This window comes from Niallia sp. M35, from assembly GCF_050971705.1.
Lineage (GTDB): Bacteria > Bacillota > Bacilli > Bacillales > Cytobacillaceae > Niallia > Niallia circulans_A.
The window spans coordinates 288358-345256 of the sequence record NZ_JBPCEP010000004.1; the positions used below are offsets into that span (position 1 = coordinate 288358).

Genomic DNA, 56899 nt, shown 5'->3' on the forward strand with positions numbered 1-56899 from the left:
GAATAGGAGAGTTGGAGGAAAGCGAATGATTAAATTAGTGCTGACAGACATGGATGGAACATTTTTAAATAATAATGGGGATTTTGACCGAGAATTGTTCAAAGAAGTAAAGAATCTAATGAAAGAAAAGGGTGTAGCTTTTGCACCTGTTACTGGTAAGCAATGTGAACGGGTTGAAGAATTATTTGGTGAAGATGCGAAAGATATGTGGATTCTAGGGGATAGCGCCACCCGCATCAAGCATAATGGTAAATTTGTTTATGAATCGCTGATAAGCAATGAATTGGGTCAAGCGATTATTCAGTTGCTAGAGGAAATCAGTCTAAATCATACTATTATTGCTTGTACGAGAAGTGGTGCAGTTATAAAGGATAGCGTTATCCCAGAAGAAGTTGCTATTGTAAGAAAATCTTATACACAAGTGAGAAAAGTATCAGACTTTAAAGAAATAACAGAAGATTTCGTGAAGATAACAATTCATGATTCAGAGCTTAAATGTTTTGAAACAAGAGAAAAATTATCATCCTTTTTCGAATCTGCTTATATTGTAGCATCTGAGGCAGCTTGGATTGATATAGCCAATGTAAATGTTCATAAAGGGACAACAGTCGAGCATTTGCAACAATTATTAAATGTTACCCCTGAAGAAACAATGGCATTTGGCGATAGCTATAATGACATAGAACTTATGAGTCGCAGTATATATAGTTTTGCTGTTCGGAATGCCGTAAAGGAATTAAAAGAGACAGCTAATTTCATCACTCGCTCAAATGAAGAAGATGGTGTAATGAGAACAATCATTCAACTGTTATCTCTTTTATAGATGGGAGATAGAACCAATCTGTTTTGATAAAAAATGACAAGAAGTGAATTCTAAATATGATTTTAGGAAGAGAAGACTTTTCATTTCTCCTCTTTTCGTATATAATTTCTTTATTGGAAAAGAGGGTGTATAATGGAGAAAACAAAACCTTATGGGACTGTTCTATTAAGAGCTGCAAAAATTATGGATTATCTCTCAGAAAATCCTAATCAAACATTGCAGAACATTGCTCAAAACACAGAGATGACAACTTCAACTACTTTGAAAATATTGGACACTTTATTGTTAATTGGCTTTGTTAGTAGAGATAAAAATAAAAATTATCGATTAGGATCTAAACTTATTCGATATGCCAATCAAGGTGTGGATCAGCTGGACTTAGTAGAGCTGACATTGCCTTATTTAGAAAAACTGCAAAAGTTAATTGATGAAACCATTCATTTAGGTGTACTTGTTGATAATGAAATTTTATATGTAAACAAGCTAGAGGCTAAACATCAGACAATAAGAATGTCTTCAAGGGTTGGGATAACAAGGCCCTTGTACAGTTCAGCAATGGGGAAGGCGGTTCTTGCAGAGCTGGAAGAAGAAGAATATTTAAATTACCTTAAAACAACTCCTTTAGTTCCATTTACAGAGCATACAATAACCAACTCTTTAAAGCTTGCATCAGAATTACAGAAAGTGGGAGAGACTGGTATTGCTTTTGATGACGAAGAAATGGAGAAGGATATCTTCTGTATTGGAGCATCTTTAAAAAAAGATGGAAAAATCATTGGAGCATTTAGTGTAAGCATGCCGAAATATCGGCTTACAGAAGAATTTAAAAAACAAATAATAAAGGCTATCGTCGAAACGAAAAATGAGATAATGCAAGTTGTGACTCATTAAATCGTTTCGGCGATTTTTTTTATTTAATGATTAGCGTTTACATTTTTCGAAAAAGTATGTATAATCAAGATAAGTTTCTTAATAATAAAATTGTATTTCTAAATAAGAAAAGAGTGGTAGAAATGAAACGAGTTGAAACGTTACGGCGCTTAAAGAGTGCTGGGGTGATTGCAGTAGTCCGCGGGAACAGCAAGGAAGAGGCAGTAAAGGCTAGTAATGCAGTGGTTCAAGGTGGCATGAAGGGAATCGAATTAACTTTTACGGTTCCTAATGCTGATAAAGCCATTAGTGAATTAGTTGAGTTGTATCAGAATGATTCTAATATTGTAATAGGTGCAGGTACGGTGTTAGATGTAGTAACTGCTCGTTTAGCTATCATGGCTGGGGCAGAGTATATTGTCAGCCCAAACTTTGATAGAGAGACAGCCGAACTATGTAATCTTTATCAAACTCCCTATCTTCCAGGATGCTTAACGATAACAGAAATGAAAGAGGCATTAAAGGCAGGAGTAGATATTATCAAACTGTTCCCAGGCAGCGCCTATGGGCCAAGTATTGTATCCGCTTTTAAAGCGCCAATGCCTCAAGTTAATATTATGCCGACAGGTGGAGTAAGCTTAGAAAATATGGAAGACTGGTTTAAAGCAGGAGTAGTAGCAGTTGGCGTAGGAGGAAATCTATTAGCGCCTGTAGCAAAGGGAGATTTTACGAAAGTTACAGAGATTGCTAGTCAATATATGGAGAAATTTCATCAAATAAAAGGAGCATAAATATGGGAAGGGTAGTTACTTTAGGTGAAATCATGCTTCGTCTATCCACTGATTCTGGTGTACGAATTGCCCAGGCTGATAATTTTTGTGCACATTATGGCGGGGGTGAAGCCAATGTCGCTATTTCACTTGCCAATTTTGGTCACGATGTCTACTTTGCTAGTAAAATTCCAGACAATGGCTTAGGAGAAGGTGTAGTAAAGCATTTAAATCGTTATGGTGTTCATACTAACTTTCTCTTAAAGGGAGGATCTAGGTTAGGCACTTATTATGTGGAGGCTGGAATTGGTGAACGAGCAGCCAATGTCATTTATGATCGTGCAGGTTCAAGCTTTGCCGAAATGACAGAAAGTGAATGGCAAAAAGAAGAACTGTTTAATAACGTAGATATCTTTCATATTTCAGGAATTACACCTGCGTTATCCTCAAGTTGGAAAAAAACAACCATTTCACTCATAGAAGCCGCAAAAGAGGCTGGCTGTAAAATCAGTTTTGATATTAATTATCGAGGAAAATTATGGTCTCAGAAAGAAGCAGGTGAGACAATTTCTGAAATATTGCCACTGGTAGATTACTGTTCAGCTGGCAAGCTTGATGCTCTCTATTTGTTAGGAATTCCGGAGGCAACTGAACAGGAGAATGAATTAGTTTACTACTATCAAGAAATACGGAAGAAATTTCCTGCTATCTCTGTTTTATATTCCACAAAAAGAACGGTGGTATCTGCTAGTTGCAATGAATTAATAGGAACATTATGGATGGATGATCACTACTATGAATCTCAAAATCATGTGATTAATCCAATCGTTGATAGGGTAGGAGCAGGTGATGCTTTTTCCGGTGGAGTTCTGCATGGAATACTAGCCCAAAAAAGTCCACAGGAAATGATTGACTTTGCGACAGCTGCATCCGCTTTGAAACATACAATTCATGGTGATTGTAATCAATTTAGCGAACCAGAAGTCAACAGCTTTTTACTAGCTGGCTCTGGAAAAATAAATCGATAGGAGTGTAGAAAAATGCAAAACATGGAAACTCGTTATACACATAGCCCAGAGGATATTCGTCATTACTCTACAGAACAATTGAGAAAAGAATTTTTAGTAGAAAAGGTGTTTGTGCCAGGGGAAATTAGTTTAACGTATACACATAACGACCGTATGATTTTTGGCGGAGTTACGCCGACCGATAAATCCTTAGAAATCATTTTGGATAAGCAATTGGGTGTGGAATATTTCTTGGAACGCCGTGAGCTGGGAGTTATTAATATCGGTGGTCCGGGTTATATCGAAATCGACGGAGAAAAAGAAGAAATGAAAAAACAAGATGGATACTATATTGGCAAAGAAACACGTCATGTTGTTTTTTCTTCCGAGGATCCAAACAATCCGGCTAAATTTTATATTAGCTCCGTACCAGCACATCATAAATATCCAAATGTAAAAATTAGTATTGATCACATTAAACCAATGGAAACTGGAGAAGCCTTAACATTAAATCAGCGTAAAATTTATCAATACATACATCCAAATGTATGTGAAAGCTGCCAATTGCAAATGGGCTATACTATCTTAGAGCCTGGAAGTGCATGGAATACAATGCCTTCTCATACACATGAAAGACGCATGGAAGCATATGTTTACTTTGATATGGAAGAAGATACACGTATTTTCCATATGATGGGGAAACCTGATGAAACAAAGCATTTAGTTATGAGCAGCGAACAAGCTGCTATTTCACCGAGCTGGTCTATTCATTCTGGGGTTGGTACCAGCAATTATTCTTTTATCTGGGCAATGTGTGGCGAAAATATCACTTATACCGATATGGATATGATACCAATGGATAAATTGAAATAAGAGGAGAGAAAGCAATGGCATTCACGATGGATAAATTCCGCATTGATGGAAAAGTAGCCTTAGTTACAGGTGCAATATATGGAATTGGTTTTGAAATCGCAAGCGCTTTATCAAAAGCAGGTGCGAAAATCGTGTTTAATTCCTTAAACCAAGAATCTGTCGACCAAGCACTTCAAAGTTATCAAGAAGCAGGAATCGAAGCAAAAGGCTATGTATTTGATGTTACAGACGAACAGGCCGTGCAAGCTGCGGTTGTACAAATTAAAGAAGAGGTTGGTCCCATTGATATTTTAGTTAACAATGCTGGGATTATCAAGCGTGTACCAATGGTAGAAATGTCTGTAGAAGATTTCCGTCAGGTAGTAGATGTAGATTTGAATGGACCATTTATTGTTTCCAAAGCAGTTATACCTGGTATGATTCAGAATGGCGGCGGTAAGATCATCAATATCTGCTCCATGATGAGTGAATTAGGCAGGGAAACAGTCAGTGCATATGCTGCTGCTAAAGGTGGGCTAAAGATGCTGACAAAAAATATCGCTTCTGAATATGGAGAGTACAATATTCAATGTAATGGAATCGGGCCAGGTTATATCGCTACACCACAAACTGCCCCATTACGCGAAAAGCAAGCAGACGGATCCCGTCATCCATTTGATCAGTTTATTATAGGGAAAACGCCTGCAGCCCGTTGGGGAAATCCTGAAGACCTAGCTGGTTCAGCTGTATTTTTAGCATCTGAAGCATCGAACTTCGTGAATGGTCATATTCTCTATGTAGATGGTGGTATACTGGCATATATTGGTAAACAGCCTTAAGAAGGATAAGCAATCGTGCTATTTCAATCAATAAAGAAATGATATTTTTACTAGTTCAATAGCTGAAAGTATCTGTACATGTTTTAAATTTATCTTAGAGGTTCCACTAAATCGGGTGACTGATTTAGTGGAACCTCTTTTTCTTTTAACTTAGTTATTTATGGTGATTATGATATGATAATTAATATAAGAAATAAAAAAACAGTTATATTCTTGGAAATGAAGTTAGTGTTTTTCTCTATGTAAGTATTGCTTTGAGAAAAACAATGTAATAGAGGTGATTTTATTGATTCATATTGGATTAACAGGCTGGGGAGACCATCCGAGTCTTTATGGAAAAAATACTTCATCACAAAATAAGTTAATGGAATATGCCGGTTATTTTCCTACTGTGGAAGTGGATGCTTCTTTTTATGCTGTGCAGCCAGTCCGGAACGCGGAGTCTTGGGTAAAGAAAACACCTGACTCTTTTCAATTTATCGTAAAGACATTTCAAGGAATGACAGGACATAACCGTGGAGATATTCCTTTTTCCTCGAATGGTGAAATGTTTGCTGCATTTATCGATTCCTTAGTTCCGTATAGAAAAAGTGGCAAATTAGCGATGGTTTTATTCCAATTTCCTCCTTGGTTTGATTGTACAAAGGATAATGTCCAATACTTAAGAGCATGTAGAAAAAGGATGGAAGATATTCCTTGTGCACTTGAATTTAGACATCAATCATGGTTTGATTCCAAATATCGAGCAAGTACCCTTCAGTTTATGAAGGAAGAGAATTGGATACATAGTATTTGTGATGAGCCTCAAGTAATGCCGGTTTCAATTCCTACAGTTCTAGAAGCGGTTGGCGAAGATAAAGTGCTCATTCGGCTTCATGGAAGAAATTATTACGGGTGGCAGCAAAATAATAATCCAAATTGGCGAGAAGTTCGCTATTTATATCGGTATAATACAGCAGAATTAAGTGAGTGGGCTGAAAATATTCGCCTGCTTGAAAAGCAATGTAAAAATATTTATGTGCTCTTTAATAATAATTCTGGTGGAGATGCGGCTGACAACGCAAGAGAAATGATTGATTTATTAAAAATAGAATATACGGATTTAGCTCCAAGACAATTGGATTTATTTTAACTGGCAGAAGAGTGAAGAAGAATATTTCTGCTATAGAATAGATAATTGTCTAAAAAAGAGAAAATACAAATAAGGAAGGCGAGAAGATGGAAGTCATCCATATATATCATACTAATGATTTACATAGCCATTTTGAAAATTGGCCAAGAATTTATGAATTGCTGCGTGAAAGAAAAAAATGGCATAAAGAGGCTGGCGAAGCTGTTTATTTATTTGATATAGGTGACCATTTAGATTTGTCTCATCCTTATACGGAAGCAACTAAAGGTAGAATTAACACACAGCTGTTAAATGAAGAACACTATGATGCAGTGACAATTGGGAATAATGAAGGAATTACATTGTCTTATGAAGGATTAGATCATTTATATGATGAAGCAAAATTCGATGTAATTGTTGCTAATCTCTACAAACATAATGGGGAACGTCCTGATTGGGCAATTCCTCTTCAAATATTTAAGACAGCTAAAGGAACAAAAATTGGTGTTATCGGTATTACGGCCTATTTTGAAAAGTTATATGAGCTTTTAGGATGGAAATTGACAGATCCAATAGAAGAATTATCTAAGCAATTAGAAAAAGTCAGAGGAAAAGTTGATATTATTGTATTGCTTTCCCATTTAGGGATAAATGACGATGAGATGATTGCAGCTAATTATCCAGAAATAGATGTGATTCTTGGTGCACATACCCATCATATTTTCCATCAAGGAAAAATAATTAATAATAATCTTCAAGGTGCTGCTGGTAAGTATGGTTATTATCTAGGTCATATTGAATTAAAGGTCAATGCTTCCAAAAAAATAATTGATAAAAAAGCCATATTATATGAAACAAGTAAGTTGCCGATTGCAAATAAAGAAGAAGCCATTGTGGAAAATTATTACCAGCAAGGGAAATTAGCTTTATCAGAAAAGGCAGCGACGATTGATGAGTATTTATCTAGAGAAGCGCTAGCAGAAATGCTCTGCGAAAAATTAATTTCGTGGTGTCAATCGGATTGCGCAATAGTAAATGAGGGCTTAATTTTAGATGGATTGCAAGCAGGGGATATCACTTTCTTTGATTTATTATCGATTTGTCCACATCCGATTAATCCATGTAATGTGACATTAACTGGAGCGGAATTGAAAGAAATAATACTTGAAATGAGATCCGACAAGTGGGAGACAATGCCTGTCAAGGGCCTTGGATTCCGGGGAACTTTAATGGGGAAAATGATTGCAGCAGGAATTACGCATGAGATAATCGGAGAAAGAGAGCAGTACTATATAAATGCAAAGGAAATACAGGCAGATCAGAATTATGTTGTCACAGTACCTGATATGTTTACATTCGGTAATTTTTTTCCAGCTATTTATCGTGCAACAAAGAAAGACTATTTTCTTCCTGAATTTATGCGTAATATTCTTGCTGACACTTTACAAAATAGGATAAAAGCGTAAGAGGCAATTTTTTCATTTCTTAAATAAAGAAGAAAACACCGATTTCTCCTCTCTTGAATATACTTATTAGGAAGGGACAGAGAGGAGTGAGCACAGAGTATTATGATTGATGTGTATCCTGTTGATATCAATGGACATACTTTTATTGCGGTCTCGGTATTATTGCCTAAAACTACTTTGCTTGCTGTGAAAAATGATAAAGGCTATATCATGTGCGGTGCCTTAGATGTGGCATTGTTAAATGATAAGCTGAAAGACCGGAAAATCATCGCAGGCAGAGCTGTTGGTGTGAAAACGATTGAACAACTGCTAAATGCACCATTAGAGTCTGTGACAATGGAAGCAGAAGCATATGGAATTCATAAAGGGATGATTGGAAGAGAAGCATTATTGAAAATGGTATAAAGGATAAAGAGATAAAGAAGGTTTAACGAATTAGAGGGGTATTGCCCCTTTTCGTTAAACCTTCTTTTTTGGAAGTGAAGGAAATAAATATCCCTGCATTTGGACTATTTTTTAAAATTTAACTTTTCTTTTATAGGTATAAAGAAACAAAAGCAAAAGTACGATATAATAGATACTATATAAATTATTAGGAGCTATTAAAGCATGAGACTAGTTGGGACAAAGAATATAAAAGAAGGTGCAATCTTAGCTAAGCCTATATTAAATGATCGCGGAAGAGTGTTAATAAATAGTGGGATAAGATTAGAGAAAAAGATGATTAAAAGGCTGCTTGACTTTGGTATTAGCTATGTTTATTTAGAAGATAAACATACAAAGGATATTAAAGTGAATGATGCCATATCTGAGCAAGTTAAGATGGAAGCGATGCAAACTATTGAGAAAAGTTTTGATATGATAAAAAGTGCAGATGCTGATGATATTTCGATGGTGATGGAGAAGAATACACCTATTTTTAAGAAATTGGTTGAAAAAGTACTATTGGAATTAAAAAATCATGAACATCTTTCTTCCGTTATGTCGGATGTTTATCTATATGATAATTATATTTTTTCGCATAGCTTAAATGTGACTATTTATACGTTAGCATTAGGTTTAGAGTTAAAACTTCCGCCGAAGCAGATGGAAATCCTAGGGCTTGGGGCTATTTTACATGATATTGGTAAAATGAAGGTTCCGTTAGAAATTCTCCTCAAACCAGGATCGTTAACGGCAGAAGAATTTGAAATTATAAAAAGTCATGCAGAAGCAGGCTTTGAGATGCTAAGAAAAGTGGAGACACTGCCTTTACTTGTTAGTCATTGTGCCTACCAGCATCATGAGCGCTTAAATGGGTCTGGTTATCCGAGAGGCATAGAAGCAAAAGATATTCATTTGTTTGGAAAAATTATTGCTGTAGCAGATGTTTTTGATGCCATTACATCCAATCGCGTCTACCATGATGCATTATTACCACATGAAGCATTAGAGATTTTATATACGGGTTCAGGCTATCTATATGATGCGAAAATTGTCGAAGCATTTAGAAGAGCGATAGTCCTTTATCCTAATGGATTAAGTGTTATGCTAAGCAATGGAGAAAAAGGGATTGTATGTAAACAAAATAAGGGAATGAATGAAAGACCAATTGTACGTATTGTGGAAAGAGAGGGGAAAGAAATTCCTCCATATGACTTGAATTTAAAGGAAGATCTCTCAATTGTCATAACGCAATGTGATTCCCTCCAAAATCCTTTGTGAACATATAGGCGATAAGAATGGAGCTATATATCCTTATCGCCAAGTAAGTAATTTATTTTTTCTTTCTTGATTTTATCTTTTCTTGTCTTTCCCATAATCGTAAGTGTGCGTACGGATCATAGGACCATTCTGTATAGCCGTTATCTTTATAGATACCATAATGTAGATGAGGAGGGAATTTTCCAGAAGTTCCTGGTGGTCCATACCCTGAACTTCCAACTCCACCAATAATCATCCCTGGCTCTACGACCATTCCAGCCTGAATCTCTTTTGAGAATCCATTTAAATGAGCAAAATAATGATAATTATTATTAATATCTCTTATTCCGATTCGCCATCCGCCGTAATTATTCCAGCCTTTCATTTCTACAATCCCATAGGAAGTCGCTTTTACAGGGACTCCATAGTCCGCAAAAATATCTGTGCCTTCATGAATTCTTTTTCCTCCCCAGCCACGGGCGTCCCCCCAAGTACTGCGATAGCTATGATCACTTCTTAAGGGCAGAGGAAAGGCATGATCATCTAAATTTAATCTACCAAAGTGGTTGTAAATGGCTGCTTTTCCCATTATGATACTAACAGTTTTATCCCTTTTATAGTAGTTCCATAATCCGATTTTAAAGTTATCCTCATCAATGCCATATTGACTTATATAATTGGAGAATGCGGAAAGGATATCTTCATCATTAAATCTATCTGCTTTTCCATCTCCATCACCGTCAGCACCAAGGCCTCCAAATAAAGGAATGGTTAAAGGGTTATTATCCTCTGGATTGGGATTAATAATACCAGCCCATTCTTCCTTCGTAAAATAAATCCCAGTGTATCCCTTTGCCTTAGGGATATCTTTTCTTGAGGAGCGAATGTTACGCTCATATTGATCGACAGCAGCTATATAATACCAAGGAATTTGATATAATGCTTCTATTTTTTTATAAAGTTCCATCCTTTTTGTGTATGGGTCAGTCATTTTTTCATTAGCAAATGTGACAGTGTTAGGTAGTAAAAACATAAGAATAATGATTATAAATATTAACCTGTGCAAAAGATTAGTCCCTCCCTTCTTATTCTGTCGTTATATTTTGTGACTTATATCAAAAAAAATAATTATCAATTAATGGTAATCATTTTAAATGAATAACTTGTAGAGGCATTTCCATTATGTTAAAGTGACAAATGAAGAAGAGACAATCCTTTTACTGTGTATAACATACAAAAAAATTTGAGGAATAGCTGTTATACAATACTGTTTTTTAAGTAAAAATGATGAAAATTATTTTACTAGGAGATGAATGTGGTGTCAGAAAAAAAACAAGAATATTTGCGCAAACCTGAATGGTTAAAAATTAAATTGAATACGAATGAAAATTATACAGGTTTGAAAAAAATGATGAAGGAAAAGCAGCTCCATACAGTCTGTGAGGAAGCAAAATGTCCAAATATTCATGAATGTTGGGCAGTTAGAAGAACAGCTACATTTATGATTTTAGGAGCTATTTGTACAAGAGCCTGTCGTTTTTGTGCAGTTAAAACAGGATTACCGACTGAATTAGATTGGCAAGAGCCAGAAAGAGTTGCTGATTCTGTGTTTGCAATGAACTTAAAGCATGTGGTTATTACTGCTGTTGCAAGAGATGACTTAAAAGACGGCGGAGCAGCTGTATTTGCAGAAACTGTTCGTGCTATTCGCAGAAAAAATCCATTTACCAGCATTGAAGTATTACCATCCGATATGGGAGGAGTAGAAGAAAACCTACGATTATTAATGGATGCTAAACCAGATATCTTGAACCATAATATTGAAACTGTAGAAAGATTGACCCCTAGAGTCCGTGCAAGAGCAAAATATCATCGTTCTCTTGAGTTTTTACGAAGAGCAAAAGAGATGCAGCCTAATATTCCTACTAAGTCTAGTATTATGGTTGGCTTAGGCGAAACGAAAGAAGAAATTATCGCCACAATGGATGATCTTAGAGCAAATAATGTGGATATTATGACTATTGGCCAATATTTACAACCAACTGTCAAACATTTAAAAGTACAAAAATATTATCATCCAGATGAATTTAAAGAGCTAAAGGAGATCGCTTTAAGTAAAGGATTTAGCCATTGTGAAGCAGGTCCATTAGTTCGTTCTTCATATCACGCAGATGAGCAAGTAAACGAAGCGAAAAAAAATCAGCAAATGGCTGAACATGCAAAAGAAGCATAAATAAGAATAAGGCTAAAGGGATAAGTTTTCCACTGAAGGTAAGCTCAGACTATTATACGGAAATACTAAAAATATTTCGTATAATGGTTTGAGTTTTTTTATTCATGCAGAATTAATTAAGAATATTAGCCCGTATTCAAAAGGGATTTAACAGTATAAAATAAAAATTCTGTATTTTATAGGAAGATTTTATTGTTAGTGCTATGTAAATATCTTTGCTAAGGTTATAATGATAGTGAGTAATGTTATAATTGGACTATTTATCTAAGATCCAAATAATTCAACTAATCATCAGTGAAGTTAAAATGCAAGCTGCACGGATGGAAGTTTTACATTAAGGAAATATATACAGGTTTTGAGGTGATACGATTGGTTTGTATTAATAACCATTGTTATGAACTGATTGAAGAAAGAAAATCAGGTTTTAATGAAGAAGCATTTAAAAATAGATATAGTGACATATTAACGAAATACGATTATATTGTCGGAGATTGGGGTTATGGACAATTAAGATTACGTGGCTTTTTTGATGATCATAATCAAAAATCAAGTTTTGATACGAAAATAAGCACATTAACGGAATATTTATATGAATATTGTAATTTTGGCTGTGCCTATTTTGTCGTAAAAAAAACAAAATAATAAGGTTATCCTTTAGTTTGATCTTGAAGAAGGAGCTTCCATTCAGAAAGAAAACAAGAAATGGACTGGCTTGGCGAATGGAGAAACTGTTTTGTTAATTTACTTGTCTTTAATATGTATAAGTAAGCCATCTAACTCAGTTTCTTAAGCAAAGCCATGAATGTTTTTCTTTACCATTTGAATTCCCAATGCGCTTTTTGCATCTAATTGTAAGTCTTGTAGCAATAGAAGTAAGGAAAAGGCCATCTATAGAGAATTAATTTGCTTTAATGACAGAAAAAGTTGGCATTTTGAGAGGAATGGGGCTATGAAATATCAAGAGAATATCTGTTCAAGGTTATTTAATTGGGGAAAGTTACTTCTTCCGACAGAACTTATTAAGTATTTTCCTCCATCATTTGTAATACGAGACCCTATTATTCATCAAGTCCAAAAAGCGATGATAAGAGGATATGAGGTAGCTGTTATTGTATTGGATATATCGAATTTACATAGAATAAAGCAGCAATTAGAAGCAAATGATTTTTTGCAATATATTCGATTGCTAAAAAAATCATTTGGCAAAACGATACAATTAAAAGCTTCTAATGAAATCATTGCGATTCATGATTATAATCCGAACGGTTTAACTATGTTTATGAAATGGGAACAAGGATCCGAATGTTTACCAGTGCTAGATGGATTAATTAAAGATATTATACATAATGTAGAAAATGACTTTCGTAAAATTGGGAGCATTCCGCCTGTATTCAGCACAGGATACATGTTTATTGAGAATAAATATACCTATCTTTCTGATGCTATTCAAACTGCATATGAATTAGCCCTTGCAATGGCACATAAAAGATCTGATCCGGAATTCAATAAATTAGTCTATACTTTGGGGAATATAGTGGCAAACAAAAGCATCCGATTACTGGCACAACCAATTATGGATGTAGAGACAAATAAAATTCACGCTTGTGAAATGCTGACAAGAGGACCTGAAGGAACACCGTTAGAAAACCCGCTTCAACTTTTCTCTTTAGCAAGGCAAACGAAGTTTTTGTATGATCTTGAAATGATTGTTCTTGAAAAGGCCTTTGAACAAATTCAGCAAACAAAATGGAGGCATAATATCTTTATTAACTTTACACCTGTCACAATCGGCAACCAAAGATTTATTAAAGATATAAAGAGCGTAATTCGTAGGTATAAAGAAATTTCCCCGAAAAAAATAACAATTGAAATTACCGAAAGAGATTCATTTGAAGGGTTAGAGCATTTTGCTAATAATCTAAAAGTATTAAGAATGCTTGGTTTTTTAATTGCAGTTGATGATACTGGCGCGGGTTATGCTAGTCTGAATTCCATCAGTGAAATCATGCCAGATATTATTAAGATTGACCGTTCTGTAATCCAGAATATTGATAAAAATTCCGTAAAGGAATCGATGCTACAAGGACTTCTTCTTATTGCAAAAGAAGTGGGATCCGTTGTGGTGGCAGAAGGGATTGAAAATGCAGAGGAAGCCTCTATTTTATCAAAAAATAAAGTGGATTTAGCTCAAGGATATTTTTACGCCAAGCCTACTAGTCTTAGTAATCATTTACAAATCTCATAGTATGCGGAAGGAGTTAGGGAATATGTATTTTGTGGACCGAGAAAAAATAGAAGAACAGTTAAACTATTACCACGAGCTCATTAATCAGTTTGAAACGCAAGAAACGTGGAATACATTTCTTGAGAAAGTGGCACTTGAAAGATTGACACATATGATGATTGAAGTCATCTTGGATGTTGGAAATAGTATGATTGATGGTTTTATTATGAGAGATCCGGGCAGTTATGACGATATTGTTGATATACTTATTGATGAAAAAGTGATTACTATGGAAATAGGAAATGACATAAAGGAACTCATTCTTTGGCGCAAACAGCTTGTACATCAGTATACCAATATTGATCATAAGGGATTGATTGCAGTATTTGAAGCGAAGCTGCTCTCTATAAAAGCCTTTGCCCCATCTGTAAAAGAATATTTAATTCATGAGTTAGGACCTGTTTCTGCATTTAGAAATTAGATGATTTTTAAAGGAATTGTTTTTGATCAAATAATGAATAAGTTTCATACTTAGAAAAAACAACGTGCTTTTTAAAATAGTTCCTGAATTAATACATAGCATGGAAAGGATTTTTCTAAATGAAAGCGTATAAAGGATATTTAATAGATTTAGATGGAACCATGTATCGGGGAACAGAGGTAATTGAAGAGGCAGCTGAATTTGTTAAGCGATTGATTGCTGCACAAATTCCCTATTTATATGTGACCAATAATTCAACAAAAACACCAGAACAAGTGGCACAAAAGCTACGGGAGTTTCAAATACCGGCAAAAGCGAGTGAAGTATTTACTTCCGCTATGGCTTCTGCCAATTATATTGCTGAAAAATCCCCTGGAGCAAATGTGTTTATGATTGGGGAAAAAGGACTTCAGCAAGCACTAGAAGAAAAAGACTTGAAGTTAGCTGAGGATTCAGAAAATGTTGATTATGTAGTCGCTGGACTTGATCAACAGATTACCTATGAAAAACTTACAGTAGCATGCTTAGCAGTCCGAAATGGCTCACAATTTGTCATTACAAATGGAGATACGGCTTTGCCAAGTGAGCGAGGATTATTACCTGGAAATGGTGCCTTAACTTCTGTTATTTCGGTAAGTACTCAGCGGCAGCCTGTTGTTGTTGGTAAACCAGAATCAATTATTGTGAATCAAGCAATCAAATTATTGGACTTGCCGAAGAAGGATGTCTTGATGGTTGGCGATAATTATCAAACGGATATTATGGCAGGCATTAATGCAAAGATGGATACGCTTCTCGTGCATACAGGAGTTACAACGAAAGAGCAACTAAGCGGCTATTCTGTTAAGCCAACCTACACGGTCGACAGCTTAAGTGACTGGGATATAAAAAAATAAAAAATAAGGACATAAAAAGAGGACGATTCACCACTGTTTAAAGCGTGGGAAAGGTCCTTTTTTACATGGTGACTTATTCTTCCCCTTTAGCACGGTGAGCTAGTCTACTTGAAGCTGCTGCTGCAATAGCACCGACAATATCGTCTAAAAAGGTATGACATTCACCAGTACTCTTATCATTTAACCTTTGTAAAATGCCTGGTTTCAATTTATCTACATAGCCATAATTAGTAAATCCGATGGAACCATACACGTTTACAATCGAAAAAGCAAGCACTTCATCTACTCCATAAAGCCCTTCATCTGTTTCGACAATTTCTTGAAGGGGAGATTCCAGTAGTTTTTTTTCGGCGAGTACATCTAATTGTATCCCTGTGATAACGGCATTTTGAACCTCTCTTTTCGAAAGAACACGTTCAACATTATGAATACAGTCCTCCATTTGTAAATCTTTATGATATTTCTCTTGTAAGAGATAAACAAGCTTCGCTATGTCTTCAATATCGACTCCACGTTCATGTAGCCACTTTCTGGCTGTTTTTTCTGTTAGGTCCTTTAATGACATGAACTTCACCTTTTCTTTAATTATTCACTATGTATTCACAGTGTTTATTATTATATGCATGATGGCTGCTAAATGTTCCTAACAGCTATTGTTTCCATAATTGGGGCAATTCATTAATTGAATCCTCTTAACAAGTTTTAACATTCCTTCTCATATACTTCTAACAGAGAGAAAAACGAGGAGGAAAAGACATTGATCAAGAAAATCTTATCTACAAAGTATGGAATTGATGTAGAAGAAGAAACAAGAGTCGGTCATTATGAAGCTTGTATAAGCAAAGGAAAACTCTATACCATTGTTCCAGTTGGAAATATAGAGGAAGAAGAACTAACAGAAAGAGATCAAATTGCTGCACATATCTATCAGATTGGAGATAAACATGTCAGCATGTTATTAGAGTCAAAAGAAGGAAACAAACATACTGAAATGAATGAGCAACTTTATTGTGTGCTTTTGAATGATCGACTACGTCCCTTTCAGTCTCGGAAATTAGGGAGGAAACTGGGGAAGTTTCATTTTAGAGGCAGAACTGTACCATTTGGTGTCCAAAAAATAAGTAGAATGGGGCAGTGGAAGAGCATGTGGGAACAAAGGTTGGGACAATTGGAGGGTTTTTGGAACAGTATGTTATATAAACAGCCAGAAAGTGAATTCGATCAATTATTTTTAGAATCTTTTCCATATTATATGGGAATTGCTGAAAATGCCATTCAGTATCTTGTCGATACAGAGCTAGATGATGATCCAACTGCTGTAGATAGCGGAACGATTTGTTATAACCGTTTTACAAAAGACACATGGGCAGGGGAATATTATATTAAAAATCCATTTGATTGGGTATTTGATCATTGTGGAAGAGATCTTGCTGAATGGACAAGAGATCGATATTTTCGAAATATCAAAACATATCATCGAGAAGTGAAGACGTTTTATGAGGAGTATCAAAGCGTTATGCCTCTAAGTTCTTTTGCATGGAGATTAATATATGCAAGGCTTTTATTTCCCATTCATTATGTGGAATGTATCGAAAATTATTATTCTGCTATACAGGAGGCAGACCGTCTATTTCTAGAAGAACGGTTAAAGAAAATGCTTAGTCAGTCGAGAGATTTAGAATTATTTTTGAAAGAATTTTTTGACAACACAGAAGTGGCAGTTAAAACATTGAAAATCCCAATTGTTTCCTGGTTGTAAATAATTGGTTTAAAGCGGAAAGCATAAATAGTCAGGATATAAGTATTCAAAACAAAGAAAAATCCTAACAATTATATGGAGATATTCATGAGAATTTCGTATATTGTTAGGTTTTTTTTTTGAATACAGTATGTTTTCCATGGAGTGAGCGCCGAGCGCTTTGTTGATTCACTTCTTGAAAAATCTAAATATACATAAAATTTATAATTTTCCTTTTGGAATTATAGCTTCTTCCTATATAATGGATTCATTAAGTAAACGAGCACAGTTATTCTTTTTAAAAGGGAGAAGTATTCTTATTCATAAAAATTTTAAAAGAATGTTTAAACACCCCTTGTAAAAAAAGGAATCAAACACTATAATGTCTACTATATAAAGACAGTTGTTCTCGTAAAAAGAACATCAACGGGAGGTAAACAGATGGAGGCAATCTCAATTGGACTACTCGGATTAGGAACTGTTGGATCGGGCGTTGTAAAAATTATTGAGAATCATCAAGATAAAATTATGCATCAAGTCGGCTGTCCAGTGAAGGTAAAAAAAATTCTCGTCAAGAATGTAAAGAAAGAACGAGAAGTAGAGATTACAGATGATATTCATTTAACAGTTGAGGCTAATGATATATTAGATGATCCTGAAATAGATGTGGTAATAGAAGTAATGGGTGGGATTGAAGAGACAAGGAACATCCTGTTAAAAGCCTTAAAAAATAAAAAACAAGTAGTAACGGCAAACAAGGATTTAATGGCAGTACATGGAGCAGAGCTATTGCAAGCTGCTTCCCAAAATAATTGTGATTTATTTTATGAGGCAAGTGTTGCTGGAGGAATTCCTATTCTAAGAGGTTTAGTAGACGGGTTAGCTTCTGACCGTATCATTAAATTAATGGGAATTGTGAACGGGACAACTAATTTTATTTTAACAAAGATGAGTCAACAGCAAAGACCGTATGAGGATGTTCTATTAGAAGCGCAAGCATTAGGTTTTGCGGAAAGTGATCCCACTTCTGATGTCGAAGGGCTGGATGCAGCAAGAAAAATGACTATTTTGGCAACATTAGGCTTTTCAATGAATATTGGCTTGGAAGATGTAAAGGTACAAGGCATAACGAATGTAACAGATGACGATATACAGTATGGAAAGCAGTTAGGATATACAATGAAACTCATTGGCATTGCTCAAAGGCAGGAAGAAAAAGTAGAAGTTAGTGTCCAGCCTACTTTTATTGTCGACAGCCATCCATTGGCAGCTGTTAATAATGAGTATAATGCTGTGTATGTATATGGAGAAGCGGTAGGAGAAACGATGTTTTATGGTCCTGGTGCCGGAAGCTTACCAACTGCAACAGCCGTTGTATCGGATCTAGTTAATGTTTTGAAAAATATGCGCTTGGGCGTTAATGGAAAAGGTGCAATTGCTCCACAATTTAAAAAGAAGCTAAAAGAGCCAGACGAAATGTTTTCTAAATATTTCTTACGTCTGCAAGTAGTGGATGAGGTTGGAGTATTTGCAGAAATTACATCCATCTTCTCCCAGCATGGAGTCAGCTTTGAGAAAATCCTCCAGTTACCAGTAAAGGAAAAAGGATTGGCAGAAATAGTCTTAGTAACACACCATGCGTCTTTATTAAACTATGAGAATATTTTATTAGAATTAAGGGACTTATCATCTGTTCGAACAGTTAAAAGTTCTTATCGAGTTGAAGGAGGAACAAAGTAATGAGATGGAAGGGTCTTTTAGAAGAATATAAAGAATATTTACCAATAAATGAATCGACACCAATGTTAACACTAAATGAAGGAAACACTCCTTTAATTAAGCTGGAAAAGTTGTCTGAGGAATGGGGCGTCGAGCTATTTGTCAAAACGGAAGGAACTAATCCAACTGGCTCCTTTAAAGATAGAGGAATGGTCATGGCTGTAGCTAAAGCAAAGGAAGAGGGAAACTCTACCGTTATTTGTGCCTCTACAGGAAATACGTCAGCTGCAGCTGCTGCCTATGCTACACGTGCAGGGATGCGCTGTATTGTCGTTATACCAGAAGGAAAAATTGCGATGGGAAAATTGGCACAAGCCGTTATGTATGGTGCTGAGATTATTGCGATTGAAGGGAATTTCGATCAAGCATTACAAATGGTACGAAAAATTAGTGAAACAGAACCCGTTGCACTTGTTAATTCAGTGAATCCGTATCGTTTAGAAGGACAAAAAACAGCTGCTTTTGAAGTCTGTGACCAATTAGGAGAAGCGCCAGATATATTGGCAATTCCTGTTGGTAATGCCGGAAATATTAGTGCATATTGGAAAGGCTTTAAAGAATATCACGAAAAAAAGCAGACTGGACTACCGAAAATCCATGGCTTTGAGGCGGCTGGAGCAGCAGCGATTGTTCATAATCGCGTATTTGAGAATCCAGAAACAATTGCTACTGCCATTCGAATTGGTAACCCTGCTAGCTGGCAGCTGGCTGTTCAAGCACAAGAAGAGTCCAAGGGAATTATTGATGAAGTAACAGATGAAGAGATTATTGCTGCATATCGTACAATTGCTGCAAAAGAAGGGGTATTTGCTGAGCCAGGTTCTTGTGCATCGATTGCCGGTGTTTATAAGCATATTCAAAATGGAAAAATTCCTAAAGGAAGTAGAATAGTAGCGATTCTTACAGGAAATGGCTTGAAAGATCCGAATACAGCGATCGATGTAAGTCCAATTAAGCCAGTAGTACTGCCTAATGATGAAAAAGCAGTAGCTAATCACATTAAGGGAGTCGTTCATATATGAACGAAGGAGAGATGCTGCTAATTAAAGTCCCAGCGAGTACTGCTAATCTCGGGCCAGGCTTTGATAGTATTGGACTAGCATTAAATTTATATTTATCATTGGAAGTTGTTCAAAGTGACTGTTGGGAGGTTATTCCGTTAACAGAGGAATTGAAGGAATTTCCTAGTGATGAAAGTAATTTCATTATTAAAACAGCGATCGAGGTGGCGGAATCATTTCATACTATTCTTCCTCCATGTCAAATAAAAGTGGATAGTAATATTCCTTTAGCAAGAGGACTAGGATCTAGTGCCTCCGCTATTGTCGCAGGAATTGAACTAGCAGATCAAGTCGGTAATTTACAACTGACTAAACAACAGAAATTTGCAATTGCCTCCAAAATGGAGGGGCATCCAGATAATGTTGGGGCAAGTATTTTCGGAGGATTAGTTGTTGGTTGTCAATTAGGAGAAGAAGTAGATGCAGAAATTATTCATTCGATAGACTTGGAAGTACTAGCAGTGATTCCAGAAGAAGAGCTATTAACAAAGTCTTCTCGAGGAGTTTTACCGAACTCTCTTTCTTTTGCTGAAGCTGTTTCAGCAGGTGCAATATCTAATCTATTAGTTGCAGCACTGCTTACAGGCAATAGCAAACTTGCAGGAAAAATGATGAAAAAAGACAAGTATCATCAGCCATATCGGAAAGAGTTAGTACCGCACTTAGAGATCATGGAAGAGCATGCTTGCGATCTAGGTGCTTATGGAGTGGCTTTAAGTGGAGCGGGACCGACAGTGTTATGTTTTGTAGAACCTGGAAAAATGAATACGTTAATAGATGGATTAGCAGTGAAATTACCTGATATGCGTTTCCTCCCCTTGGAAATAGACAAGAAAGGGAGTACTTGCTCCGGAGCACTTGCAACAGAAGTTAAATAAAAAAGAAAGAGGATGCGATTGCATCCTCTTTCTGTATTTTCTCATAAAAAATTAAAATACTTGTTCCACTTCATAAACGCCTGGTACTTCCTCTAATAACGCACGTTCAATACCAGCTTTTAAAGTAATAGTAGAACTTGGGCAGCTTCCGCAAGCACCTAACAAGCGTAGTTTTACAATGCCATCCTCTACATCCACTAATTCACAGTCTCCACCATCTCTTAAAAGGAATGGACGTAATTTATCTAGTACTTCTTGGACTTGTTCTTTCATTTCCACTTCTTGCATACATATCGACTCCTTTCCTATTATTTATTATAATCACATTAGGATGAAAAATCTATAATCAAGAAACACGAATTAAATAAACAAAAAATGGATATATAATAAAAACCCTATAATTATGGAAAAATAAAGGATAGGCAAGCTTGTCTATCCAATGGAGGAGAGTTTATTTGAAAAAGGAAATTGAAGTTAGTATTTATGGTGCAGAACAAATTTGTGCAAGCTGTGTTAACCTGCCATCTTCTAAGGACACATATGAATGGCTCCAAGCTGCATTAAGTAGAAAATTTCCAGAGCAGACTTTTCAGATTAAATATTATGATATTTTTCAAGCAAATTATACGGAAGATAAAAATAAATTCTGTCAGAAAATTATAGAGGAAGATTTATTCTATCCAGTAGTAGTAATTGAGGGAGAGATTGTAGGCGAAGGTAATCCGAAGTTGAAGAAAATTTATGCGGAATTTGAGAAATACGGCTATACTAGTGCTTAATGGTTAAAGTGTATTCATTCCTTAAGTAATAAGGGAGTAGACTGAATACACATCACTATCGATCGAATAGGAAGTATATTCAGTCTAGAAGGATAACTATAACTCTTGTTATCCATACAAAATCAATAGGAAATGTTATTGGTAGTTTTCTGTTGTCCGGCGTTATCTAAAGCTGGAATATTTATGACATGCTCATTTTCTTTTACTAGTGATTAATTTTATTTTTATTATTTTTATCTTTCCATAACACTCCATGTTTAATTAAGCGTGGAATTCTTCCTGTTAAAGCAGTCTTGGCAATAAGGCCGAAACCGGCTTTTTTCCCTAATGATCCTAAGACTCCTTTCAGCTTGATTGGCGGCATATAATTGGGTAGTACTTTTCCTTGCCATCGAGATATTAAAACAAAAGCAATTTGTTCTGCCTGTCCTTCTGCAAGCTGTGCACTGGGGGGATGAGAAAGGCTTGCGCAATCACCAACTACGAAAACATGCTCATTATCAGGAAGATGGTGATGCTTGGATAAGATAATGCGTCCTTTTTTATCTTTTTCCACGTCAAGTTCTCGCACAATTTTATTTGGTTGAATGCCAGCTGTCCAAATAATACAGTCATAATGGTGGGGGCTTCCATGATTATAAACTGTATTTTTTTTTATACAAGTAATGTTGCTATTTTTGATAAGATTAACCTTTTTATCTGTAAACCATCGTTCTACATAGTTTCTTACTTTTTTAGGATAAGAAGATAATATGGTATTTCCACGATCCAATAGTGTTATTTGCAGGCTGCTACTTTCAGCTAATTCTGCTGCTAATTCAACACCGCTTAAGCCGCCGCCAATAATCGCTACCTTTGCCCCTTGAGGCAAGCTATGGAGATGCTTATGTGTTCGTTTAGATTTATTGATGGTTTGAATACTATGAGTGTTTTCTTTAGCTCCCTCGACTAGGTGATAATTATCCTCACAGCCAAGTCCAATAATCAAATCATCATAATCGATCAGATTTCTTCCCGCTAACCAAACTTTATTGTTTTCCAAATCAATTTTTTCCACTTCTGCTTGTATCATGCTTACTTGAGGGTGTTTAGGAAAAGGGATTTGTAGGCTTTTATCCAGTACAGTGCCAGCTGCAAGAGCATAATATTCGGTTTTTAGAAAATGAAATGGGACTTTATCTATTAATATGACCATAAAATTATATGGTAAATGAGGTATGATAGAGGATAAAACACGCATACCACCATAACCGCCGCCTAATATTATTAATTTTTTCATTTTTTCCCCCTTATTGTGCTCATGAGAAAATCTATTCTTTAAAAATTAGTTCGTAATTTTAGATCTGCTCCTTTTAGAGTATATTAAAAGGTTAGGACTGTTTATTCTTCATTATAGAAGGAAAATGACTTTTCTCCTTACAGATAAGAAAGGAAGTATGAAATCAGACAATTTTTGCGTTCAACACTAAGAAAAACCTGTATAATTCAGAGGGAGGTGAGATGTTTGTTTAAACCGCTAATTGAATTTTGTGCGAGTAACCTAGCATCAGGCGCATATGAAGCGAAAGAATGTCTTGAACAGGATGATTCTTTAGATGTGATTGACTATGGGTGTTTAAGTTATTGTGGGCAATGTGGCGATTCGTTATTTGCGTTAGTAGATGGTGAAGTAGTCAAAGGGAAAGATGTAAACGAGCTTGTTGAGAATATCTATCAATATTTGAAGGCAAATCCAACATAAAACCGCTTATATCAGTGTGTTTAAAATTAATTCACTGATATAAGCGGTTTTTAGATGAAGGTTTTTTGCCTGTCTCTTATTTCCTGCCAGCTTTCTTTTGCCAGCTTGACAATTTGTGTTTCCACTGTCCTACTCTGCTGCTCGATTACTTTCGAATAATATTTTGTAGCTTTTTCTAGATTATCTGTCCGCTTGGAAAGGTCTGCTATTAAATAAATGGTTCTTAATTCTGAAACAGGAGTTCCCTGATAGTCACCAACAGAATAGGAAGTTTCATATTCTGATAATGCAAGGGATATAAAACGCCTCTCTTGTTTATGATTATTTAACATACGATAATGCCATGCAATCCGCAGGTGGAGTCCTGCAAGGGTAATATGCTTATCCTTCCGTAAAGAAGCACAATAAGCAGCTAATTTATATGTTTTAATACTATCCTCTATGTTACGTTCTTTTCCAAAGGAATGTGGAATCCATTGGGAACATACTTTTTCGATTAGTATCCTTTTACTTTCTGGAGAAAAATAAGAAACTGTATCATCACTAAAAGAAAACCCGCAAGCAGGACAGACATTTATGTAATAAAGGAGTGGATTATGCTCAGCATAGACAGGAAAGAAATCTGTATCTAAATTTTTCAATTTGACAAATCTTGAACGTAATTTTTTTGTTGTAAATTTAGTGTGACAAAGCAAACAGGTACATTGCTTATCAAATAACGGTTCGATTTTGTTCAAATTTCTCACTCCCTTTGTTGTTAGGTAAAAAGGCTAGATATTTATATATTTTATTATACCTTATCGTGAGTAATATTCCCTATAAAAATTTTACAGATAGGTGAAAAGTCTATATTATATTAAGGGATTTCTTCAAAGTGGGAACAGTAAACGATAATAATGTTTTAATCGAAAATACTTGAAAAATGTTCGTGTAGATTATCACATAGACCTGTTTTGTTACCATGTTTTACACAGGTCCCTTCAGTTGAGTAGTTTTGATTAGCGGTATATAATATAATAAGAAGTAATAACAGGACGAAAGGAGAATGAACAGTGACAGAAGAAATTGTACACATAACAGAAGCCGCTGCTCTTCAAATAAAAGAAATGATGAAGGCGAACGATGAAGAAGGTTCCTACTTAAGAGTAGCAGTAAAAGGTGGAGGCTGCAGTGGTTTATCTTATGGAATGGGTTTCTCACCGGATAAAGAAGAAAATGACCAACTTTTTGAGCAATATGGCATTCGTGTGTTAGTTGATCAAAACGATGGCCCTATTTTAAAAGGAACAAAAATTGATTACAAGCAATCCCTAATGGGCGGCGGATTCACCATCGACAATCCTAATGCGATTGCATCTTGTGGCTGCGGGTCTTCTTTCCGTACAGCGAAAGTGGCTGGAACACCAGAAGAGTGTTAAGAACAAAGCTTTAAAAGTTGAACACCGCTGTGTCATGAACACCTTTTGGTCTTCATGACACAGCGGTTTTTTTTATTTAATAAAAAAGACTGAATGTAATCAGTTGTTTTCCAAACCATTGAGAGAAAACAACTGATTATCATTAGTCTTTAGAAAAGGTTATTTAAACAAAGAAGTACTGTGAAGAGGCTGTACTCGAGCTTTTGGATCCATATATGTTTTAGCATTATTGACTGCTGTAGGCGCTTCGCCAAAACCTGTAGCTATTAATTTCACTTTTCCATCATATGTGCATATGTCTCCAGCGGCATAGATACCTGGAATATTTGTCTCCATTTTGCTGTTAACAACAATAGAGTTCTTTTGAATCTCAAAGCCCCATTCTTTAATTGGGCCTAAAGAAGAAACAAATCCATAGTTTACAATAACTGCATCTACATCAATAATTTCTTTTTCTTGTGTTGTTACATTTTCAAGAATCACTTGTTTGATTTCCTCATCTCCTACTAACTCTGAAGGAATATAAGGAGTTTTGATGTTTACTTTTGAATTTTTAAGGTTTTCTACACTATGCTCATGTGCACGGAATTTATCACGTCTATGTGCTAAATAAACAGTATCCGCAATAGGCTCTAGCATTAATGCCCAGTCAACAGCAGAATCTCCACCACCAAACACCATTACCTTTTTCCCTGCAAACTGATTTAAGTCATTGATAAAGTAATGAAGATTTTTTCCTTCATATTCTTTCGCTTGTTCCAACTCTAATTTACGAGGTTGGAAAGCTCCGTTTCCAGCTGTAATAATAATTGTTTTGGAGTAATGGACTTCTTTATCGGTAGTAATTTTAAATATACCGTCACCTTGTTTCTCCACTGTTTGAACAGCTTGTTCTAGTACGATAGACTGTTCAAATTTTTTCATTTGCTCTTCTAAATTATCGACTAACTCTTGAGCACGAATTTTTGGAAATCCAGCAATGTCATATATATATTTTTCGGGATAAAGTGCTGTAAGCTGACCGCCAAGGGTAGGGAGACTCTCGATGATTTTAACGGTTGCTTGTCTCATCCCTCCATAAAAAGCAGTGAACATGCCTACAGGTCCACCACCGATAACAGTAATATCATAAATGGTTTGATTTTCTTCCAATTTTCCTAAACCCTCCTAATAAAGATCAGTTCTACAAGCTATCATATCATAATGATTATGATTTCTCACTTTTTTAATCTTCCAATTTTGAAAGCTATCTAGGACCACCATCCTACTCATAAATTTTTATAAAATAAATAATTTCCAACTTTTAACTTTTATTGGTAATAGTATAATTCGGAAAATAATGTAGAAATTATCGATTAGAAGCTTCTAATCGATGTTTTTTTGTATTTTTTTGGTATTTTACTAGGGGGAAAGTTCTGGTTTTTACCTTTTTATGAATAAATTCTTTGAATATGGGAAATGAATAGTTTTGGGAGGAGTGAAAAATATGAATTTTTATAAAAAGTTTTTTAGAAGAGTAGGAATGGTTCTACTTTTTATGGCAGCACTACTAACCACGTTCCAATCGATTTCAGGTGTTAAGGCGAGTTCAATAAATATAGGTACTAACGAACATGCTCAGGTAAGTAAGAATCCAGATCATATTGATCATACAATAAAGCAAATGAGTGTAGCATTAAAAAGCTTTAAAAAGGCATTGGCGGAAAAAACACAAATTTCATCCAGTAAAGAGGTTGCAGGTAAACCACCTTCACTAGAAAATATGAAAGATTGGTCACAATATCCGACAAAACGAGTGATCGCAACAGGCTATACGGCTGGATATGAGTCAACTGGCAAGAACCCAGGCCATCCACAATTCGGTATTACCTATTCAGGCGTAAAAGTAAAAAGAGATTTATATAGTACCATTGCTGCTGATACTAGTGTATTTCCAATTGGAACTATTCTTTTTATCCCTGATTATGGATTTGGAGTTGTCGCCGATACTGGTTCAGCCATTAATGGCAATAGATTAGATTTATACTATGAAACCGTACAAGATGTATATAGTCAATGGGGCAAGAAAACAATAGATGTATACATAGTGGAAATGGGCAAAGGCAAACTAACCGAAGAAACGTTAAGTGCATTAAATGAAGAAGAATCTATGCAAGTATTCCGTCAACAGTATACAAAAGCAGAAAACAAATAATTACATACTTAATTAACAAGTAAAAAGGATATCCTAAAATCAAAGTCCTAACAAAAAATTGTTAGTTGATTTTTAGGATATCCTTCTTTTTTTAGAATAAATATAACTGCTTTTGAATAGCTTAAGCAGTTTTTATTTGGATTTATTCATAAAGAGAAGGTTAATAAATTAGCATATGTAAAACAAGCGTCAATACAATTCCGGTTAGTCCACCAAAAAATACTTCTATCGGTTTATGTCCTAACAATTCCTTTAATTCTTTTCTTTTTTCCTGTTCTGGTTTGTTTTGCCACCCTTTAGCTTCATTTAAAAACTTATTAAAATCATTCACTAAGCGATTTAAAACAATTGCTTGTTCTCCTGCCTGTCTTCTAACACCTGTAGCATCAAACATAGTGATTATCGCAAAAATAGCAGCAACCGCAAAGATCGGTGAATCAAAGCCTGTTTGCAGAGCCACACCAGTAGACAGAGCAGTTACAGCTGCTGAGTGAGAACTTGGCATTCCTCCTGTACTTGTTAACAAAGACCAGTCAATTTTTTTCGTAACAAAATAAGTGATTGGCACTTTGACAAATTGCGCAAAAAAGATTGCAGCCAAACTTGCAAGTAAAGGAAAGTTAGCTAGTAGTTCCATAAAAACACCTCATCATTCTGTGAAAAATATGTACTTTTAGTATGTATACCTTATTTAACGCATTATTAATCTTTCATATAAGGAGAATTAATGGAAATAAGGAGGTAGACAGTGGAGTTAGATATAGGGTAAAAATGAATTTTATTCTGTGTTATTTGCTTTCAAAGCCATGGAAAAACAAAATGCGATTCATTTTTAAATGGGCGAGAGCAATTTTCAATGCTCACTTTGCTTTTCCACTTATCTTATTATAACATAACCAAATATCGAGCTTTCTACTTAAATTCGAAAAAACTTTTTATATTTTGGTATCTATTATAAGAAAGTTGTTTTTCAAAATAAATTATAGCTCATCTTTAGGAATGCAGCTTTATCATTTAGAATTGAATGATGTAAATTTAATTAGATATACGAAATGATAAATAAATTCGTTATAATAGAAGAAGAAATAGAATGGAGGAATTGATTATGTTTTCATATCAGAAAGAATGGGATTTTCAAAATAATCATGAAAGTATTATTATTGGATTATTTGATAAGTCTATTAAATTAGAAGGTCAGCTGCAATTACTAGACGAACAGTTTGAAGGAGAATTAACCAGTTTAGTAAAAGATGGAGATATTTCAGCAAAGAAAAAGTCCGTTACGGTGATACATACTTTTGGAAAAATTGGAGCAAAAAGAATTATTTTTGTTGGATTAGGAAAAAAGAAAGAACTTTCCTTTGATGAGTTAAAAGCAATCTTTGGAGCAACTTTCAAACGTATTACTAGTGAAAAGTGGGTGGAAACAGCTGTATACTTAGATTCCTTTATATCAGAGGAAAATGATGCACAAGATGTTGCTCATGCATGCAGTGAAGCGTTTGGTCTTGCTACCTATGAGTTTTCAGGTTATAAACAAAAATCAAATGAACCAGAAAAAAAGATTACAGAAATTACGGTTTATAGCCATGCAGAGCAAGAGGAAGTTTTGTCATCGCTAACAGTAGGGTATGTATACGGTCAGGCGACAAATTCTGCACGTACGCTAGTTAACTTGCCAGGAAATATGTTAAAAGCAGCAGATCTAGCTAATTATGCACTAGAATTAGCAGAAAAATATGGCTTTGAGGCAGAAATATTAGAGAGAGAAGATATGTTAAAGCTTGGTATGGGGGCAATGCTTGCTGTGAACCAAGGTTCGACAGAGCCTCCTAAAATGATTGTGCTGAAATACCAGGGAAAAGATAACTGGGAAGATGTCATCGGCTTAGTCGGAAAAGGGATTACGTTTGATACAGGTGGCTATTCTATTAAGCCAAAAACAGGTATTGTCGGTATGAAAACGGATATGGGCGGTGCGGCAGCAGTTCTTGGAGCAATGGAGATTATTGGAGAATTGAGACCAGAACAAAATGTCGTTGCAGTTATTCCATCTACTGATAATATGATAAGTGGTAATGCGTTTAAACCAGATGATGTTATCACATCAATGAGTGGAAAAACAATTGAGGTATTAAATACAGATGCAGAAGGTCGCTTAGTTTTAGCAGATGCAGTAACTTACGCAAAACATCATGGCGCTGACTACCTTGTAGATGTTGCAACCCTTACAGGTGGAGTAATTACTGCTTTAGGAATGGAAACGACAGGTGCAATGACAAATAATGAATCTTTATTTGAACAAGTGTTAGAAGCTTCCTATGAAGCAGGGGAACAAATGTGGAGACTGCCTATTTTCGAGAGTCATAAGAAATTAGTGCGCAATAGTCCGATTGCAGATTTAAATAATTCACCAGGTGCCGCTGGTCATGCAATTATGGGTGGGGCCTTTATCGGCGAATTTGCAGAGGAAACACCATGGGTGCATTTGGATATTGCTGGAACGTCTACCCAAAGTAAAGCTACTGATTTAGGACATCCAGGCGGAACAGGCGCTATGACTAGAACATTAGCATTGTTTGTGGAAAGATTTGAAAGTACAAAGTAGAAAGTTTTATTAAAATATAATATAAAAAATTACAGACCCCATTTTATTAATTTGATGGGGTCTGTAATTTTTTATAAGGGGGTGCTGTGCGCTTGCAGCCACTTTTCCATTGGTTCTGGCATATGGGAACTCGCAACGAGACCAGCATGCCCGCCCTCAAATAAAACAAAGGATTTATCTTGACTTGAAACAAGATCCATAATTGGTTCGCAGAGAGAACTTGGAACAAGTGGATCATTCTTGGTGGAAAATACGAGTAAATTGGAGTGAATGTTCGCCAAATCAACCTCTTCCCCGTTGATTGTTAATCCACCCTCAATCATCTTATTGTCCCTGACATAGTCATTCATAAGTTGTTTAAATGTTGCACCAGCTACAGGGATATGATCAAGTGTCCATTTGTTCATTCTTGCCCATTTTTCCGAGTATTTATCTTCGCCAGAACGATTCAAAAGTGCTAAATAATGACTGAATGACAGGGGAGCAACAAGTAACCTAGTGCCATATTTAACCGATTCAGGAGGAACAATTCCCATTTTATCGATTAATTCCTCAAGGTGCAGTTCATTTTCGCGAAGGGCATTCAGCCACTTATCATAGTCCGGAAAATCGGAAAAATTAATTGGAGACACGGCAAGAATTAAGTTTTTAATATAACGATTATCTAATGCGGCAAATATGCTGGCAAGTGTTCCTCCTAAACAAAAACCAATGACAGTAAAGGAATCGGAATTAGCATGTCGCATCGCTCGTTTAAAACCTGGTTGAATATACTTTGTTATATAATCATCAATGGTTAAATGACGATCTTCATATGCAGGGATTCCAAAATCAATTAAATACGTATCATACCCTGCGTTATTAAATGCCTCAATTAAACTCATGGAGGGACCTAAATCAAGAATATATGGTTTATTTACGATCGAATAAATAAGGAAAATCGACTCTTTATATTTTCTTTCTTTAGAAGGGTAATACCATAAAGTTGCTTTGTTTTTTTTCCAGATGGCATATTTTTCTGACTGTCCAACGGCAGGATCGTACGATAAGGTATGAATAAATTTAGCTATACTTTTTTTTGCCATATTATATCGCCTGATTGGAAAAAGTAGAAAAGCTGAGTTCGTCTTTTTGTGAATCCAATTGTTGTTTTGCTTGTGTCAATTCATTTTGAAGTGTGGAAATACGTTGTTCTTGTTCAGTAATAATAGTTGTCAATTGATTAGAGTAATCATCAGAAGGATTCATGTTTAGTTGTTCTATTAATTGTTTGACTTCTTTCATCATTGTCGTTAATTCAAATAACTGATCATCAAGATTATCGATTTTTTCTTCTGATTGAAGAATTAATTGGGTTGCATTTGCAAGGTCTGTTTTAGTAGGTAGATTCATATAATTACTTAATTGCTCTGTATAGGTTTGAATTCGATCTATTTTGTTTGTTAATGGATTTGTTTTTGAAGTCGTGAAATCAATGATGGACATTTGATTTAAGCTTTTTTTAATACGGTTATTTAACTGATATTGTAATAATGTTCCACCTTTCTTTAATAACTCATAAAAATCGATTGTAACGTGTGCCATTTTCCTATCCCTCTTTCTTTTCTTTTTTAGTGAACATCCTAAAGTCTATTTAAAGACTCACTTTTTTATAAACTGGAGGAAAGTCCACCATCAATGGCAATTGTTTGTCCAGTGATATAATTGGAAGATTCTCCAGCCAAGAGCAGAATAATTCCATCTAAATCACTTAATTCCCCTAAGCGCCTTGCTGGAATTCCAGCAGTAATTTGTTTTTTATAATCTTCTAAGCTAGTCGTAATACTTGTAGGGAAAAATCCTGGCGCAATCGCATTTACTTGGATATTATATCGAGCTAACTTAATAGCTAATTCTTTGGTTAATGTAATGAGTGCCCCTTTACTAGTGTTATACGCGATTGCATCTAATAAGTGTGGCGGAGTTCCGTTAAATGCAGTAACAGAAGAAATATTAATTATTTTTCCCTTTTTTTGTTCTACCATTTTTTTTGCAGCTGCCTGTGAAAATAAAAAAGAGCCTTTGAGATTAACATCCAGTACTTTATCCCATTTCTCTTCGGGATAATCAAGAAAAGGTGCCATCCAGGAAGTTCCGCTGTTATTAATTAAGATATCTATTGTTTGGAATTTGGCGATTGTTTGACTAATAACATGGTCTATATCCTCTTTTTTGGATACATCGCATGGAAGGGCTAATACCTTTATCCCTTTATCTTGTAATTTAGCAGCAGTTTTTGTACACTGTTCTAAGTTTCTGGAACAAATGACAATATTAGCTCCAGCTTCACCTAGTGTTTTAGCCATTTGTTCTCCTAACCCTCGACTCCCCCCTGAGATAATTGCCGTCTTATTCGTGAAATCAAAAAGTGAATTCATTTTCTTTACCATTCCTCCTGCGACATCTATTCCATATAGTATAGACAAGCAATGACCTAAGCGTGAATAAATTAATGGAATTACCTATGCCTATCCTGCCTTTTTTTATCAACAAAAAAGCATTTATTCTATTATTTCTAGAAATTTAGCCATATAAGGCGATAGCCCAGTCCAAAAGAGGGACATTCGCATAGAAAATAGAGAAAAGAAATAAGTCTAAAATGAGAGTGGAGGTAATGTTGAAGAATGTATGGATACCCTTATCAGTATCAATATCCACAACAAGATTCAAGAGCCTGGTTTGCAGCACCCTTTGTGGGTGGTTTATTAGGAGGAGTAATAGGAGGAGCTTTAGTTAGACCAAGACCATTTTATGGTCCTGTCCCATACGGCCCTGTTCCGTTTGGTCCAGCTCCGTTTGCTCCGGGACCATATGGACCGTATCCTTATTACTAAAAAATTCATCAGCTGGATGGAAGAATAGCTGTTTTTGGTAAAAAGGTACAATTCATTATATAGCAATGCTTGCAAGGATTATAATCTTGACACAAAGCATTTAAGAAAAATAAAATTCACTTATTCTTTATCGGATTATTTCAGGCAGTATGATATACCGCCTGAAATAATCTTTTATGAACAATTTAAAAATGCTAACGCCATCTCAATTGAACAGATAAGAAGCAGCAATAGGGTGGTTTATTTTTATGGTCGAAATTTAATGTGATCCCATCAGGAGTATAGGCTACTGTAGGGGTTTCTTTTACACCAATTGACTTAATTAATTGCTCTACTGTTTCCGTTTTAGATAATTGAGCGGCATTCATGAGATTTTTGGAAAAGTCAGGAGAGTTAGCTAATTTTTTTAAACAGGTTTCTACATCAGGCAATAAAGATAGGGTATCCTTAGCAGAGTCGATGAGTTTAGAAGGATTCGCTTCTGGGAGTTCTCGAAAATAGAGAGGATAATGAAGATATGGGTGGAATGCTGCTAAAGTAGGGATTTTACGATGATAATATCGAGCGTGGTACATAGTAGCCATTCCTTTCATGCATAATCTTATTTCTTATATACTATTCCTTATCAAGGGAATTTATGAATAAGAAAAAGACTTGAAATCACAAAAGGAAAAAAGATCCTGTTTGGATATCAAGTCTTTAAAGTGTGCAGAACTTTAAGATGTTTTGTTTAATACTAAAACTTATTACGGTGTTCGATTAGATCAATTGTTCCTAAGACGACATGTGCTAGTCCAAATCCAAAGACTGTATTGGAAATCATGGAATCGACTTTACGATTTTTCTTCATGGCAATGCCGGCAGTTGTAACGGCTGTTCCAAGAACAGTAGGGATTAATCCTTCACGTATATTTTTCATTTTATTGTACTCCTGTTCTGTATTAGTCCAATGACAGGACAGGAATATTATTTGCTTTTGTTTGAAAGCTTATCCTGCATTACATTGGGTCTGCAGGGAAATGATGGTTTTATTTGCTTTTCGCAGCAGCGTCTCTCGCTTCTTTTAAATCATCTCTTATCGTTTCATCTGCCATTGGTATTTTTCTGTTATAAGCAGAGCGAATAATAAGTTGTCCCGCAACTGGAGATGTTAAGAAAATAAAGGCGATTGCAAGAATTAAACGAGAATTAAAAATTTGTTCCGACTGAAAAAAATAGAGACAAGCACCAAGAAGGATAAACATGACTCCTAGAGTTGCGGATTTAGACGCTGCGTGACTTCTTGTATACACATCTGGTAATCTTAATACGCCAATGCTTGCAACTAGACTTAATAAGGATCCTAAGAGAATAAGAATGGCTATAATAATGTTAATGATTGTCTCGGTCATTTTCGATTATTACTCCTTTCTCCAGATACTTAGAAAAAGCTACCGTACCAATAAAGGCTAAAATACCAATGAGAAGAATAACTTCCAAAAAGGCCGAAGTTTTTAACACTATTGATAAAATAGCAGTAATCGCAACAAGGTTGATTCCGATAGCATCTAGAGCGACTACTCTATCGGGAGTAGAAGGTCCCTTTACGACTCGATAAATAAATAAAATCGTCGAGATAGAAACAATAAATAAAGATATATGCATAATGGTCTGGAACATCAAATACTCACCTCTTGTATGGCTTTTTCAAAGCTATTTTTAATACTGCTGATAGCGGCCTCTTTATCGCTAATATCCATTGCATGAATATATAGGATTTTATTATCTTCTGAAATATCCACTACAAGCGTTCCAGGTGTGAGCGTGATAAGATTACAAAGTATCGTTATTTCCCAGTCTTTCCTTAAATCGGTTTCTAGGGCAAAAATACCCGGCGTTACTTTTAACCTTGGCCGAAGAATGATTTTTAACACAGCGATATTGGAAAGTACTAATTCTCTTAGAAAAATACCTAAAAGTTTTAATATAGAAACAACTCGATATAAATAAAACTTATCGGAGAAAAATCTTCTTGTAATAAATATAAGAATCAATCCGATAATAAACCCGATTAGAAACGTATCTGGAGCGAAGGAGCCTTTCAGAAACATCCAAATAAAACTGATTACAAAATTTAATAATAATTGAAATGCCATTGTCATCACTCCTTTAATACGGCATGGATATAGTTTTCCGGTTGCAATAAACTTTCAACAGCGAGTGAAATATATGGTGAGATCATCTCTGTGCCAATTCCGATTAGACAGGAAAGAAGGACTAGTATACACCCGGGTAGTAAAAGTGTTTTTATAGACTTTATAGTAATATTATCTGATTCCTCTCCCCAAAAACCTTTAACAAATATCTTGATAACAGATAGTAATACGAGGAGACTCGATAGCACAACAATAAAACTTCCCATATAATTCCTTTCTTCAAAGGCTCCTTGAATAATGAGTAATTTACCAATAAATCCACTTAATGGCGGAATACCTGCAAGGCTAAGTGCGGCAAGAAAGAAGGTCCAAGTCAGTAAAGGGTATTTCTTCATCAAGCCACTCATATATTTTAAATTGCTAGTTCCAGTAATATAAATCATGATTCCAATTAATAGAAACAGCGCTCCTTTAATAATCATGTCATGTAAAAGGTAGAAAATCGCTCCATTTAAGGAAGTGCTATTAAAAATAGAGAATCCATACAAGATAACACCAATTGCCGTAACGATATTATAAATAATAATTTTTTTGACATCATTATAGGCAATTGCTCCAATTGCTCCTAAAATAATGGTTAGAAGAGACAGGATGCCTAATAATGTAAAGACATAAGAATCCTCATAGAAGAAGAGGGAGTACGTCCGGGCAATCGAATAAACTCCAACTTTTGTTAATAACGCTCCAAATAATGCAAGTATCGGTATGGGAGCGGCATAATAAGATCCTGGAAGCCAGAAAAATAACGGGAAGAGAGCCCCTTTTAATCCAAAGACGATTAAGAACAGGACAGCTATGACCGTTAATATGCCTGATCCACCCACTTCACTGATTCGCTCTGAAATAGACGCCATGTTTAAAGTTCCAACAACAGAATAAAAATAGGCAACGGCAATAACGAAGAGTGCGGAAGCGACAACATTTACAATAATATATTTTACTGTTTCTCTTAATTGAATTTTTGTATTTCCAAGAACAAGTAGTACATAGGAAGCCATTAACATTACTTCAAAAAATACAAACAAGTTAAAGATATCGCCAGTTGAAAACGCACCAATAACACCAACTAAGAGAAATTGAATCATAGCGTAATAAAAGTAATTTTCTCTTTCTCTATCGATTCCCTTAAAGGAGTAGAGGATACAACAAAAGGCGATTATATTTGTTGTTAACACTAGAAGTGCTGATACCATATCTGCTACAATCGTTATCCCAAACGGAGCATCCCAATTACTTAAATTTACTGTTTGAATTCCCTCATTTTTGATTTTATCTATCATAAATAGCACAATTATAATCGAAACACTAGTGCTCAATAAGGAAATAATCCGTTGTAAGATGGTCTTCTTATAAAAGAAAATCAAAATGATTCCTGTGAGTAAAGGAATTAAAATTGGAAATAGAATTAAGTTACTCATGCTTTTTCCCTCTCAATTTCTCCAGATTATCAGTCCCTAATTCTTGATAAGTTCTGTAGGCAAGTACTAATAAGAAGGAAGTGACACCAAAGCTAATAACAATCGCAGTTAATATTAATGCTTGGGGTAACGGGTCAGAATAACTGTCAGCATGCTGCCCTAAGAGTGGCGCAGCACCTTTCTTTAAGCCACCCATCGTTAATATTAGTAAATGAACCCCATGGCTAAGAAGGCCAGTTCCGATAATAATGCGCAATAGACTCTTAGAAAGAATTAAATACGTCGCACACATAAATAAAATGCCGATAATGAATGCCATTAAGAATTCCATTAGTCATCCTCTCCAATCGTTTGAATAATGGTCATTGTAACTCCCACTACTACTAAGAAAACCCCAAGATCAAACAGTGCAGCAGTGTGAAGGGACGTTTCTCCTAATAAAGGCAAGTGAGCATGTTTATTAAAAAAGTGCGTTAAAAATGGTTTGTCATTTAATACGCCAATCATTCCTGTTAAAGTGCTTATCAGCAATCCTATTGCAGTAACATAGATAAAATTAACCGGAAAGATTTTCTTTACTAATTTTAAATCATAAGCTATCAGCAATAGAACTATTGCTCCACTTGCCATTAATCCACCGATAAAGCCTCCGCCTGGCGTATAGTGACCAGCAAAAAAGAGATCAACTGCATAGAGGAGTATTAAAAAAACAATGACTTTTGTAATGGTTTGTAAAACTAAATTATTTATTTTCATTTTTCTTTCCTCCCATTCTCAAAGTGATCATCGAATAAATACCAATAGCAGCAATAGCTAGTACTGTAATTTCAAAAAGTGTATCAAAACCCCTGAAATCCACTAAGATAACATTTACCATGTTTTCTCCTGCCGCTTTTGTATACGTATTCTCCACATAAAATTGAGAAATGGAATCGAATAGTTTCGTGCTATAGGAGGCAATCGCAATGATCATCACTACGAGTCCAACTAGTACAGAAATGATTGCATTGGATAATTTGAAAGGAATACTTTCCTTTTTTCTAGCATTTCTAGGTAAATGGTAAAAACACAATAAGAATAAAGCAACGGAAACTGTTTCAATAACTAATTGTGTTAAAGCAAGATCAGGTGCGCGAAATACTACGTAAAATAATGATACGGTATATCCGACTGCTCCTAAAAGAATAATAGAAGTCAAACGAGATTTAGCGAATAATATAGCGATGGTGGAAATCACCAGAACAAGCGACAGCACGACTTCATATCCACCAATTGGTGCTAGTCGGGAAGTGTTTATTGTAAAGCCATCCTTTATAAATAGAGTGTAAGAAAGGATTAGAATAAAGAAAGAAAAGATATAAATGAGATAGGTACGCAAGGAACCTGTCATATATCTGTTTGTCAGCTTGTTAAATCCATTTTCTGTTTCGCCAAATAACCAATCATATATTCGATTCCAAATAATAGGAATGGCTTGATAGATAACAGACCATTTTCCTACAGTTAAATAGAGAATTATTCCAAACACAATGACCCCAATCGTCATAAATAACTCAGGTTCAAATCCATGCCAGTGATAGATATGCAGATCATAAACGCCTCCGCCATAAATAGATGTAATAGCAGGAGAAAGAATGGTATTGGTTAGAAGCCCAGGAAATAATCCAAATATGACAACAAGGGATACTAAGATAATGGGTGAAATAAGCATACCCATTGGTGCTTCATGTGGTTTAGCCGATAATTTTTCTGGTTGGTATTTTCCAGTGAAAGTCTTAAATACAAGAATCATGCAATAAACAAATGTAAAGATACTGCCGATCCATGCAATGACAGGTAATAGAACTCCCCACGTATTTAGGTTAAACATTTGGAAGTCAAGAATATTTAACATACTTGCAAAGAACATCTCTTTGCTCAGAAATCCATTAAATGGCGGGATACCAGCCATAGACAGCGAGCCAATTAATGCGATAGCAAATGTGATTGGCATAATCTTCATCAGGCCGCCTAAACGACGAATATCTCTTGTCCCAGTTTCATGATCAACAATTCCAACCATCATAAACAAACTTCCTTTAAAGGTTGCATGGTTGACAAGATGGAAGATTGCAGCAGCTGTGGCAATGTAATAAACACTTTCATTGTCATAGTGGACACCAGCAGCTCCAATCCCTAGTAAAGACATAATCATTCCGAGCTGACTGATTGTTGAGTATGCTAGAAGACCTTTTAAGTCTACTTGTTTTATTGCCATAAAAGATCCATATATTAGAGTAACAATCCCGACAAGTGATACAATCCACAGCCAATAACCAGACACTGCAAAGACAGGACTTAAACGGGCCACAAGATATATACCAGCTTTAACCATTGTAGCGGAATGCAAATAACTGCTGACAGGTGTTGGAGCTTCCATTGCATCAGGCAGCCAAATATGGAATGGAAATTGGGCAGATTTTGTAAATGCACCAAGTAAGATACAAATCATCCCTAAAATAAATAATGGATGAGACATAATAGAATCTTGTTGAACAGAAGTAATTATTTCTGAAATAGTAAAGGATCCGGTCATTAGGTAAAGTAGAACAATTCCTGCTAATAAGGAAAGACCACCAAATACGGTAACAACCATTGATTTGATTGCGCCATATCGCGAGTTACTTCGATTATTCCAAAAACCTATTAAAAGAAACGAAGAAATACTGGTAATTTCCCAGAACATATAAAGCACAATGAGATTATCAGATAAGACAACACCGAGCATTGCTCCCATGAATAATAGAAGATATACATAGAAATGATTGACCTTCTCTTTGTTTTTATCCAAATAATAAATGGAATAGAGAATAACAAGAGAACCGATTCCAGTTATTAATAATGCAAATAGCATGCCGAGACCGTCTAATTTTACGGCAAAATCAATTCCTAGTGATGGAATCCATGGGATTGATTCTACTTTTGTATGTAAATTTGAGGTTGTCCCAATGTTTCGGCAAAAATAAATAAACAATAGCAAAGGAAGTGGAAGAACAAACCATCCAGTATGTATTTTTTTCATAAATTTAAATGTGATAGGTATTAATAGGGTGTATAAAAATGGTGCAAGTACAACCCAGTGAAGTATAGACAATTTAACCCCTCCTTAATCTTTTCTAAATAAACGCTTGAAAATGACTGAACATGTTAAAGTATAACGCAAAAAAAAACGCTCTGCATACAGGAAACAAGAAATTAAGTTAAGGATCAACCTTTCTATTAAATAGGTAGAAACATGGTCTAAAATAGGAAAAATTTTTTTATTTTTTTGTGTAAAACACCCACCTTTTTGCTCAAACTAATGGTGAGGTGGTATATACATGCATTTAAAAACAAAGGTCTATATTTCCATATGTCTATTTTCTCTAGGTCTTTTTGTTGGAATTTTATTGGACAACTTCCAAAAAAGAGAGTTTTATTCACTGGAGGAACTTCTTTTCATAGAAGAGGCAAACTCTCCTTTTTTTGATGAAACGATGATTCCTTTTCAACCAAGAGAATATATCAGGATAATCGCAGAAGAATAATGCAGCGAAAAGGGACAGCCGTTTATTAATGGTTGTTCTTTTTTTATGTTCTGCAGTAGAAGGAAAAATATGTGTAAGGGGAAAACTTGTTTATTTCGTAAATATCCAAATGGAAGCAGTCTTTCGTATTCCCAAACTATATTTAAAAAGGAGAGCCATCCTGTAGCTTTTTACGTTGCATTTCTGCATAGAATCAATAAATGGATCTGATAAATTAATGAAAAAAAATAAAGATAAAATACAGAAAATTAAAAAGGTTAAGTGATATTCTGTTATAATATAGATATATATATAACAGCTAGCTTATCGAGATGAATAGAAGGAAGAACGGTTTAGACAGGATGATTCATGTGAAATATCGATAAAAAAGAAGGTGAAAGAATGGAAAAGCAACAGTATTTATTTATTGACTTTGAATTCACCATGCCAGAGAAAAGTAGTAAGTTTAAGGGGTTTTATCCAGAAATTATTGAGGTTGGTATAGTAGCCGTTGTTGGTGATACCATAAGGGAACAGTTTTCTTCATATGTAGTACCCCGTAAGTTTTCAACCCTTTCAAGGAGATGCAAATCTTTTCTACATATTTCACAAGAACAAGTAAATAACGGGATATCTTTATACGATCTAATGAAAAAGCTTGAGGCAATTTGTAACGGATACCAAAATATTATTGTTACATGGGGAAACATGGATATGAAAGTGCTAAAGGATAATTGTCATAAAGCACAACTTCCCTTTATACTATCTTGTAAAGAAGTTGATTTATCGATGGAATATAAGCGGTTTTTTGGTGATAAAAACCAAACAGGCTTATGGAAAGCAGTTAGGGAATATGGCAGAGAGGGAACTGGGAAACATCATCGTGCTTTAGATGATGCCTTAACCACTTATCATATTTTTAAACTCGTTGAGCAAGATAAGAAGTACTTGGGGAAATCTAATCAACCAACCATTGGAGACTTAATTGATATGTCTAAATTATTTAATAAGTTTGCATAAAAAAGACGAAGAATACATTCCTCGTCTTTTTTGTTATTTTCATCTAAACGATTTTATAGTATTCTGCATTAAGTATTTCCAAGTTTTTTAAACTTTGAATAGCGAAAGCAGAATCATCTTCTTGAAGCTCTTTACGCATTTTTTCGATAGCAGTTTGTAGAGAATCATTATAAGAAGGAATGGAGTCTTCTTTATATAGCTTGACCATTTTCTTTGGAGCATTCATCTGTTCTCGGTAAGAAAGGGCTTTTCTTTCATGGAAAATATCAACTATGGCCTCTTTTGGCTGATGCAAATCTCCTTGCATCGGATGCTTTAAGACCGCAAGAACCCGTACTAAATAACTTTGAGGACGAATCTCTGTAATTTCCCCGATGTATTTTCCAGTTTTATAAAAGGCGGTGACGATGGAACCGATAGCTAGTTCTGACAATCTAATCCCTCCAGATTTTCTTTCCTTTTATAGTATCATAAAGGCTATAGTTTGATAAACGAGAATAACTGCATAATAAGGAGTCTTTTTTCAAATATTAATACCAAACCGTCCATGGAGGAAAAAAGATGAAAAAACTGAGTTTATTAGTGCTGATAACCATTTTCCTAACCGGCTGTGCGGAGGGGGAAGTGACAAAAGCAGAGGTAGAAATGTTTAATGATGTGGGAGACTCTTTAGGAACAATTAAATTGCAGGAGCAGGCTGACGGAGTAAAATTATCTTTAAACTTAAAAGGTCTAACTCCAGGAATCCATGGTATTCATATACATGAAACAAATAAATGTGATGCTCCAGATTTTCAATCGGCAGGCAATCACTTTAATCCAGATAATAAAGAACATGGTTTACTTCACCCAGAAGGTGCCCATGCGGGTGATTTACCTAATATCTTGGTAAAGGAAGATGGAACTGCAAAAGCTGAGCTAATGGCACCACAAGTAACCCTTAGAGATGGAAAAAATTCATTATTCAGCAAAAAAGGGACTTCAATCGTTATTACCGAACAACAAGATGACGGAATGACTCAACCTGCAGGGGATTCAGGCGAAAGAATCGCATGTGGACCGATTAAAAAGAAATAATACTAGAAAAAAACAGGCGACTTTTGGAGTCTCCTGTTTTTTTCATTGATTCATTTTTCAGGTGCTGGAAAAAAACGAAAAATTGTTCTGGGCTTTTTGAGATTGAATGTTTATTTTTTTACGAAAAAGAATCTTAGTCGCCTTGTCTTACTGAAATGTTTGTACGAGAATAAAAATATTCAAAGCGACAATTAAAATAGCCATAACCCAAGAAATAACTGTAATCCATTTTGTATTGACCAGGTTTCCCATAATACGTTTTGAACTAGTAAACATTATTAATGGAATAAGAGCAAAACCAATTCCAAATGATAAGATTACTTGACTTATTACTAGTGCAGTTGTTGGATTAATACCTAATGCAATGACAGCAATAGGGGGCACCATTGTAATAAATCTTCTTACGTATAATGGAATGCGAAAATGAATAAATCCCTGCATAATCACATCTCCAGACATCGTTCCAACAGATGAACTGGATAATCCAGCAATTAATAAACCTAGGCCAAATAAAGTAGCTGAAATTGGATTTACTAACTGTCCGAAATAGTTAAAAGCTACATCTAAATCTTCCACAAATAATCCATTTTTATGGAATAATGCACTAGAGACGATAAGCATTGCTCCATTAATAAATCCTGCAATCAACATGGCAATAAGGATATCGATAAATTCAAAGCGAAAAATTTGCTTTTTTTCTTTATCCGTTTCCCCAACAATTCTATTTTGTGTTAATGCAGAGTGTAAGTAAATTGCATGTGGCATTACTGTAGCTCCAAGGATACCAGCAGCTAAAATTACGCTATCTAATCCATCAAATTGTGGAGTGAATAACCCGTGTAATAAAGATGGAACATCTGGCTTCGCAAAGAACATTTGTACAATAAAAGAAAGGACAACAATAAAAAGCATCCCAGTAATTCCTGCTTCTAGAGAACGGTATCCCCGTCTTTGTAATTCAAGAATGGCAAAAGATCCAACAGCAGCAATCAGACTAGCTTCCAGTAAAGGAATACCAAAAAGAAGATAAATACCAAGTGCTGCACCAATAAACTCTGCTAAATCTGTTGCCATAATGACAAGCTCACCTTGTATCCACAAACCGATAGACACAGGCTTGGGAAATTCCTCTCGAGCTACCTCTGCTAAATTTTTACCAGTAGCAATACCTAATTTTGCTGATAAGGATTGAATAATTAACGCCATTATATTTGAAAAAAGAATAACCCATAATAATAAGTACCCATATTTTGATCCAGCAGCAATATTTGTTGCGAAGTTTCCTGGATCAATGTAGGCAATTGCCGCAATGAATGCTGGTCCTAAAAAAGGAAGGATTCTTTTCCAGCCTTTAACTTCCTCGCTAAACACACTTTTTGCTGATTTAGAATGATTTTTTTCTAAAGATCGATTTCTGTCCATTTTTCTCACCTAATTTTGCTTTGGTTTAAAAAGTTTCGTTAATGCAACTTTTATATAAAAGATATTCCTAAATTAGAAAATTGTCAATCTATTTGTGTTAATTAATTTATAGGGAATTTTGTCAATTTGATTAGAGCATTAGTTGAGGAAGAATGGGAGTGTAGAAGAAAGTATATAAAAATACCTAGCTGAGTCACCAGCTAGGTATTATAAGCTATTATTTTACTTCTTGTGCACCAGTTACTTCGCCATCTATTACAGCAGAAGATTTAAATGCATCACTTTTGTAATAAACATTACCGTCAACTTTTGCAGTAGCATCAACAGTAAACCCATTAGCTTCTACATAAACATCACCAACAAATGTACCACCTTGGATTTTGAAATTTTCACTTTGGACAGTCATTTTAGGAGCTGTTAAAGTGAAGGAATCAATAATATTATGGTCTTCATCTTGTGTATAAAGAGCAAGTTTACGATAGATTGGATTAGCAGCATCATTTTTATCGTGGAATTCACCAGCTACTAAGATATCACTGTCTACTTTTAAATCTTGAAGTGTTGCAACAATCCAAGTTCCATCAGCACTTAATGCTTTCACTAGTGGATCTGCTTCATTTACGATGGAAGCTGTTGTTACTACATCAGCTGATTGCTCTGCTTTTTTCTCTTCTTTCTTTGGTTCTGTGTCTGTATTTCCACAAGCAGTTAAAAGTGCTCCTGCTAAGATGGAAGCTAGTAAAACTTTTGGTGTAATTTTCATGATCAGTTCCCCCTATAATCTTCTTTATGTTGTATTGTGAATGGATTCACAATACAACATTATATTAACACACAGTTCACTGTTGTAGAGGGGAGAGGTGTGACTAATTTGTGAAAGAAATATGGTGAATATGTGACTTTATTTTAATAATCAGAAAATTAACAAAGGACCTTTTCTTCCATTAGTTACTCGTTTTGCATAAAAAAAGAGCGAGGTTTGTTGGGGGGAAATTCCCAACAAACCTCGCTAACTGCAAAATCAGTTTCTTAATTCATCCACTCTGGTTTACCGAAGCCTTTGAATTCCTTATCAATTACTTTTTCGAATTCTGCTGACTCAACAGCAGCTTTTATATCTTTAGCGAAAGGAGCGTCGATATCTTTCGTATTAACAACAACACGGTTACGATATTGATCAAGCATATTTTCTAGTTTTAGTGCGTCTAATAAGTTCATTTTTGCTGCTAGGGCGAAGTTGCCTGGTACAGCGGATAAATCTACACTGTCAACTGCACGAGGTAATTGAGCCGCTTCAATTGTTTCAAATTTTAGATTTTTTATATTCTTTGTCACATTTTTTTCAGATACAGTAAGTGGATCAGCAGCTTGATCAATTTCAATTAAACCTGCTTCTTCTAAAATTAAGAAAGCACGCGCCGCATTGGTCGGATCGTTAGGGATAGCAATTGTTGATCCATCTGCAATTTCTTCTAAACTTTTAAATTTATTGGAATAAATACCCATTGGTGCAGTTGGAACAGAAATTAGTTCAGATAACTTTATGTTATTTTGTTGAGCAAAAGATTCCATATAAATTTTATGTTGGAATAGATTCGCATCAATACTACCGTCGGCTAGTGCTTTATTTGGCTGCACATAATCTGTAAACTCTGTAACTTCTACTTTATAGCCTTTCTCTTCCAAAATAGGTTTAATAGCCTTTTTAACCATGTCTGCATAGGGACCAGAAGTTGCACCAATATTAATTTCCTTTTTCTCTCCTGTATCTGCATTGTTTTTGTCTTGTCCGCAAGCACTAAGTACAGTAAATGATAATAATAATAGAATTCCTATAAGTATTTTTTTCATTGTCTTTTCCTCCTATTAACTTAAAGTGATTATTAACGCTTATCCAATGTCTTGGATATTTTATCCCCAAAGAATTGAATGATTTGAACCAAGCAAATGAGAACAACGACAGTCGTAATCATGACAGTATTATCATAGCGATAATAGCCATATTGAATGGCAAGATCACCTACACCGCCGCCGCCGACTATTCCAGCCATAGCAGAATAGGCAATTAAATTGATAATGGTAATAGTGATTCCTTGAATAATTCCAGGTCTTGCTTCTGGTATCAAGACTTGCCAGATAATCATCCATGGGGATGCACCGATAGCGACAGAAGCTTCAATAACTCCTTTATCAATTTCGCGAAATGCTTGTTCCACTATTCTCGCAAAAAAAGGAATCGCAGCAACAGATAGGGAAACAGAAGCAGCAGTAGGACCAATCGTTGTGTTAGTAATCCATTTTGCCAATGGTAAAAGGGCGATTAGTAAGATAATGAAAGGGATAGACCGCACCATGTTTACAACAAAGCCTACCGTGTTTTTTAATAGTGTGTTTTCGAGAAACAATCCTTTATCTGTTACAAATAAGAGGATTCCGATCGGTAAACCCACAATAATAGCCACAACAATAGAAATGCCAACCATATATAAGGTTTCAAAAAACGCTGAATTTAAGTCAGGAAGTAACTCGATCAAATAATTCCAATCCAGACTAAGAGGCATGATATATCACCTCCACATTTTGGGTGCGATCTTTAATATACTGTATCGCTTTTACAATTTCATTTTCTTCCCCTGTTAATTCCATGATAAAAATACCAAGGGGATTATTTTGAATATATTCGATTTTTCCATGAAGTATATTTCCCTTCACCTGATAGTGCTGAAAGGCGTCCGAGATAATTCCCTCTTCCGCGATGGCACCTTGAAAGGTAACCTTAATGATTTTCCCTTTTCTTTCTTCTAATAGGTGGTTAGGTAATTCAAATTGAAGAATGCTATTTACAAAGTTTTTAGTAAGCTCCTGTTTTGGGTTTGCAAACATATCGTAAACTGAACCTTCTTCCACTACCTTCCCTGCTTCCATGACAGCCATTCGATCACAAATATCTTTTACAACCTCCATTTCATGGGTGATTAGAACGATGGTTAAACCAAGTTCCTTATTAATTTTTTTTAATAACGCAAGAATGGATTTTGTTGTAGTTGGATCAAGTGCAGACGTTGCTTCATCACAAAGAAGCACGGTTGGATTATTTGCAAGGGCTCTAGCGATTCCCACTCTTTGCTTTTGTCCTCCACTTAATTGGGCAGGAAAGACATCTTTCTTATCTGCCAGCCCCACCATATCAAGCAACTCTAATACCCGTTTATGTATTTTCTTAGAAGGTAAATTAGCTGCTTTAAGAGCAAAAGCAATATTTTCATATACCGTTTTACTACTAACAAGGTAAAAATGTTGAAAAATCATGCCGATTTTTAAGCGAGCGGCTCTTAATTGCTTTTGATTTAACTTTGTTAAAGAAATATTATCGATGATAATTTCTCCACTGGTGGGCTTTTCTAATAAATTTAGACAGCGAAGCAGAGAGCTTTTACCAGCTCCGCTATAGCCGACAATTCCAAATATTTCGCCTTTTTTAATTGATAAAGAAACATGGTCAACACCAATAACTTGTTCTTTTTTTGTTTTATATATTTTGACCAAATCATTTACTTGTATCATTAGAAAATACTATCCCCCTTTGCCAAAAAGGCAATATTTTGTAACATTATTTTAAAACCTTTATCAGTTAAGATTGGCGAAAATTCCTTTCGTTAAGTCTGGGAAATAAAAAAAACTTCTTTCATTTTGAAAGAAGTATCGTATTAATTATACCGATCTTATCTTTCAGAATAAGTCATTCTGCAGGAGTTAGCACCTTCCTTTAGGAAAGGAGGTTGCTGGATGTCATCGGGCCTGTTCCCTCAATCTCTCTTGATAAGTAATTATGGAATTTTCACTAAATGAATAATAAAGCTAAAATACTGAATTGTCAATAAAAATTTACCTTTTTAAATGGTGAGAATGGAGGGGATGCTCTTTATTTCTGTTATCTTCTTCAGAAGGAAATATGATAGAATGGTTTTTGAACAAATGGAACGAAAGGTGACAACGGATGAATAGTCAGGAAATTAATTTTGAATGTGTGCGTTTATTAAATGAATGGGACCCATTTTCAATAGGAGAGGGCAATTACGATACTGAAATTGCGGATATTCTTCAAGCGATGCATGATGTTGATTTGGAAGATGATCTGGCAGCTTCTATCCAAGCTATCTTTGAATTTTCTTTTGAAGAAAAACTCCCTTTAGAGGATTGCATGGCAATCTCGCGTAAACTTTTATCGCTAAAACGAAACAGTTCTTGCTCTTTTTAGAGAGTCAAATAAATTTTTTCTTTATATAGAAAATACAGCAAATAAATTGCATACAAATTTGCTGTTGAAAAATGAAATTAGTACATTAAATTTAGTGATAATTTGATATAATGAGAATATTTAAAAGGCGAGCAGGAGGATGGACATGAAATTAACAAATAAAGAAATTGAAATTGCAGAAATTCTAGAAAAAGATGCAAGGATTTCTGATGAAGATATAGCTAAGATGATTGGGGAAGATTTAGAAAAGACAAAAGAAATGATTGCCAAATTAGAAGAAGTAAATGTAGTGGTACGTTATACATCTATAGTAGATTGGTCAAAAGTGGAAGGTCATGAAGGCGTAACTGCAATGATTGACGTTAAAGTAACACCTAAAAGAGGGGTAGGCTTTGACGAGGTTGCTCAAAGAATTTATCGCTTTAAAGAAGTTAAATCATTATATTTAATGTCCGGAGCATATGATTTATCAGTTATTATTGAAGGCAAATCGATGAATGAAGTAGCGAGATTTGTTTCGGAAAAACTTTCTACATTGGATTCAGTTATCTCAACAACGACTCATTTTATTTTAAAACAATATAAGCATGATGGAACAATATTTGAACCATCGGATGAAGACAAAAGAATTGTGGTGTCACCGTAAATGAAACAAACAAAAAGTTATATTGCACAAAAGGTTGAGGAAATGAAACCATCTGGAATACGCAGATTTTTTGATTTAGCATCCGGTATGGAAGGAGTTATTTCCCTTGGGGTAGGAGAGCCAGATTTTGTTACCTCTTGGTCAACAAGAGAGGCAGCGATTTTATCACTAGAGCAAGGGTATACCTCTTATACGGCGAATCCAGGCTTAATCGAGCTTCGAGAGGAAATTAGTCATTATATGCAAAAAAGATTTGCGGTATCCTATAAGCCATCTTCAGAAATCATTGTAACTGTTGGAGCTAGTCAGGCAATCGATATCGCTTTACGAGCCATTCTGAACCAAGGAGAAGAGGTTATTGTTGTTGAACCATGCTTCGTTTCTTATGCACCGTTAGTAACGCTTGCAGGAGGGGTTCCAATTGCGGTTCAAAGCTTAAAGGAGAATGATTTTAAAATCAAGCCTTTTCAATTAGAAGAAGTAATTACGGAACGAACAAAAGCCATTATGATTTGTTCGCCGAATAATCCTACGGGATCCACACTTTCTCAAGAAGAGCTTGCAGCAATTGTGGCAGTAGCAGAAAAGCATGACTTGCTTATTCTTTCCGATGAAATATACGCAGAGCTTTGCTATGATGATGAATATACAAGTACAGCAGCAATAGAGGGAGCGTGGAAACGTACTATTCTCCTTTCTGGTTTTTCAAAAGGATTTGCCATGACTGGCTGGAGACTAGGGTTTGTTTGTGGACCAGAGGAATTAATTCAAGCAATGCTCAAGATTCATCAATATAGTTTAATGTGTGCACCAACGATGGCTCAATATGCGGGACTAGAAGCATTGAGAAGTGGTGAAAACGATGTGGAAGAAATGAAGAAAAGCTACCGGCGCAGAAGGAATTTTATCGTTCAATCTTTAAATGATATGGGGTTAACTTGTCATATTCCTGGTGGAGCTTTTTATGCGTTTCCTAATATAACAGCAACAAAAATGAATGCTGAGACATTCGCAGAAAGACTGCTGATGGAAGAAAAAGTAGCAGTTGTTCCAGGAAGTGTATTTGGTGAAAGTGGCGAAGGACACGTTCGTTGTTCCTATGCTACATCATTGCAACAATTACAAGAAGCTATGAAACGAATGAAGCGTTTTGTCGAAAAATATTCTAAATAGAGGCTAAAAGAGGTGTTTCGAATAGATGGGAATCCCATCCTTTCAAATGCCTCTTTCTTATTTAAGCAGGTTCGTAAAAGTCATAGTTTAAGCAAAAGATTAACGGGAATTATAACAGTGAAATAAATCCTTTTGTAAATATGGCGATATTGTGATATAATCTTATAATGCATATAAAAGGAAAATTAATATAAACAATTAGGAGTGTTCTCATGTCAGATAAAATTGAAGTTGGAAGTGTTATTAAAGGAAAGGTAACAGGTATTCAACCTTACGGTGCGTTTGTTTCTTTAGACGAAAATACACAAGGTTTAGTTCATATTTCAGAAGTAACCCATGGTTATGTAAAAGATATTAATGAGTTTTTAAAAGTTGGCGATGAAGTGAACGTTAAAGTTCTTTCCATTGACGAAAATGCTGGTAAAATTGGTCTTTCTATCCGTGCAACAGAAGAAGCACCAGCACAACCAGAAGCTGCTAAAGCAAAAAAACCTCGTCCTAAACGTCAAACAGCTGCTGTAGTTGAAACAGAAAACGTACAAGGATTTAATACGTTAAAAGATAAATTACAAGAGTGGATTGATCAATCTAACCGCGACGATTTAATTAAAAAATAATTTTTTATAAAGGGCTGTCCGATGTGAATTACACATAGGGCAGCCTTTTTTGCGTTTTCATAGGGAGAACTAATTTGGCTAAGTTAGGGTTTATTATGCCAAGAATGAATTTTTAGAAAATACAAATAAAATTCTATCCATCCGTAGAAAAATCAGCTAAAGTGAATAGTATAGATATTTACTTACATTATACATTAAATTGGAAAGGATGATTGAATGGTACATGAAGTTAATAAATCTATCTCACTAATGGAGCAGTCGGAGAAATATGGAGCAAAAAACTATAATCCACTGCCAATTGTCATTTCAGAAGCAGAAGGTGTCTGGATTACTGATCCTGAAGGAAATAAATATATGGATATGCTAAGTGCTTATTCAGCATTAAACCAAGGTCATCGCCATCCTAAAATAATTCAAGCATTGAAGAGACAAGCGGATCGTGTAACCTTGACTTCTCGAGCTTTTCATCATGATCAATTAGGTCCCTGGTATGAAAAGATTAGCTCCCTAACCAAAAAAGAGATGATCCTCCCGATGAATACAGGTGCTGAAGCCGTAGAAACTGCTATCAAAGCAGCAAGAAGATGGGGATATGACCGTAAAGGAATAGAAAAGGACAAAGCAGAACTCATTGTGTGTGAGGGGAATTTTCATGGAAGAACATTGGGAGCCGTTTCTCTTTCCTCTGATGAAGAATATAAACGCGGATTTGGACCATTGTTACCGGGGGTTAAAACGATTCCCTATGGAGATATTGATCAATTACAAGAAGCAATTACAGTAAATACAGCGGCATTTATTGTAGAACCAATTCAGGGGGAGGCTGGTATTATCATTCCACCTCAAGGTTTTATGGAAGAAGCCTATCAACTATGTAAGGCTAATAATGTTTTGTTTATTGCCGATGAAATTCAAACAGGACTGTCAAGAACAGGTAAATTATTTGCGAGTGAGTGGTACGGTATTGTGCCAGATATGTATATTTTAGGAAAAGCGCTTGGAGGAGGAGTCTTTCCTATTTCAGGTGTTGTGGCAGATAAAGATGTATTAGGTGTTTTTAATCCAGGCTCTCATGGATCAACCTTTGGAGGAAATCCAATGGCGTGCGCTGTATCAATTGCAGCTATAGATGTAATCATAGAAGAGGATTTGACCAATCGTTCGGCGCAATTAGGCGAATACTTTCTTCAAAAGTTATCGGAAATAACAAATCCAATTATAAAAGAAATACGGGGAAGAGGATTGTTTATAGGGGTTGAATTAAAGGTTGAGGCTAGAGCTTATTGTGAAAAATTAAAAGAAGTAGGATTGTTATGCAAAGAAACCCATGATTCTGTCATTCGCTTTGCTCCACCATTAACGATTACGAAGGAAGAGTTAGATTGGGCGATAGAGCGTATAAAGCAAGTATTAAATGAGGATAGCCCAGGGCTAAACTAAATAAATAACTCTAAAAAAAATCATTCCTTACAAAAAAGCCAAACAATCAGCAAGTGGAATTGTTCGGCTTTATTTTTGTTTATCCATTTTTATCTATCTAGCTGTCTTTGGCATAGACTCCCTTTCAGCAGCGGAAAAGGGTTTAAATAATAAACCAAGGTTTATTAAACCTGCAATTCCGACTAAACCGTAAATAATACGAGAAATAACGGATCCTTGGCCGCCAAATAGTGTTGCCACTAAATCAAATTGAAAGAAGCCTATTAATCCCCAATTTATTGCTCCTATAATCGTTAATATTAATGCAATTCTTTGGATTACGCTCATTTTATGTCCTCCTTAAAAATATAGTGGAAATCTTTCTTATTTTTAGTAGAATTCACGAAAGTATACATTTAGAAAAATAAACGAATAATGAATGATGGAGAAAACATATACTATTTGCCAGCACTAAGCTCAATCCTTTGATTTTCTTGTAAGTTTGATTAATAATAATCGTACAATTAGTATTTTTTTTACTAATGTAAAAACAGAATGGGAGGCATTCATTTGGAAAACTTTATTTTTTATAACCCGACAAAACTTATTTTTGGTAAAGGGCAATTGGCACAATTAAAAGATCAATTAGCTTCCTATGGCAAAAAAATCCTCTTAGTGTACGGAGGAGGAAGTATTAAAAGAAACGGTCTATATGATAATGTAATGACCATCTTAAAGGAAAATGGAAAAGAAGTATTTGAACTATCTGGTGTAGAGCCAAATCCTCGATTAACTACTGTACAACGTGGAGTTGATATATGCAAGACAGAAGGAATTGATTTCATTTTAGCAGTTGGTGGAGGAAGTGTTATTGACTGTACCAAGGCCATTGCCGCAGGAGCTAAATTTGATGGGAACCCTTGGGAATTCATCACGAAAAAAGCAGCGCCTAAAGCAGCGTTACCGTTTGGAACAGTTTTAACACTTGCGGCAACTGGTTCTGAAATGAACTCTGGCTCTGTTATTACTAATTGGGAAACACAAGAGAAAGTTGGCTGGGGTAGTCCATTTACATTTCCGGTATTTTCTATTTTAGATCCCGAAAATACATATACAGTTCCTAAAGATCAAACAATATATGGAATCGTGGATATGATGTCACATGTGTTTGAACATTATTTCCATTTAGAAGAACACACAGAATTACAAGATTATATGTGTGAATCTGTATTGAAAACGGTCATAGAGTTTGGTCCTAAACTTGTAAATGACTTAGAAAATTATGAATATCGTGCTGCGATATTATATTGTGGAACGATGGCTCTTAATGGTATGCTCAATATGGGATATCGTGGTGATTGGGCTACCCACAACATTGAACATGCAGTTTCTGCAGTATATGATATTCCCCATGGTGGAGGACTTGCTATTCTTTTCCCTAATTGGATGAAGCATAATTTAGCTGTAAAACCAGAACGCTTTAAGCAATTAGCTGTTCGCGTATTTGGAGTAGATCCAGAAGGAAAAACAGCGGAAGAAGCTGGTCTAGAAGGAATTGAGAAATTACGTGCATTCTGGAATGAGCTAGGTGCACCTTCTCGTTTAGCTGATTACGACATTGATGATAGTAAACTGGAGTTAATGGTTGAAAAAGCAATGACGAATGGTGGATTTGGCCAATTTAAAATGTTAGATGCAGAGGATGTTTTAGCAATTTATAAAGCATCATTATAAAAATGCAGAAAGACGAGCAAACAGTTCGTATGAATTGTTTGTTCGTCTTTCTGCAATAGAGAAGAAATGGAATAATTGGTGAATAAATTAAAAAAAAATAGTTTGTATCCGTTTTCATACCAAGTTCTTTCTTGATTACTTTTTCTACTTCCGATAAAGTGGAAGAGGAGTATAAATTAAATATATTGGAGGATCATTTATGACACACGTTCGTTTTGATTACTCAAAGGCATTAAGTTTCTTTGGAGAGCACGAAATTACATATTTAGAAGATGCAGTTAAAGTTGCCCATCATTCCTTGCATGAAAAAACTGGACAAGGAAGTGATTTTTTAGGATGGATTGATCTACCTGTAGATTATGATAAAGAAGAATTTGCGCGAATTCAAAAAGCAGCAGAAAAAATTAAAAGCGACTCAGAGGTTTTACTTGTAATCGGTATTGGTGGTTCTTACCTAGGAGCACGTGCTGCAATTGAAATGTTAAATCATAGCTTCTATAATTCTTTATCAAAAGAAAAGAGACAAACACCACAAATTATCTTTATTGGAAAAGATATTAGTTCCACTTATATGAGTGATGTAATTGACTTCCTTGGAGATAAAGATTTCTCTATTAATGTTATTTCTAAGTCTGGAACAACTACAGAGCCGGCGATTGCTTTCCGTATTTTCCGTAAATTACTGGAACAAAAGTACGGAGTAGAAGAAGCGAGAAAGAGAATTTATGCTACTACTGATAAAGCAAGAGGAGCTTTAAAAACTCTAGCTACAGAAGAGGGCTATGAATCATTTATTATCCCAGATGATGTTGGTGGACGCTATTCTGTTTTAACACCAGTTGGTTTATTACCAATCGCTGTCAGCGGCGCTGATATTACAGCAATGATGGAAGGGGCAGCAGCAGCTAGAACAGATTTCGGTACATCTGAATTAAAAAATAACATTGCCTATCAATATGCTGCAGTTCGTAACGTTCTTTATAACAAAGGAAAAACAATTGAAATGTTAATTAACTACGAGCCAGGATTGCAATACTTCTCTGAGTGGTGGAAGCAATTGTTTGGCGAAAGTGAAGGGAAAGACCAAAAAGGTATTTATCCTTCTTCAGCTAACTTCTCAACCGACCTTCACTCCTTAGGACAATATGTGCAGGAAGGCCGTCGCGATATTTTTGAAACAATTGTTAAAGTTGACAAACCGCGTCATGAATTAGTTATCGAAGCAGAAGAAAATGACTTAGACGGACTAAATTACTTAGCTGGACAAACTGTTGATTTTGTTAATAATAAAGCATTTGAAGGTACGTTACTTGCACATACAGATGGCGGTGTGCCAAATCTAGTTGTAACAATACCAGAAATGAATGAATATACATTTGGATATCTTGTGTATTTCTTCGAAAAAGCTTGTGCGATAAGTGGATATTTATTAGGCGTAAATCCATTTGATCAACCAGGGGTTGAAGCATATAAAGTAAATATGTTTGCTTTACTAGGTAAACCTGGCTTTGAAGAGAAAAAAGCAGAGTTAGAAAGTCGTTTATAAGTTAGAATAGATTGAGCTGTCGATATACTCGTATTTGAGTATTCGACAGCTTTTTTATTTTTCTTTGAATTTTTAGGAAAATATACAACTCTATTCATTTTTAATCCAAGATGTTTAAAGGTTTTGAGAGAGGTTAAATAAAGAGAAAGGGGTAATAGAAGGAGGAAATAGGAATGCTTGTTGAAAAAGAACAATTATTGATTAAATCATTACAGGAATGCATGATTGTTTGTAATCATTGCTTAAATGAATGCTTAGCGGAAGAGCGGGTAGCACCAATGCTTGATTGTATTCATATGAATAGGGAATGTATTCAATTTTGTAGTTACTTAGAGCAGGCAATCATTAGAAAATCTCCATATGCAAAGGAATTTGCAGAAATTTGCCTTTCTGTTTGTGAGGATTGCGCAAATGAATGTAAGAAACACGACCATCGTCATTGTCATTATTGTGCAGAAATTTGTAAAGAATGTATAGAAGCATGTAAAATATTTTTAGAATCATAGTAGGTTGTTATAAAGGCTTGTTTAAAGAGAGGGAAAATTGGTTTTTCGAGGGGGCAGCTCGAAATAAACTTATGCGAGCGACCGCCTCGAAAAACCATAATTTTAAAAGAAGAATTTTTCTTCTCCGCTTTCATGACTACTTTCTGTACTCATCAGCTAACTAGGTTTCTAAGTAATAATTATTAACTCATCCTTTTCTTCAAACTCAAATGAAGGCTTTGGATTTAGATAACTAGTGTCCCCACGTTTGACTCCTAATAGTAATTTACCCTCTGCTAATAAAAAATTGTTTAAAGTCAGATAATCAACTAATTCTTCCTGAATATTTTTCAAAGGAATAAACTGAAGCTTTTTATCCTTCAATTGATGCAAAAGTTCTAAAAATGCAATCATCGTATCTTGTGAATTTAAGCTGTTGTGCATAACAAAGCTCGTAAGGCTGTTTGTTTCAATTATCTCATCGGCACCAGCTCTTTTAGCATTTTGTATTTGTTCAGCAGTAAGTATTTCAACGATGCACGGTACTTTTGCGTTTAGTCCTTTAATAGCAAGTAAAGTCAAAATAGAGTGCATATCTGCTTGTAATTCTTCTTTGGTTTGATCAGCTGTTAAGATGACCTTACTAGCAGTCATGATATTCGCTTTCAACAGGACATGATCTAAATTAGAATTTCCCTTTACGAAATGAATAGTTTCTGGAACTGGATTTGTTGCTAAGGACTCATCGATTAAAGTGATCGGAATCTTTTCGCGATCTTTAATGATGGAATGAATGATTAGTTTGGACCGTTCATTCCAGCCGACAATTATCAAGTGGTTTTGTCCTCTATAAGTGGTTTTCCCTTCCAAATATGCGTTTTGTTTAGCTACTGCTGCTGTTGCCAATGTTACTAAATAGGTAGAGAGAAATCCTACTCCTGTTAAGATTAATAGCATGCCGGTTATTCTCCCAATAACGGTAATAGGAGCATAATCCCCGTATCCAACGGTAGAGGTAGTAATAATAGCCCACCAAATTCCTTCAAATAAAGTGGGAAATGTTTCTGGTTCAACTAATGTGATAAAGCAACCGAATAGGATAATAATAGTTAGGGAAATCGATAAAACACGAATACTTAATGGTAATCTTAAAAATCTTGAAAGGATAGAATTAGGCAAAGTAAACACCTCCTATTAGTTGTTATCCTTTGCATTATTGACCAATAAAAAAACTTTCATAATCAATGAAAGTTTTTTAACAGGATATTTTTAAAGTTGGATATGATAAAATGAAGCAATTGTTTTTTGTTCTTCTTCAAAGTTTTTATAGTCGTTCAAGTTAGAGAGCATGCCTTTAATTATGGGTAATCTTGGTTCATCAGCATGAATCTCTGTCATTAATACTTCTAGTGTTATTTCTATCTCTTGTTTATTCGCTACATGCTCACTCTTACGTTGGATAGAGGCGATAGCATCTAGTATATCTTGATGACCATGTTCCATAAAGTTAATTTTAGGCTTTTTAATGATATATTTTAGAAAAGAAGTAGAAAAGAGTGGATTCTCATTATTTTTGTCCATATCCGTTATGATGGAATCTAATCTTTTTAATAAGTAGATGGAAATATCCCTTGTTGAGACATTTATAGGCTCTAAAATCACAAGTTTTAAAAAAGAATGAATAAGACCATCTTGGATCATAAGCAAATCTAAAAGGTATTGCTTTTTCTCTTCCCCGTAAATAGAATGGAGTCCTTTGAGATTATAACTTTGAAGCTCTGACTGCATTTTTACTAACAGATCTTTGATAGAATTATTTAAGGGAATAGCTTGTTCTTTTGATTGCATAATAATAAATTCTTTGTGTTTTAAAGCATGATTAAACATAAAGGTAAGTTGATCCATGTATTTTTCACGAGCAGGGATTCGCTTTTGACTTATTTCTTCCATAGCGGTAATCAATTCATCGTAGTAATATTGCATAATTGTATAAAGAAGAGAGTCTTTCGATTTAAAGTAT

At 35.2% G+C, this 56899-nt stretch carries 65 protein-coding genes and 1 riboswitch (2 of these 66 running past the window's edge); of the genes, 37 read left to right on the forward strand and 28 right to left on the reverse strand.

Going from position 1 to position 56899, the window contains the following annotated elements; translation table 11 throughout:
- The 11 genes from NiCM35_RS07060 to NiCM35_RS07110 form a co-directional block, all read left to right on the forward strand.
- Position 1: a 1-nt sliver of a maltose acetyltransferase domain-containing protein gene (locus NiCM35_RS07060; RefSeq protein ID WP_433779036.1), read on the forward strand. It extends 560 nt beyond the left edge of the window; a 1-nt sliver of its 561-nt coding sequence is all that appears in the window; its start codon lies off the left edge, out of view; the stop codon is cut by the window's left edge — 1 of its three bases falls inside, at position 1.
- 24 nt (positions 2 to 25) lie between these two features.
- Complete coding sequence (locus NiCM35_RS07065) at positions 26 to 823, forward strand: HAD family hydrolase (RefSeq protein ID WP_163187799.1); 798 nt, start codon at positions 26 to 28, stop codon at positions 821 to 823.
- Between the two features lie 132 nt (positions 824 to 955).
- Positions 956 to 1714 carry an IclR family transcriptional regulator gene (locus NiCM35_RS07070; protein ID WP_123258148.1) on the forward strand — a complete coding sequence of 253 codons (759 nt, stop codon included), beginning with the start codon at positions 956 to 958 and terminating at the stop codon, positions 1712 to 1714.
- Between the two features lie 122 nt (positions 1715 to 1836).
- On the forward strand, positions 1837 to 2484 hold the full coding sequence (locus NiCM35_RS07075; protein WP_095330496.1) for a bifunctional 4-hydroxy-2-oxoglutarate aldolase/2-dehydro-3-deoxy-phosphogluconate aldolase: 648 nt from the start codon (positions 1837 to 1839) through the stop codon (positions 2482 to 2484).
- 2 nt (positions 2485 to 2486) lie between these two features.
- Entirely contained in the window at positions 2487 to 3491 is a 1005-nt protein-coding gene (locus tag NiCM35_RS07080; RefSeq protein WP_172859689.1) for a sugar kinase, read from the forward strand.
- 21 nt (positions 3492 to 3512) lie between these two features.
- Positions 3513 to 4343: a 5-dehydro-4-deoxy-D-glucuronate isomerase gene (gene kduI, locus NiCM35_RS07085; protein WP_123259151.1), complete on the forward strand. Its 831-nt coding sequence runs from the start codon at positions 3513 to 3515 to the stop codon at positions 4341 to 4343.
- Between the two features lie 14 nt (positions 4344 to 4357).
- Positions 4358 to 5161, forward strand: coding sequence for a gluconate 5-dehydrogenase (locus NiCM35_RS07090; RefSeq protein WP_095330498.1), 804 nt, complete (start codon positions 4358 to 4360; stop codon positions 5159 to 5161).
- A gap of 286 nt (positions 5162 to 5447) precedes the next feature.
- Positions 5448 to 6293: a DUF72 domain-containing protein gene (locus NiCM35_RS07095; protein WP_433779038.1), complete on the forward strand. Its 846-nt coding sequence runs from the start codon at positions 5448 to 5450 to the stop codon at positions 6291 to 6293.
- Positions 6294 to 6379: 86 nt separating this feature from the next.
- Entirely contained in the window at positions 6380 to 7738 is a 1359-nt protein-coding gene (locus tag NiCM35_RS07100) for a bifunctional metallophosphatase/5'-nucleotidase (RefSeq protein WP_095330500.1), read from the forward strand.
- A gap of 102 nt (positions 7739 to 7840) precedes the next feature.
- Positions 7841 to 8143 (forward strand): YunC family protein, encoded by a 303-nt coding sequence (locus tag NiCM35_RS07105; RefSeq protein ID WP_095330501.1) that lies wholly within the window; start codon positions 7841 to 7843, stop codon positions 8141 to 8143.
- Positions 8144 to 8347: 204 nt separating this feature from the next.
- Positions 8348 to 9442: an HD-GYP domain-containing protein gene (locus NiCM35_RS07110; RefSeq protein ID WP_095330502.1), complete on the forward strand. Its 1095-nt coding sequence runs from the start codon at positions 8348 to 8350 to the stop codon at positions 9440 to 9442.
- A 52-nt stretch (positions 9443 to 9494) separates the two neighbouring features.
- Here the strand turns inward: NiCM35_RS07110 and NiCM35_RS07115 are convergent, their stop codons facing one another.
- Positions 9495 to 10454 carry a M23 family metallopeptidase gene (locus NiCM35_RS07115; RefSeq protein WP_164464147.1) on the reverse strand — a complete coding sequence of 320 codons (960 nt, stop codon included), beginning with the start codon at positions 10452 to 10454 and terminating at the stop codon, positions 9495 to 9497.
- 276 nt (positions 10455 to 10730) lie between these two features.
- On the opposite strand from NiCM35_RS07115, the gene lipA reads away from it, so the two are divergent.
- The 5 genes from lipA (at position 10731) to NiCM35_RS07140 (ending at position 15255) form a co-directional block, all read left to right on the forward strand.
- A complete protein-coding gene (gene lipA / locus NiCM35_RS07120; protein WP_047942250.1) occupies positions 10731 to 11654 on the forward strand; it encodes a lipoyl synthase in 924 nt (307 codons plus the stop codon).
- Positions 11655 to 12023: 369 nt separating this feature from the next.
- The gene (locus NiCM35_RS07125; protein WP_047942248.1) at positions 12024 to 12296 is read left to right on the forward strand and encodes a YutD family protein; all 273 of its coding nucleotides are present in this window, start codon (positions 12024 to 12026) and stop codon (positions 12294 to 12296) included.
- 307 nt (positions 12297 to 12603) lie between these two features.
- The gene (locus tag NiCM35_RS07130) at positions 12604 to 13899 is read left to right on the forward strand and encodes an EAL domain-containing protein (protein ID WP_095330503.1); all 1296 of its coding nucleotides are present in this window, start codon (positions 12604 to 12606) and stop codon (positions 13897 to 13899) included.
- Between the two features lie 22 nt (positions 13900 to 13921).
- Positions 13922 to 14359, forward strand: coding sequence for a DUF86 domain-containing protein (locus tag NiCM35_RS07135; RefSeq protein WP_095330504.1), 438 nt, complete (start codon positions 13922 to 13924; stop codon positions 14357 to 14359).
- 119 nt (positions 14360 to 14478) lie between these two features.
- Positions 14479 to 15255, forward strand: a complete 777-nt coding sequence (locus NiCM35_RS07140; protein ID WP_123258145.1) for a TIGR01457 family HAD-type hydrolase — start codon at positions 14479 to 14481, stop codon at positions 15253 to 15255.
- Between the two features lie 73 nt (positions 15256 to 15328).
- On the opposite strand, the gene NiCM35_RS07145 is transcribed toward NiCM35_RS07140, so the two are convergent.
- Entirely contained in the window at positions 15329 to 15820 is a 492-nt protein-coding gene (locus NiCM35_RS07145; protein WP_095330506.1) for a phosphatidylglycerophosphatase A family protein, read from the reverse strand.
- 192 nt (positions 15821 to 16012) lie between these two features.
- Between NiCM35_RS07145 and yutH the strand changes: the two genes are divergently transcribed.
- The 4 genes from yutH to thrB all read left to right on the forward strand — a co-directional run bounded on the left by yutH (position 16013) and on the right by thrB (position 20711).
- Complete coding sequence (gene yutH / locus NiCM35_RS07150; RefSeq protein ID WP_095330507.1) at positions 16013 to 17014, forward strand: spore coat putative kinase YutH; 1002 nt, start codon at positions 16013 to 16015, stop codon at positions 17012 to 17014.
- Positions 17015 to 17434: 420 nt separating this feature from the next.
- Complete coding sequence (locus NiCM35_RS07155) at positions 17435 to 18733, forward strand: homoserine dehydrogenase (RefSeq protein ID WP_095330508.1); 1299 nt, start codon at positions 17435 to 17437, stop codon at positions 18731 to 18733.
- Positions 18733 to 19794, forward strand: a complete 1062-nt coding sequence (thrC, locus tag NiCM35_RS07160; RefSeq protein ID WP_095330509.1) for a threonine synthase — start codon at positions 18733 to 18735, stop codon at positions 19792 to 19794. The genes NiCM35_RS07155 and thrC overlap by 1 nt, the downstream gene beginning before the upstream one ends.
- Complete coding sequence (thrB, locus tag NiCM35_RS07165) at positions 19791 to 20711, forward strand: homoserine kinase (protein WP_095330510.1); 921 nt, start codon at positions 19791 to 19793, stop codon at positions 20709 to 20711. The genes thrC and thrB overlap by 4 nt, the downstream gene beginning before the upstream one ends.
- Positions 20712 to 20762: 51 nt before the next feature.
- Here the strand turns inward: thrB and NiCM35_RS07170 are convergent, their stop codons facing one another.
- Positions 20763 to 20999 (reverse strand): NifU family protein, encoded by a 237-nt coding sequence (locus tag NiCM35_RS07170; protein ID WP_047942238.1) that lies wholly within the window; start codon positions 20997 to 20999, stop codon positions 20763 to 20765.
- A gap of 167 nt (positions 21000 to 21166) precedes the next feature.
- Here NiCM35_RS07170 and NiCM35_RS07175 point away from each other — a divergent pair, with 167 nt between their 5' ends.
- Positions 21167 to 21490, forward strand: a complete 324-nt coding sequence (locus NiCM35_RS07175) for a YuzD family protein (RefSeq protein WP_047942237.1) — start codon at positions 21167 to 21169, stop codon at positions 21488 to 21490.
- A 205-nt stretch (positions 21491 to 21695) separates the two neighbouring features.
- Here the strand turns inward: NiCM35_RS07175 and NiCM35_RS07180 are convergent, their stop codons facing one another.
- Positions 21696 to 22769: an NAD(P)/FAD-dependent oxidoreductase gene (locus NiCM35_RS07180; protein ID WP_433779041.1), complete on the reverse strand. Its 1074-nt coding sequence runs from the start codon at positions 22767 to 22769 to the stop codon at positions 21696 to 21698.
- Positions 22770 to 22994: 225 nt separating this feature from the next.
- On the opposite strand from NiCM35_RS07180, the gene NiCM35_RS07185 reads away from it, so the two are divergent.
- Positions 22995 to 23231: a DUF1450 domain-containing protein gene (locus NiCM35_RS07185; protein ID WP_047942235.1), complete on the forward strand. Its 237-nt coding sequence runs from the start codon at positions 22995 to 22997 to the stop codon at positions 23229 to 23231.
- Between the two features lie 50 nt (positions 23232 to 23281).
- Here the strand turns inward: NiCM35_RS07185 and NiCM35_RS07190 are convergent, their stop codons facing one another.
- A complete protein-coding gene (locus tag NiCM35_RS07190; protein WP_047942234.1) occupies positions 23282 to 23968 on the reverse strand; it encodes a DUF2225 domain-containing protein in 687 nt (228 codons plus the stop codon).
- A gap of 315 nt (positions 23969 to 24283) precedes the next feature.
- On the opposite strand from NiCM35_RS07190, the gene NiCM35_RS07195 reads away from it, so the two are divergent.
- On the forward strand, positions 24284 to 24649 hold the full coding sequence (locus NiCM35_RS07195; protein WP_082138323.1) for a HesB/IscA family protein: 366 nt from the start codon (positions 24284 to 24286) through the stop codon (positions 24647 to 24649).
- 159 nt (positions 24650 to 24808) lie between these two features.
- On the opposite strand, the gene NiCM35_RS07200 is transcribed toward NiCM35_RS07195, so the two are convergent.
- Entirely contained in the window at positions 24809 to 25801 is a 993-nt protein-coding gene (locus tag NiCM35_RS07200; RefSeq protein WP_095322188.1) for an NAD(P)/FAD-dependent oxidoreductase, read from the reverse strand.
- A gap of 334 nt (positions 25802 to 26135) precedes the next feature.
- Here NiCM35_RS07200 and spsC point away from each other — a divergent pair, with 334 nt between their 5' ends.
- The gene (gene spsC, locus NiCM35_RS07205) at positions 26136 to 26843 is read left to right on the forward strand and encodes a stationary phase survival protein SpsC (RefSeq protein ID WP_433779045.1); all 708 of its coding nucleotides are present in this window, start codon (positions 26136 to 26138) and stop codon (positions 26841 to 26843) included.
- A gap of 160 nt (positions 26844 to 27003) precedes the next feature.
- Here spsC and NiCM35_RS07210 read toward each other — a convergent pair whose 3' ends face one another.
- Positions 27004 to 27480 (reverse strand): divergent PAP2 family protein, encoded by a 477-nt coding sequence (locus NiCM35_RS07210; RefSeq protein ID WP_095330523.1) that lies wholly within the window; start codon positions 27478 to 27480, stop codon positions 27004 to 27006.
- A gap of 468 nt (positions 27481 to 27948) precedes the next feature.
- Here NiCM35_RS07210 and NiCM35_RS07215 point away from each other — a divergent pair, with 468 nt between their 5' ends.
- Complete coding sequence (locus NiCM35_RS07215) at positions 27949 to 29451, forward strand: leucyl aminopeptidase (protein ID WP_095330525.1); 1503 nt, start codon at positions 27949 to 27951, stop codon at positions 29449 to 29451.
- A gap of 71 nt (positions 29452 to 29522) precedes the next feature.
- Here NiCM35_RS07215 and NiCM35_RS07220 read toward each other — a convergent pair whose 3' ends face one another.
- The 3 genes from NiCM35_RS07220 to NiCM35_RS07230 form a co-directional block, all read right to left on the reverse strand.
- Positions 29523 to 30536, reverse strand: coding sequence for an alpha/beta fold hydrolase (locus NiCM35_RS07220; protein WP_095330527.1), 1014 nt, complete (start codon positions 30534 to 30536; stop codon positions 29523 to 29525).
- A gap of 1 nt (position 30537) precedes the next feature.
- A complete protein-coding gene (locus NiCM35_RS07225) occupies positions 30538 to 31035 on the reverse strand; it encodes a hypothetical protein (protein ID WP_095330529.1) in 498 nt (165 codons plus the stop codon).
- A 65-nt stretch (positions 31036 to 31100) separates the two neighbouring features.
- On the reverse strand, positions 31101 to 31868 hold the full coding sequence (locus NiCM35_RS07230) for a glucose 1-dehydrogenase (RefSeq protein WP_095330531.1): 768 nt from the start codon (positions 31866 to 31868) through the stop codon (positions 31101 to 31103).
- A 246-nt stretch (positions 31869 to 32114) separates the two neighbouring features.
- Here NiCM35_RS07230 and NiCM35_RS07235 point away from each other — a divergent pair, with 246 nt between their 5' ends.
- Positions 32115 to 32324 (forward strand): hypothetical protein, encoded by a 210-nt coding sequence (locus tag NiCM35_RS07235; protein ID WP_095330544.1) that lies wholly within the window; start codon positions 32115 to 32117, stop codon positions 32322 to 32324.
- A 194-nt stretch (positions 32325 to 32518) separates the two neighbouring features.
- Here NiCM35_RS07235 and NiCM35_RS07240 read toward each other — a convergent pair whose 3' ends face one another.
- The 9 genes from NiCM35_RS07240 to NiCM35_RS07280 form a co-directional block, all read right to left on the reverse strand.
- Positions 32519 to 32899, reverse strand: a complete 381-nt coding sequence (locus NiCM35_RS07240; RefSeq protein WP_095330546.1) for a YuzC family spore coat inner layer protein — start codon at positions 32897 to 32899, stop codon at positions 32519 to 32521.
- 161 nt (positions 32900 to 33060) lie between these two features.
- Positions 33061 to 33243 (reverse strand): asparagine synthase, encoded by a 183-nt coding sequence (locus tag NiCM35_RS07245; protein ID WP_095330548.1) that lies wholly within the window; start codon positions 33241 to 33243, stop codon positions 33061 to 33063.
- 109 nt (positions 33244 to 33352) lie between these two features.
- Positions 33353 to 33715: a monovalent cation/H(+) antiporter subunit G gene (mnhG, locus tag NiCM35_RS07250; protein WP_163187786.1), complete on the reverse strand. Its 363-nt coding sequence runs from the start codon at positions 33713 to 33715 to the stop codon at positions 33353 to 33355.
- Positions 33696 to 33983 carry a Na(+)/H(+) antiporter subunit F1 gene (locus NiCM35_RS07255; RefSeq protein ID WP_095330551.1) on the reverse strand — a complete coding sequence of 96 codons (288 nt, stop codon included), beginning with the start codon at positions 33981 to 33983 and terminating at the stop codon, positions 33696 to 33698. The genes mnhG and NiCM35_RS07255 overlap by 20 nt, the downstream gene beginning before the upstream one ends.
- On the reverse strand, positions 33983 to 34459 hold the full coding sequence (locus NiCM35_RS07260; protein ID WP_095330553.1) for a Na+/H+ antiporter subunit E: 477 nt from the start codon (positions 34457 to 34459) through the stop codon (positions 33983 to 33985). The genes NiCM35_RS07255 and NiCM35_RS07260 overlap by 1 nt, the downstream gene beginning before the upstream one ends.
- Positions 34460 to 34464: 5 nt before the next feature.
- Entirely contained in the window at positions 34465 to 35937 is a 1473-nt protein-coding gene (locus NiCM35_RS07265) for a Na+/H+ antiporter subunit D (RefSeq protein WP_095330555.1), read from the reverse strand.
- On the reverse strand, positions 35930 to 36268 hold the full coding sequence (locus NiCM35_RS07270) for a Na(+)/H(+) antiporter subunit C (RefSeq protein WP_047942219.1): 339 nt from the start codon (positions 36266 to 36268) through the stop codon (positions 35930 to 35932). The genes NiCM35_RS07265 and NiCM35_RS07270 overlap by 8 nt, the downstream gene beginning before the upstream one ends.
- Positions 36268 to 36693 (reverse strand): Na(+)/H(+) antiporter subunit B, encoded by a 426-nt coding sequence (locus tag NiCM35_RS07275; RefSeq protein WP_095330557.1) that lies wholly within the window; start codon positions 36691 to 36693, stop codon positions 36268 to 36270. Before NiCM35_RS07275 ends, NiCM35_RS07270 begins: the two co-directional genes overlap by 1 nt.
- On the reverse strand, positions 36680 to 39070 hold the full coding sequence (locus NiCM35_RS07280; protein WP_163187782.1) for a Na+/H+ antiporter subunit A: 2391 nt from the start codon (positions 39068 to 39070) through the stop codon (positions 36680 to 36682). The genes NiCM35_RS07275 and NiCM35_RS07280 overlap by 14 nt, the downstream gene beginning before the upstream one ends.
- Before the next feature lie 226 nt (positions 39071 to 39296).
- Here NiCM35_RS07280 and NiCM35_RS07285 point away from each other — a divergent pair, with 226 nt between their 5' ends.
- A complete protein-coding gene (locus NiCM35_RS07285; RefSeq protein WP_095330561.1) occupies positions 39297 to 39503 on the forward strand; it encodes a hypothetical protein in 207 nt (68 codons plus the stop codon).
- Between the two features lie 381 nt (positions 39504 to 39884).
- Positions 39885 to 40502 (forward strand): 3'-5' exonuclease KapD, encoded by a 618-nt coding sequence (gene kapD, locus NiCM35_RS07290; RefSeq protein WP_047942214.1) that lies wholly within the window; start codon positions 39885 to 39887, stop codon positions 40500 to 40502.
- A 43-nt stretch (positions 40503 to 40545) separates the two neighbouring features.
- Here kapD and kapB read toward each other — a convergent pair whose 3' ends face one another.
- Entirely contained in the window at positions 40546 to 40935 is a 390-nt protein-coding gene (kapB, locus tag NiCM35_RS07295; RefSeq protein ID WP_047942213.1) for a kinase-associated lipoprotein KapB, read from the reverse strand.
- Between the two features lie 128 nt (positions 40936 to 41063).
- On the opposite strand from kapB, the gene NiCM35_RS07300 reads away from it, so the two are divergent.
- A complete protein-coding gene (locus NiCM35_RS07300; RefSeq protein WP_095330563.1) occupies positions 41064 to 41579 on the forward strand; it encodes a superoxide dismutase family protein in 516 nt (171 codons plus the stop codon).
- A 147-nt stretch (positions 41580 to 41726) separates the two neighbouring features.
- Here NiCM35_RS07300 and NiCM35_RS07305 read toward each other — a convergent pair whose 3' ends face one another.
- The 5 genes from NiCM35_RS07305 to NiCM35_RS07325 form a co-directional block, all read right to left on the reverse strand.
- Positions 41727 to 43001 (reverse strand): Nramp family divalent metal transporter, encoded by a 1275-nt coding sequence (locus NiCM35_RS07305; RefSeq protein WP_095330565.1) that lies wholly within the window; start codon positions 42999 to 43001, stop codon positions 41727 to 41729.
- Between the two features lie 217 nt (positions 43002 to 43218).
- On the reverse strand, positions 43219 to 43764 hold the full coding sequence (locus NiCM35_RS07310; protein ID WP_095330566.1) for a polymer-forming cytoskeletal protein: 546 nt from the start codon (positions 43762 to 43764) through the stop codon (positions 43219 to 43221).
- A 266-nt stretch (positions 43765 to 44030) separates the two neighbouring features.
- Positions 44031 to 44852, reverse strand: a complete 822-nt coding sequence (locus tag NiCM35_RS07315; RefSeq protein ID WP_095330568.1) for a MetQ/NlpA family ABC transporter substrate-binding protein — start codon at positions 44850 to 44852, stop codon at positions 44031 to 44033.
- A 32-nt stretch (positions 44853 to 44884) separates the two neighbouring features.
- The gene (locus NiCM35_RS07320) at positions 44885 to 45562 is read right to left on the reverse strand and encodes a methionine ABC transporter permease (RefSeq protein ID WP_061799039.1); all 678 of its coding nucleotides are present in this window, start codon (positions 45560 to 45562) and stop codon (positions 44885 to 44887) included.
- Positions 45552 to 46565: a methionine ABC transporter ATP-binding protein gene (locus tag NiCM35_RS07325; RefSeq protein ID WP_095330570.1), complete on the reverse strand. Its 1014-nt coding sequence runs from the start codon at positions 46563 to 46565 to the stop codon at positions 45552 to 45554. The genes NiCM35_RS07320 and NiCM35_RS07325 overlap by 11 nt, the downstream gene beginning before the upstream one ends.
- 155 nt (positions 46566 to 46720) lie before the next feature.
- Positions 46721 to 46827: riboswitch (SAM riboswitch) on the reverse strand.
- 171 nt (positions 46828 to 46998) lie between these two features.
- Here NiCM35_RS07325 and NiCM35_RS07330 point away from each other — a divergent pair.
- From NiCM35_RS07330 to NiCM35_RS07350, 5 genes are all read left to right on the forward strand, one after another.
- Positions 46999 to 47259: a DUF1871 family protein gene (locus NiCM35_RS07330; protein WP_095330572.1), complete on the forward strand. Its 261-nt coding sequence runs from the start codon at positions 46999 to 47001 to the stop codon at positions 47257 to 47259.
- A 145-nt stretch (positions 47260 to 47404) separates the two neighbouring features.
- On the forward strand, positions 47405 to 47905 hold the full coding sequence (locus NiCM35_RS07335; protein ID WP_123258119.1) for an Lrp/AsnC family transcriptional regulator: 501 nt from the start codon (positions 47405 to 47407) through the stop codon (positions 47903 to 47905).
- Complete coding sequence (locus tag NiCM35_RS07340; RefSeq protein WP_095330576.1) at positions 47906 to 49078, forward strand: aminotransferase; 1173 nt, start codon at positions 47906 to 47908, stop codon at positions 49076 to 49078.
- Positions 49079 to 49290: 212 nt separating this feature from the next.
- Positions 49291 to 49695 (forward strand): S1 domain-containing post-transcriptional regulator GSP13, encoded by a 405-nt coding sequence (gene yugI, locus NiCM35_RS07345; RefSeq protein WP_095330578.1) that lies wholly within the window; start codon positions 49291 to 49293, stop codon positions 49693 to 49695.
- 216 nt (positions 49696 to 49911) lie between these two features.
- Positions 49912 to 51135 (forward strand): ornithine--oxo-acid transaminase, encoded by a 1224-nt coding sequence (locus tag NiCM35_RS07350; protein ID WP_095330580.1) that lies wholly within the window; start codon positions 49912 to 49914, stop codon positions 51133 to 51135.
- A gap of 93 nt (positions 51136 to 51228) precedes the next feature.
- Here NiCM35_RS07350 and NiCM35_RS07355 read toward each other — a convergent pair whose 3' ends face one another.
- Entirely contained in the window at positions 51229 to 51462 is a 234-nt protein-coding gene (locus tag NiCM35_RS07355) for a DUF378 domain-containing protein (protein ID WP_095330582.1), read from the reverse strand.
- A 222-nt stretch (positions 51463 to 51684) separates the two neighbouring features.
- Here NiCM35_RS07355 and NiCM35_RS07360 point away from each other — a divergent pair, with 222 nt between their 5' ends.
- From NiCM35_RS07360 to NiCM35_RS07370, 3 genes are all read left to right on the forward strand, one after another.
- Positions 51685 to 52848 carry an iron-containing alcohol dehydrogenase gene (locus tag NiCM35_RS07360; RefSeq protein ID WP_095330584.1) on the forward strand — a complete coding sequence of 388 codons (1164 nt, stop codon included), beginning with the start codon at positions 51685 to 51687 and terminating at the stop codon, positions 52846 to 52848.
- A gap of 199 nt (positions 52849 to 53047) precedes the next feature.
- Positions 53048 to 54394, forward strand: coding sequence for a glucose-6-phosphate isomerase (locus NiCM35_RS07365; protein WP_095330586.1), 1347 nt, complete (start codon positions 53048 to 53050; stop codon positions 54392 to 54394).
- A gap of 173 nt (positions 54395 to 54567) precedes the next feature.
- Positions 54568 to 54900, forward strand: coding sequence for a four-helix bundle copper-binding protein (locus tag NiCM35_RS07370; protein WP_095330588.1), 333 nt, complete (start codon positions 54568 to 54570; stop codon positions 54898 to 54900).
- 168 nt (positions 54901 to 55068) lie between these two features.
- On the opposite strand, the gene NiCM35_RS07375 is transcribed toward NiCM35_RS07370, so the two are convergent.
- The gene (locus NiCM35_RS07375) at positions 55069 to 56067 is read right to left on the reverse strand and encodes a potassium channel family protein (RefSeq protein ID WP_433779054.1); all 999 of its coding nucleotides are present in this window, start codon (positions 56065 to 56067) and stop codon (positions 55069 to 55071) included.
- An 81-nt stretch (positions 56068 to 56148) separates the two neighbouring features.
- Positions 56149 to 56899 carry the 3' portion of a TetR/AcrR family transcriptional regulator gene (locus NiCM35_RS07380; RefSeq protein ID WP_164464113.1) on the reverse strand. The gene runs 125 nt beyond the window's last position, so 751 of the gene's 876 nt are visible here — the last part of the coding sequence; its start codon lies off the right edge, out of view — the gene reads right to left on this strand; the stop codon is at positions 56149 to 56151.

Bases quoted from the DNA above. Each gene is read 5' to 3' on its own strand.
- NiCM35_RS07140 (WP_123258145.1), top strand. From the start codon at position 14,479: ATGAAAGCGTATAAAGGATATTTAATAGATTTAGATGGAACCATGTAT.
- NiCM35_RS07245 (WP_095330548.1), bottom strand. From the start codon at position 33,243: ATGAAAAATATACGTGAAGGATTAATCCCTACTGTTCTTGGAACAGCC.
- NiCM35_RS07135 (WP_095330504.1), top strand. From the start codon at position 13,922: ATGTATTTTGTGGACCGAGAAAAAATAGAAGAACAGTTAAACTATTAC.
- NiCM35_RS07080 (WP_172859689.1), top strand. From the start codon at position 2,487: ATGGGAAGGGTAGTTACTTTAGGTGAAATCATGCTTCGTCTATCCACT.
- kapD (WP_047942214.1), top strand. From the start codon at position 39,885: ATGGAAAAGCAACAGTATTTATTTATTGACTTTGAATTCACCATGCCA.
- NiCM35_RS07275 (WP_095330557.1), bottom strand. From the start codon at position 36,693: ATGAAAATAAATAATTTAGTTTTACAAACCATTACAAAAGTCATTGTT.
- NiCM35_RS07355 (WP_095330582.1), bottom strand. From the start codon at position 51,462: ATGAGCGTAATCCAAAGAATTGCATTAATATTAACGATTATAGGAGCA.
- spsC (WP_433779045.1), top strand. From the start codon at position 26,136: ATGAATTTTTATAAAAAGTTTTTTAGAAGAGTAGGAATGGTTCTACTT.
- mnhG (WP_163187786.1), bottom strand. From the start codon at position 33,715: ATGACCGAGACAATCATTAACATTATTATAGCCATTCTTATTCTCTTA.
- NiCM35_RS07300 (WP_095330563.1), top strand. From the start codon at position 41,064: ATGAAAAAACTGAGTTTATTAGTGCTGATAACCATTTTCCTAACCGGC.
- NiCM35_RS07065 (WP_163187799.1), top strand. From the start codon at position 26: ATGATTAAATTAGTGCTGACAGACATGGATGGAACATTTTTAAATAAT.
- kduI (WP_123259151.1), top strand. From the start codon at position 3,513: ATGGAAACTCGTTATACACATAGCCCAGAGGATATTCGTCATTACTCT.
- NiCM35_RS07370 (WP_095330588.1), top strand. From the start codon at position 54,568: ATGCTTGTTGAAAAAGAACAATTATTGATTAAATCATTACAGGAATGC.
- NiCM35_RS07145 (WP_095330506.1), bottom strand. From the start codon at position 15,820: ATGTCATTAAAGGACCTAACAGAAAAAACAGCCAGAAAGTGGCTACAT.
- NiCM35_RS07115 (WP_164464147.1), bottom strand. From the start codon at position 10,454: ATGTTTTTACTACCTAACACTGTCACATTTGCTAATGAAAAAATGACT.
- NiCM35_RS07330 (WP_095330572.1), top strand. From the start codon at position 46,999: ATGAATAGTCAGGAAATTAATTTTGAATGTGTGCGTTTATTAAATGAA.
- NiCM35_RS07240 (WP_095330546.1), bottom strand. From the start codon at position 32,899: ATGTACCACGCTCGATATTATCATCGTAAAATCCCTACTTTAGCAGCA.
- NiCM35_RS07230 (WP_095330531.1), bottom strand. From the start codon at position 31,868: ATGAATTCACTTTTTGATTTCACGAATAAGACGGCAATTATCTCAGGG.
- NiCM35_RS07365 (WP_095330586.1), top strand. From the start codon at position 53,048: ATGACACACGTTCGTTTTGATTACTCAAAGGCATTAAGTTTCTTTGGA.
- NiCM35_RS07130 (WP_095330503.1), top strand. From the start codon at position 12,604: ATGAAATATCAAGAGAATATCTGTTCAAGGTTATTTAATTGGGGAAAG.
- NiCM35_RS07335 (WP_123258119.1), top strand. From the start codon at position 47,405: ATGAAATTAACAAATAAAGAAATTGAAATTGCAGAAATTCTAGAAAAA.
- yugI (WP_095330578.1), top strand. From the start codon at position 49,291: ATGTCAGATAAAATTGAAGTTGGAAGTGTTATTAAAGGAAAGGTAACA.
- thrC (WP_095330509.1), top strand. From the start codon at position 18,733: ATGAGATGGAAGGGTCTTTTAGAAGAATATAAAGAATATTTACCAATA.
- NiCM35_RS07215 (WP_095330525.1), top strand. From the start codon at position 27,949: ATGTTTTCATATCAGAAAGAATGGGATTTTCAAAATAATCATGAAAGT.
- NiCM35_RS07170 (WP_047942238.1), bottom strand. From the start codon at position 20,999: ATGCAAGAAGTGGAAATGAAAGAACAAGTCCAAGAAGTACTAGATAAA.
- thrB (WP_095330510.1), top strand. From the start codon at position 19,791: ATGAACGAAGGAGAGATGCTGCTAATTAAAGTCCCAGCGAGTACTGCT.
- lipA (WP_047942250.1), top strand. From the start codon at position 10,731: ATGAATGTGGTGTCAGAAAAAAAACAAGAATATTTGCGCAAACCTGAA.
- NiCM35_RS07225 (WP_095330529.1), bottom strand. From the start codon at position 31,035: ATGGCACACGTTACAATCGATTTTTATGAGTTATTAAAGAAAGGTGGA.
- NiCM35_RS07255 (WP_095330551.1), bottom strand. From the start codon at position 33,983: ATGTTCCAGACCATTATGCATATATCTTTATTTATTGTTTCTATCTCG.
- NiCM35_RS07235 (WP_095330544.1), top strand. From the start codon at position 32,115: ATGTATGGATACCCTTATCAGTATCAATATCCACAACAAGATTCAAGA.
- NiCM35_RS07315 (WP_095330568.1), bottom strand. From the start codon at position 44,852: ATGAAAAAAATACTTATAGGAATTCTATTATTATTATCATTTACTGTA.
- NiCM35_RS07220 (WP_095330527.1), bottom strand. From the start codon at position 30,536: ATGGCAAAAAAAAGTATAGCTAAATTTATTCATACCTTATCGTACGAT.
- NiCM35_RS07210 (WP_095330523.1), bottom strand. From the start codon at position 27,480: ATGGAACTACTAGCTAACTTTCCTTTACTTGCAAGTTTGGCTGCAATC.
- NiCM35_RS07260 (WP_095330553.1), bottom strand. From the start codon at position 34,459: ATGGCATTTCAATTATTATTAAATTTTGTAATCAGTTTTATTTGGATG.
- NiCM35_RS07350 (WP_095330580.1), top strand. From the start codon at position 49,912: ATGGTACATGAAGTTAATAAATCTATCTCACTAATGGAGCAGTCGGAG.
- NiCM35_RS07320 (WP_061799039.1), bottom strand. From the start codon at position 45,562: ATGCCTCTTAGTCTGGATTGGAATTATTTGATCGAGTTACTTCCTGAC.
- NiCM35_RS07310 (WP_095330566.1), bottom strand. From the start codon at position 43,764: ATGAAAATTACACCAAAAGTTTTACTAGCTTCCATCTTAGCAGGAGCA.
- NiCM35_RS07070 (WP_123258148.1), top strand. From the start codon at position 956: ATGGAGAAAACAAAACCTTATGGGACTGTTCTATTAAGAGCTGCAAAA.
- NiCM35_RS07155 (WP_095330508.1), top strand. From the start codon at position 17,435: ATGGAGGCAATCTCAATTGGACTACTCGGATTAGGAACTGTTGGATCG.
- NiCM35_RS07100 (WP_095330500.1), top strand. From the start codon at position 6,380: ATGGAAGTCATCCATATATATCATACTAATGATTTACATAGCCATTTT.
- NiCM35_RS07265 (WP_095330555.1), bottom strand. From the start codon at position 35,937: ATGAGTAACTTAATTCTATTTCCAATTTTAATTCCTTTACTCACAGGA.
- NiCM35_RS07305 (WP_095330565.1), bottom strand. From the start codon at position 43,001: ATGGACAGAAATCGATCTTTAGAAAAAAATCATTCTAAATCAGCAAAA.
- NiCM35_RS07180 (WP_433779041.1), bottom strand. From the start codon at position 22,769: ATGAAAAAATTAATAATATTAGGCGGCGGTTATGGTGGTATGCGTGTT.
- NiCM35_RS07075 (WP_095330496.1), top strand. From the start codon at position 1,837: ATGAAACGAGTTGAAACGTTACGGCGCTTAAAGAGTGCTGGGGTGATT.
- NiCM35_RS07110 (WP_095330502.1), top strand. From the start codon at position 8,348: ATGAGACTAGTTGGGACAAAGAATATAAAAGAAGGTGCAATCTTAGCT.
- NiCM35_RS07270 (WP_047942219.1), bottom strand. From the start codon at position 36,268: ATGGAATTCTTAATGGCATTCATTATCGGCATTTTATTTATGTGTGCG.
- NiCM35_RS07340 (WP_095330576.1), top strand. From the start codon at position 47,906: ATGAAACAAACAAAAAGTTATATTGCACAAAAGGTTGAGGAAATGAAA.
- NiCM35_RS07285 (WP_095330561.1), top strand. From the start codon at position 39,297: ATGCATTTAAAAACAAAGGTCTATATTTCCATATGTCTATTTTCTCTA.
- NiCM35_RS07325 (WP_095330570.1), bottom strand. From the start codon at position 46,565: ATGATACAAGTAAATGATTTGGTCAAAATATATAAAACAAAAAAAGAA.
- NiCM35_RS07090 (WP_095330498.1), top strand. From the start codon at position 4,358: ATGGCATTCACGATGGATAAATTCCGCATTGATGGAAAAGTAGCCTTA.
- NiCM35_RS07105 (WP_095330501.1), top strand. From the start codon at position 7,841: ATGATTGATGTGTATCCTGTTGATATCAATGGACATACTTTTATTGCG.